Source organism: Streptomyces sp. NPDC096152, from assembly GCF_044763235.1.
In the GTDB taxonomy this organism is placed as follows: Bacteria; Actinomycetota; Actinomycetes; order Streptomycetales; family Streptomycetaceae; genus Streptomyces.
Genome location: NZ_JBIWFW010000005.1, coordinates 114,173 through 171,459 on the forward strand (window position 1 = coordinate 114,173; position 57,287 = coordinate 171,459).

At 72.0% G+C, this 57,287-nt stretch carries 48 protein-coding genes and 1 tRNA gene (1 of these 49 cut by a window edge); 25 read left to right on the forward strand and 24 right to left on the reverse strand.

Annotated elements, in window-relative coordinates; all coding sequences use genetic code 11:
• On the reverse strand, positions 1-574 hold the beginning of the coding sequence (locus ACIQ9G_RS18245; RefSeq protein ID WP_403610311.1) for a TadA family conjugal transfer-associated ATPase. Its footprint begins 635 nt before the window's first position; 574 of the gene's 1,209 nt are visible here — the first part of the coding sequence; the start codon lies at positions 572-574; the stop codon falls past the left edge of the window.
• A gap of 446 nt (positions 575-1,020) precedes the next feature.
• On the reverse strand, positions 1,021-2,124 hold the full coding sequence (gene ssd, locus ACIQ9G_RS18250; RefSeq protein WP_403610313.1) for a septum site-determining protein Ssd: 1,104 nt from the start codon (positions 2,122-2,124) through the stop codon (positions 1,021-1,023).
• A 591-nt stretch (positions 2,125-2,715) separates the two neighbouring features.
• Between ssd and ACIQ9G_RS18255 the strand changes: the two genes are divergently transcribed.
• Positions 2,716-3,549, forward strand: coding sequence for an HAD family hydrolase (locus ACIQ9G_RS18255; protein ID WP_392192341.1), 834 nt, complete (start codon positions 2,716-2,718; stop codon positions 3,547-3,549).
• A 370-nt stretch (positions 3,550-3,919) separates the two neighbouring features.
• On the opposite strand, the gene ACIQ9G_RS18260 is transcribed toward ACIQ9G_RS18255, so the two are convergent.
• Positions 3,920-4,783 (reverse strand): oxidoreductase, encoded by an 864-nt coding sequence (locus tag ACIQ9G_RS18260; RefSeq protein WP_403610316.1) that lies wholly within the window; start codon positions 4,781-4,783, stop codon positions 3,920-3,922.
• Positions 4,784-4,883: 100 nt separating this feature from the next.
• Between ACIQ9G_RS18260 and ACIQ9G_RS18265 the strand changes: the two genes are divergently transcribed.
• Positions 4,884-5,864 carry an ATP-binding protein gene (locus ACIQ9G_RS18265; protein WP_403610319.1) on the forward strand — a complete coding sequence of 327 codons (981 nt, stop codon included), beginning with the start codon at positions 4,884-4,886 and terminating at the stop codon, positions 5,862-5,864.
• A gap of 6 nt (positions 5,865-5,870) precedes the next feature.
• On the opposite strand, the gene ACIQ9G_RS18270 is transcribed toward ACIQ9G_RS18265, so the two are convergent.
• Positions 5,871-7,127: a hypothetical protein gene (locus tag ACIQ9G_RS18270; protein ID WP_403610322.1), complete on the reverse strand. Its 1,257-nt coding sequence runs from the start codon at positions 7,125-7,127 to the stop codon at positions 5,871-5,873.
• A gap of 358 nt (positions 7,128-7,485) precedes the next feature.
• Here ACIQ9G_RS18270 and ACIQ9G_RS18275 point away from each other — a divergent pair, with 358 nt between their 5' ends.
• The 6 genes from ACIQ9G_RS18275 (at position 7,486) to ACIQ9G_RS18300 (ending at position 15,735) form a co-directional block, all read left to right on the forward strand.
• Complete coding sequence (locus ACIQ9G_RS18275; RefSeq protein ID WP_403610325.1) at positions 7,486-9,954, forward strand: SulP family inorganic anion transporter; 2,469 nt, start codon at positions 7,486-7,488, stop codon at positions 9,952-9,954.
• 339 nt (positions 9,955-10,293) lie between these two features.
• Entirely contained in the window at positions 10,294-12,249 is a 1,956-nt protein-coding gene (gene acs, locus ACIQ9G_RS18280) for an acetate--CoA ligase (RefSeq protein WP_403610327.1), read from the forward strand.
• Positions 12,250-12,428: 179 nt separating this feature from the next.
• Positions 12,429-13,871, forward strand: a complete 1,443-nt coding sequence (gene nhaA, locus ACIQ9G_RS18285; protein ID WP_403610329.1) for a Na+/H+ antiporter NhaA — start codon at positions 12,429-12,431, stop codon at positions 13,869-13,871.
• 115 nt (positions 13,872-13,986) lie between these two features.
• Entirely contained in the window at positions 13,987-14,481 is a 495-nt protein-coding gene (locus ACIQ9G_RS18290) for a phage holin family protein (RefSeq protein ID WP_403610331.1), read from the forward strand.
• The gene (locus ACIQ9G_RS18295) at positions 14,478-15,428 is read left to right on the forward strand and encodes an alpha/beta hydrolase (protein WP_356184601.1); all 951 of its coding nucleotides are present in this window, start codon (positions 14,478-14,480) and stop codon (positions 15,426-15,428) included. The genes ACIQ9G_RS18290 and ACIQ9G_RS18295 overlap by 4 nt, the downstream gene beginning before the upstream one ends.
• A 127-nt stretch (positions 15,429-15,555) precedes the next feature.
• Entirely contained in the window at positions 15,556-15,735 is a 180-nt protein-coding gene (locus ACIQ9G_RS18300) for a hypothetical protein (protein WP_403610334.1), read from the forward strand.
• A gap of 28 nt (positions 15,736-15,763) precedes the next feature.
• On the opposite strand, the gene ACIQ9G_RS18305 is transcribed toward ACIQ9G_RS18300, so the two are convergent.
• The 3 genes from ACIQ9G_RS18305 to nth form a co-directional block, all read right to left on the reverse strand.
• Positions 15,764-16,963 carry a MarP family serine protease gene (locus ACIQ9G_RS18305; RefSeq protein ID WP_403610337.1) on the reverse strand — a complete coding sequence of 400 codons (1,200 nt, stop codon included), beginning with the start codon at positions 16,961-16,963 and terminating at the stop codon, positions 15,764-15,766.
• A 120-nt stretch (positions 16,964-17,083) separates the two neighbouring features.
• Positions 17,084-17,779: an NUDIX hydrolase gene (locus tag ACIQ9G_RS18310; protein WP_403610340.1), complete on the reverse strand. Its 696-nt coding sequence runs from the start codon at positions 17,777-17,779 to the stop codon at positions 17,084-17,086.
• A 205-nt stretch (positions 17,780-17,984) separates the two neighbouring features.
• A complete protein-coding gene (nth, locus tag ACIQ9G_RS18315) occupies positions 17,985-19,046 on the reverse strand; it encodes an endonuclease III (protein WP_403610342.1) in 1,062 nt (353 codons plus the stop codon).
• Positions 19,047-19,399: 353 nt separating this feature from the next.
• Between nth and ACIQ9G_RS18320 the strand changes: the two genes are divergently transcribed.
• Positions 19,400-20,074, forward strand: a complete 675-nt coding sequence (locus ACIQ9G_RS18320; RefSeq protein WP_356184612.1) for a Crp/Fnr family transcriptional regulator — start codon at positions 19,400-19,402, stop codon at positions 20,072-20,074.
• A gap of 190 nt (positions 20,075-20,264) precedes the next feature.
• Here the strand turns inward: ACIQ9G_RS18320 and ACIQ9G_RS18325 are convergent, their stop codons facing one another.
• The 4 genes from ACIQ9G_RS18325 to ACIQ9G_RS18340 all read right to left on the reverse strand — a co-directional run bounded on the left by ACIQ9G_RS18325 (position 20,265) and on the right by ACIQ9G_RS18340 (position 22,934).
• Positions 20,265-21,095, reverse strand: coding sequence for an MBL fold metallo-hydrolase (locus ACIQ9G_RS18325; protein WP_403610345.1), 831 nt, complete (start codon positions 21,093-21,095; stop codon positions 20,265-20,267).
• A gap of 85 nt (positions 21,096-21,180) precedes the next feature.
• A complete protein-coding gene (locus ACIQ9G_RS18330; protein ID WP_403610348.1) occupies positions 21,181-22,050 on the reverse strand; it encodes an NUDIX hydrolase in 870 nt (289 codons plus the stop codon).
• Between the two features lie 264 nt (positions 22,051-22,314).
• Entirely contained in the window at positions 22,315-22,779 is a 465-nt protein-coding gene (locus tag ACIQ9G_RS18335; RefSeq protein ID WP_403610350.1) for a RidA family protein, read from the reverse strand.
• The gene (locus ACIQ9G_RS18340) at positions 22,776-22,934 is read right to left on the reverse strand and encodes a DUF4177 domain-containing protein (protein WP_073947089.1); all 159 of its coding nucleotides are present in this window, start codon (positions 22,932-22,934) and stop codon (positions 22,776-22,778) included. Before ACIQ9G_RS18340 ends, ACIQ9G_RS18335 begins: the two co-directional genes overlap by 4 nt.
• Before the next feature lie 72 nt (positions 22,935-23,006).
• On the opposite strand from ACIQ9G_RS18340, the gene ACIQ9G_RS18345 reads away from it, so the two are divergent.
• Together ACIQ9G_RS18345 and ACIQ9G_RS18350 are read left to right on the forward strand one after the other, a co-directional pair.
• Positions 23,007-23,984 carry an ArsA-related P-loop ATPase gene (locus tag ACIQ9G_RS18345; RefSeq protein WP_403610353.1) on the forward strand — a complete coding sequence of 326 codons (978 nt, stop codon included), beginning with the start codon at positions 23,007-23,009 and terminating at the stop codon, positions 23,982-23,984.
• A complete protein-coding gene (locus tag ACIQ9G_RS18350) occupies positions 23,981-25,393 on the forward strand; it encodes an ArsA family ATPase (protein ID WP_403610355.1) in 1,413 nt (470 codons plus the stop codon). The genes ACIQ9G_RS18345 and ACIQ9G_RS18350 overlap by 4 nt, the downstream gene beginning before the upstream one ends.
• 282 nt (positions 25,394-25,675) lie before the next feature.
• Here the strand turns inward: ACIQ9G_RS18350 and wblA are convergent, their stop codons facing one another.
• Entirely contained in the window at positions 25,676-26,014 is a 339-nt protein-coding gene (wblA, locus tag ACIQ9G_RS18355; protein ID WP_356184958.1) for a transcriptional regulator WblA, read from the reverse strand.
• 416 nt (positions 26,015-26,430) lie between these two features.
• On the opposite strand from wblA, the gene ACIQ9G_RS18360 reads away from it, so the two are divergent.
• Positions 26,431-28,698 carry a transglycosylase domain-containing protein gene (locus tag ACIQ9G_RS18360; RefSeq protein ID WP_403610358.1) on the forward strand — a complete coding sequence of 756 codons (2,268 nt, stop codon included), beginning with the start codon at positions 26,431-26,433 and terminating at the stop codon, positions 28,696-28,698.
• A gap of 141 nt (positions 28,699-28,839) precedes the next feature.
• Here the strand turns inward: ACIQ9G_RS18360 and ACIQ9G_RS18365 are convergent, their stop codons facing one another.
• Positions 28,840-29,304, reverse strand: a complete 465-nt coding sequence (locus ACIQ9G_RS18365; RefSeq protein WP_403610361.1) for a GatB/YqeY domain-containing protein — start codon at positions 29,302-29,304, stop codon at positions 28,840-28,842.
• Between the two features lie 139 nt (positions 29,305-29,443).
• Between ACIQ9G_RS18365 and ACIQ9G_RS18370 the strand changes: the two genes are divergently transcribed.
• The 4 genes from ACIQ9G_RS18370 (at position 29,444) to ACIQ9G_RS18385 (ending at position 32,671) form a co-directional block, all read left to right on the forward strand.
• Positions 29,444-30,370: a metallophosphoesterase gene (locus ACIQ9G_RS18370; protein ID WP_403610363.1), complete on the forward strand. Its 927-nt coding sequence runs from the start codon at positions 29,444-29,446 to the stop codon at positions 30,368-30,370.
• A 277-nt stretch (positions 30,371-30,647) separates the two neighbouring features.
• Positions 30,648-31,433, forward strand: coding sequence for a Pr6Pr family membrane protein (locus tag ACIQ9G_RS18375; RefSeq protein ID WP_403610365.1), 786 nt, complete (start codon positions 30,648-30,650; stop codon positions 31,431-31,433).
• Positions 31,434-31,467: 34 nt separating this feature from the next.
• Positions 31,468-31,541 (forward strand) — tRNA-Pro (locus ACIQ9G_RS18380).
• 368 nt (positions 31,542-31,909) lie between these two features.
• Entirely contained in the window at positions 31,910-32,671 is a 762-nt protein-coding gene (locus ACIQ9G_RS18385; RefSeq protein ID WP_403610367.1) for a calcium-binding protein, read from the forward strand.
• Between the two features lie 205 nt (positions 32,672-32,876).
• On the opposite strand, the gene ACIQ9G_RS18390 is transcribed toward ACIQ9G_RS18385, so the two are convergent.
• Positions 32,877-33,212 carry a hypothetical protein gene (locus tag ACIQ9G_RS18390; RefSeq protein WP_403610369.1) on the reverse strand — a complete coding sequence of 112 codons (336 nt, stop codon included), beginning with the start codon at positions 33,210-33,212 and terminating at the stop codon, positions 32,877-32,879.
• 66 nt (positions 33,213-33,278) lie between these two features.
• On the opposite strand from ACIQ9G_RS18390, the gene ACIQ9G_RS18395 reads away from it, so the two are divergent.
• The 3 genes from ACIQ9G_RS18395 to ACIQ9G_RS18405 all read left to right on the forward strand — a co-directional run bounded on the left by ACIQ9G_RS18395 (position 33,279) and on the right by ACIQ9G_RS18405 (position 36,741).
• The gene (locus ACIQ9G_RS18395) at positions 33,279-33,860 is read left to right on the forward strand and encodes a hypothetical protein (RefSeq protein WP_403610371.1); all 582 of its coding nucleotides are present in this window, start codon (positions 33,279-33,281) and stop codon (positions 33,858-33,860) included.
• Between the two features lie 174 nt (positions 33,861-34,034).
• Entirely contained in the window at positions 34,035-34,568 is a 534-nt protein-coding gene (locus ACIQ9G_RS18400) for a hypothetical protein (RefSeq protein ID WP_403610373.1), read from the forward strand.
• A gap of 232 nt (positions 34,569-34,800) precedes the next feature.
• A complete protein-coding gene (locus tag ACIQ9G_RS18405; RefSeq protein ID WP_403610375.1) occupies positions 34,801-36,741 on the forward strand; it encodes an NAD-binding protein in 1,941 nt (646 codons plus the stop codon).
• Positions 36,742-36,770: 29 nt separating this feature from the next.
• On the opposite strand, the gene ACIQ9G_RS18410 is transcribed toward ACIQ9G_RS18405, so the two are convergent.
• Positions 36,771-38,597, reverse strand: a complete 1,827-nt coding sequence (locus ACIQ9G_RS18410) for a prolyl oligopeptidase family serine peptidase (protein WP_403610377.1) — start codon at positions 38,595-38,597, stop codon at positions 36,771-36,773.
• A 305-nt stretch (positions 38,598-38,902) separates the two neighbouring features.
• On the opposite strand from ACIQ9G_RS18410, the gene ACIQ9G_RS18415 reads away from it, so the two are divergent.
• A complete protein-coding gene (locus ACIQ9G_RS18415; protein WP_403610379.1) occupies positions 38,903-39,694 on the forward strand; it encodes an SURF1 family protein in 792 nt (263 codons plus the stop codon).
• A gap of 177 nt (positions 39,695-39,871) precedes the next feature.
• On the opposite strand, the gene ACIQ9G_RS18420 is transcribed toward ACIQ9G_RS18415, so the two are convergent.
• The 7 genes from ACIQ9G_RS18420 to ACIQ9G_RS18450 all read right to left on the reverse strand — a co-directional run bounded on the left by ACIQ9G_RS18420 (position 39,872) and on the right by ACIQ9G_RS18450 (position 46,462).
• Positions 39,872-41,050 carry a hypothetical protein gene (locus ACIQ9G_RS18420; RefSeq protein ID WP_403610381.1) on the reverse strand — a complete coding sequence of 393 codons (1,179 nt, stop codon included), beginning with the start codon at positions 41,048-41,050 and terminating at the stop codon, positions 39,872-39,874.
• Positions 41,047-41,622 (reverse strand): SigE family RNA polymerase sigma factor, encoded by a 576-nt coding sequence (locus tag ACIQ9G_RS18425; RefSeq protein WP_403611269.1) that lies wholly within the window; start codon positions 41,620-41,622, stop codon positions 41,047-41,049. Before ACIQ9G_RS18425 ends, ACIQ9G_RS18420 begins: the two co-directional genes overlap by 4 nt.
• 506 nt (positions 41,623-42,128) lie before the next feature.
• Positions 42,129-43,181 (reverse strand): aspartate-semialdehyde dehydrogenase, encoded by a 1,053-nt coding sequence (locus tag ACIQ9G_RS18430; protein WP_403610383.1) that lies wholly within the window; start codon positions 43,179-43,181, stop codon positions 42,129-42,131.
• Between the two features lie 55 nt (positions 43,182-43,236).
• Positions 43,237-44,514, reverse strand: coding sequence for an aspartate kinase (locus tag ACIQ9G_RS18435; RefSeq protein WP_403610385.1), 1,278 nt, complete (start codon positions 44,512-44,514; stop codon positions 43,237-43,239).
• A gap of 234 nt (positions 44,515-44,748) precedes the next feature.
• Positions 44,749-45,408, reverse strand: coding sequence for a DUF5063 domain-containing protein (locus tag ACIQ9G_RS18440; protein WP_392192296.1), 660 nt, complete (start codon positions 45,406-45,408; stop codon positions 44,749-44,751).
• Positions 45,401-46,000: a recombination mediator RecR gene (gene recR, locus ACIQ9G_RS18445; RefSeq protein ID WP_391679877.1), complete on the reverse strand. Its 600-nt coding sequence runs from the start codon at positions 45,998-46,000 to the stop codon at positions 45,401-45,403. The genes ACIQ9G_RS18440 and recR overlap by 8 nt, the downstream gene beginning before the upstream one ends.
• A gap of 120 nt (positions 46,001-46,120) precedes the next feature.
• Positions 46,121-46,462: a YbaB/EbfC family nucleoid-associated protein gene (locus ACIQ9G_RS18450; protein ID WP_356184662.1), complete on the reverse strand. Its 342-nt coding sequence runs from the start codon at positions 46,460-46,462 to the stop codon at positions 46,121-46,123.
• A gap of 432 nt (positions 46,463-46,894) precedes the next feature.
• On the opposite strand from ACIQ9G_RS18450, the gene ACIQ9G_RS18455 reads away from it, so the two are divergent.
• Positions 46,895-47,647 carry an SLATT domain-containing protein gene (locus ACIQ9G_RS18455; RefSeq protein WP_403610388.1) on the forward strand — a complete coding sequence of 251 codons (753 nt, stop codon included), beginning with the start codon at positions 46,895-46,897 and terminating at the stop codon, positions 47,645-47,647.
• A gap of 113 nt (positions 47,648-47,760) precedes the next feature.
• Here the strand turns inward: ACIQ9G_RS18455 and ACIQ9G_RS18460 are convergent, their stop codons facing one another.
• The gene (locus ACIQ9G_RS18460) at positions 47,761-50,118 is read right to left on the reverse strand and encodes a protein kinase (protein ID WP_403610391.1); all 2,358 of its coding nucleotides are present in this window, start codon (positions 50,116-50,118) and stop codon (positions 47,761-47,763) included.
• Between the two features lie 279 nt (positions 50,119-50,397).
• Between ACIQ9G_RS18460 and ACIQ9G_RS18465 the strand changes: the two genes are divergently transcribed.
• From ACIQ9G_RS18465 to ACIQ9G_RS18480, 4 genes are all read left to right on the forward strand, one after another.
• Positions 50,398-51,753, forward strand: a complete 1,356-nt coding sequence (locus ACIQ9G_RS18465) for an aspartate aminotransferase family protein (protein WP_403610393.1) — start codon at positions 50,398-50,400, stop codon at positions 51,751-51,753.
• Positions 51,754-51,820: 67 nt separating this feature from the next.
• Positions 51,821-52,561, forward strand: coding sequence for a GntR family transcriptional regulator (locus ACIQ9G_RS18470; protein WP_403610395.1), 741 nt, complete (start codon positions 51,821-51,823; stop codon positions 52,559-52,561).
• The gene (locus ACIQ9G_RS18475; RefSeq protein ID WP_403610397.1) at positions 52,558-54,987 is read left to right on the forward strand and encodes a dolichyl-phosphate beta-glucosyltransferase; all 2,430 of its coding nucleotides are present in this window, start codon (positions 52,558-52,560) and stop codon (positions 54,985-54,987) included. The genes ACIQ9G_RS18470 and ACIQ9G_RS18475 overlap by 4 nt, the downstream gene beginning before the upstream one ends.
• A 64-nt stretch (positions 54,988-55,051) precedes the next feature.
• Positions 55,052-55,702 (forward strand): hypothetical protein, encoded by a 651-nt coding sequence (locus ACIQ9G_RS18480; protein WP_403611272.1) that lies wholly within the window; start codon positions 55,052-55,054, stop codon positions 55,700-55,702.
• Positions 55,703-55,902: 200 nt separating this feature from the next.
• Here the strand turns inward: ACIQ9G_RS18480 and ACIQ9G_RS18485 are convergent, their stop codons facing one another.
• Positions 55,903-57,186: an adenylosuccinate synthase gene (locus ACIQ9G_RS18485; RefSeq protein WP_403610399.1), complete on the reverse strand. Its 1,284-nt coding sequence runs from the start codon at positions 57,184-57,186 to the stop codon at positions 55,903-55,905.
• Positions 57,187-57,287 lie beyond the last annotated feature (101 nt).

A 57,287-nucleotide genomic window follows, 5' to 3' on the forward strand; every position in this document is an offset into this window, starting at 1 on the left:
GCACCCGGTCCCCGCCCGGCGGCACCGTGCCCGCCGCCACCAGTTCGTCGAGCGTGAACGCGCGCGGCCGGACGACGCGCAGCGACATGCAGGTGCAGCCGACGGCGACCGGGGGCAGCACCGCGTGCAGGCGGGTGCCGTCGGGCAGGCGGGCGTCGACCCACGGACGGGCGTCGTCCAGCCGCCGTCCCGCCACGGCGGCCAGGCGCTGCGCGAGGCGTCGTACGGCCGGGGCGTCGGGGAAGGCGACGGCGGCCCGCTCCAGGCCGCCACCGCGGTCCACCCACACCCGGTCCGGGGCCGACACCAGGACGTCGGTCACGGTCGGGTCGGCGAGCAGCGGCTCCAGCGGGCCGCTTCCGATGAGCTCGGAGCGCAGGTGCTCGGCCGCCCCGAGCACCTCCGCGTCCCCGAGTACCCGGCCCTGCTCCCGCAGCGCCTGCGCCACCCGCGCGGGCGTCGGCTCGGCCCCGCTCTCGGCGAGCCACTGCCGTACGCCGTCCAGCAACTCCGCGGAGGCCCCCGGGCCGGTGCCCCACCCCGCGGCGCCTCTCCGCTCAAGGGGCCCACTCATGGCCCACCCACTTCCAGCCGCCCCACCCGTGGCCGCCCCGCTCATGGCCGTACCGCTCATGGCCGCCCCCTTCATGGCCAAATTGCCTACGGCCGACCCGCTCACGGCCGACGTGTTCATCGCCGCCTCGCTCACGGTCGGCGCGTTCTCCGCCGACTTGCTCGCGGCCGACGCACTCATGGCCGCCGTACTGGCAGCCGACGGACTCATGACCGCCGTACTCGCGGCCGACGCAAACGCAGCCGTCGTGTCCATGGCCGACGTATGCATGGACGCCCGTCTCAGGGCCGCCTCCCGCGTCAGCCGTCGCTCGGTCACCACCCTCATGGCGCCTCCCGCATCCGCCGCCGCCCGGTCGTCGCCCTCATGCCGCCTCCCACGCCCGCCTTCGTCCGGTCGCCGCCCTGATGCCGCCTCCCACGCCCGCCGTCGCCCGGTCGCCGCCCTCATGCGGCACCCGCTTCGATCAGGGCCCGCTCCCAGAAGGCCGTGCAGAAGCGGGCCAGCGGTCCGCGCGCGACCGCGCCCGGTGGTGTCCTGCGCTCTCCGGGCCGCAGCAGCGCGGACTCCACCGGGACCTCGCCGGCCAGCGGCAGCCCGAGCAGCCGGGCCACCTCGCGGTCGTCCAGCCCGGGTGCGTAAGGGCCCCGGACGGCCACGCGCACGTCCCGCAGCACCATGCCGACCGCGGAGGCCACCCGCGCGGCGGCCGCCACGGCGCGCAGTTCGGCGGGGACCACGAGGAGGCCCACGTCGAGCTGGGCGAGCGCCTCGGCGACCCCTTCGTCCACGCGCCGGGGCAGGTCGACCACCACGGCGCCGCCGCGCCGCCGGGCGGCGGCCAGCACCGCCCGGACGGCCTGGGGCGGGATGGCGACGCAGTCGCCGCGGTCCCAGCTGAGCACGCGCAGGGCGTGCAGTTCGGGCAGTGACTCCTCCAGGGCGCCGCCGCCGACCCTGCCGCGCGAGGCGGCGAACGCCGGCCAGCGCAGCCCCTCGGCCGTCTCCCCGCCCAGGAGCACATCGAGGCCGCCGCCCAGCGGATCGGCGTCCACGAGCAGGGTGCGCAGGCCCTCGCGTGCGGAGGTGACGGCGAGCGCGCAGGCCAGCGTCGACGCCCCGGCTCCGCCGCGGCCGCCGATGACGCCGACGGTGAGCGCGGGCCGGCCGACTCCCTCGGCGACGTCGGCGATGCGGTCGACCAGCCACTGCTCGCCGTCGGGCAGCACCAGCACGTGGTCGGCGCCGATCTCGACGGCGCGCCGCCAGACGCCGGAGTCGTCCTGGTCGCGGCCGACCAGCACCACTCCGCTTCTGCGGGCAGCCCCGCGCACCCGCCGCGCGGCGTCGTCTCCGACCAGCACCAGCGGCGCGGCCTCCCAGACGCTCCCGCGCGCGGGCACCCCGTGGTGGACCTCGGGCATGGCGCCCGCCGCCGCGCACAGGCGCAGCAGGTCGTCCAGGAGCTCGGCGTCCTCCGTGACGATCAGCGGTCTGCCCTGCCGCCCTCCGGCGGTGGGCGGCGGATCGTGTGTGACGGTTCCGGTCACCGGTTCTTCCCCCTTCGCTGCGTCTGTCGCGCGGCCCCGTGGCCCCGCGAATCCCCACCATGTGAAGAACCGGCAACCGGCCTTCATATGGACGGCCGATACGAACCGGCCAAACGCGCCCGACTAACCGGAACCGGCCATGAACTAGCCGCGAGCGGTACGCGCCGGAATCACGATGCAGCGATCCGGGAAATCATGTGGATCTTGGTCGATAACTGTGGACAACTCGACTGTTGTGAATATTGCCGTCACCCAAACCGGTGAGGCGCGCGCCGGTTCCCGCACAACTTCCGCAGCGCATCGCCTCAACTACGCACAGTTACGAAACACCGGCGTGTTGACACGGGCCGGGCGTCCCGGCGCAGGCCGCCCGGCGACCACGCGGAGAAGGCAGGAAAGGGGAGAAAGGTGTCCGGACATGCGACGACCCCCGCCGGGGGGGAGAGCGGGGGTCGTCTCCACGGCCGACTCGGGGGGGGAGGAGTCGGACCGGGTTAGCACGGTCGCGAACGATCCGTGACTTCCATGGTGTACCCGAGAGCCCTCTCAGGCAAACCCACGCGCCCACCTTACGCCGAATGGGCTGCCCCTATGCTCAGGGTCGTGGAAAACCACTCCTTGCCTCGCGCAGCGGCCTTCTTTGATCTGGACAAGACGGTCATTGCCAAGTCGAGCGCGCTCACGTTCAGCAAGTCGTTCTACCAAGGCGGCCTGATCAACCGCAGGGCCGTCCTGCGCACCGCCTATGCCCAGTTCGTCTTCCTCGCCGGCGGCGCCGACCACGACCAGATGGAGCGGATGCGCGCGTACCTGTCCGCGCTGTGCCGCGGCTGGAACGTGCAGCAGGTCAAGGACCTCGTCGCCGAGACGCTGCACGAGCTGATCGACCCGATCATCTACGACGAGGCCGCGTCCCTGGTCGAGAAGCACCACACCGCCGGACGTGACGTCGTCATCGTGTCCACGTCGGGCGCCGAGGTGGTCGAGCCGATCGGCGAACTGCTCGGCGCGGACCGGGTGGTGGCCACCCGGATGGTGGTGGGCGAGGACGGCTGCTTCACCGGCGAGGTGGAGTACTACGCCTACGGCCCGACGAAGGCGGAGGCGATCCGGGAACTGGCCGAGTCGGAGGGGTACGACCTCTCCCGCTGCTACGCCTACAGCGACTCGGTGACCGACCTGCCGATGCTGGAGGCGGTCGGCCATCCGCACGCGGTCAACCCGGACCGCGCACTGCGCCGGGAGGCACTCGCACGCGAGTGGGCGATTCTGGACTTCAACCGACCGGTACGGCTCAAGCAGCGGGTGCCCACGTTCTCCGTACCTCCGCGTCCGGCTCTGGTCGCGGCGGCCGCGATAGGGGCGGCGGCGGCCACCGCGGGGCTCGTCTGGTACGCGAGCCGGCGCCGGGCCTTGCCGGCCTGACGACCTGACGGGGCGACATGTCCGCCGGGGCGGCCCCCGTTCGGCGCCCCGGCACCCGTTTCGGGCGCGTTTGCGACCAAAAGTAAAGAAGTGCAGGCAGGGGTTCCGCTTACTCCCCGCTTGCAGTACAAAGGACACAACGGCCCGCGAGACCGAAGGACATCCGCGAGGATCACCTTTTCAACGCATTTGGCCCCACGGACCGAGCATGGCCACGGAGCACCCACGCGACGTCGACCCGTCGATTACGGGCCAGCCGCACCAGGTGACGGGCAAAGATCCCGACCTGATGGGCGACATATCGAGGACGCTTGGTAACTCGGTGGACGTGCCAGCGGCGGTACGAGTCCTCGTACCGCCGCAACCCTTGTCAGGCCGCCCCGCGCTGCAGCGCCTCGCACACCGCCGTCGACTCGCGCGCACCCAGCCCGACCGACCTGCCGCAGTGGGCGATCCAGGCGGCCATTCCCTCCGGAGTGCCGGAGACGTAGCCGTCGAGGGCCGCCAGGTAGGCCGCGCGGCCCTGCTCGGCGTGGCCCACCTCGGCCGGGCAGACCGACTTGGGGTCCAGACCGCTGCCGATCAGGACGATGCGCTCGGCCGCCCGCGCGACCAGGCCGTTGTGGGAGACGAAGGGGCGCAGCGCGAGGATCTCGCCGTGCACGACGGCCGCCGTGACCAGCGCGGGAGCTGAGCCGCCCGCGATGATCAGCTCCGACAGCCCCTCCAGGCGCCCGGAGACCTCGGCCGCGCTCGGCAGCGGCAGCTCGATCAGCGGTTCGTCGACTTCCTCACCCTCCTGGCGCGGCCGCCCGACCGTGCCGTCGTCGCTCGCGGCGGCCACCAGGTGGAGCCGGGCCAGCACGCGGAGCGGGGACTGGCGCCAGATGGACAGCAGTTGGCCCGCCTCCGCCGTGAGCCGCAGCGCCGCGCCCATCACACGGGCCTCGCCGTCGCCACTGAAGTCGGTACGCCGGCGCACCTCCTCCAGGGCCCAGTCGGCACCGGACAGCGCCGCGGAGCCCCGGGCGCCGCGCAGCGCCGCCTCGGAGGTGATCTCGTTGCTCCGGCGCCGCATGATCCGGTGTCCGTAGACCCGGTCCACGGCCTTGCGCACGGACTCCACGGACTCGGCCACGCCGGGCAGCGAGCCCAGGGCCGCAAGGGGATCCTCCCTGCCCGAGCCCACGCGAGAGCTTGGGGGCGGATCGGCGTTCGCGCCTGTCGTACTCATGAGTACGACCCTACGCACCCCGGCGCCCCACCCCACGAAGGAGTGGTCTTCTTCACGCGCACCTGCCACTTAAAGTGACCACCGACTACGCTTCGTGAACATGAAAATTGCTTTCGTCGGGAAGGGCGGCAGCGGCAAGACCACGCTGTCCTCCTTGTTCATCCGCCATCTGGCGGCCGCCGGCGCGCCCGTCGTCGCGGTCGACGCCGACATCAACCAGCACCTCGGGGCCGCACTCGGCCTGGAGGAGGCCGAGGCGGCCGCGCTGCCCGCGATGGGCGACCGGCTGCCGCTGATCAAGGACTACCTGCGCGGCACCAACCCGCGCATCGCCTCCTCCGACACGATGATCAAGACCACGCCGCCCGGCGAGGGGTCGCGGCTGCTCCGCGTGCGCGAGGACAACCCGCTGTACGACGCCTGTGCGCGGTCGGTGGAACTCGACGGCGGAGACGTCCGTTTGATGGTCACGGGCCCCTTCACGGACGCCGACCTGGGGGTCGCCTGCTACCACTCCAAGACCGGAGCGGTGGAGCTGTTCCTGAACCACCTGGTGGACGGCCGCAACGAGTACGTCGTGGTCGACATGACGGCGGGCTCGGACAGCTTCGCCTCCGGCATGTTCACCCGCTTCGACATCACGTTTCTCGTCGCCGAGCCGACCCGGAAGGGGGTCTCCGTCTACCGCCAGTACAAGGAGTACGCCCGCGACTTCGGCGTCGTCCTGCAGGTCGTCGGCAACAAGGTGCAGGGCCGGGACGACCTCGACTTCCTCCGCTCCGAGGTCGGGGACGACCTGCTGGTGACCGTCGGGCACTCGAACTGGGTGCGCGCCATGGAGAAGGGCCGGCCGCCCCGGTTCCCCTTCCTGGAGGACACCAACCGCCGCGCCCTGCGCACGCTCCAGGTCGCCGCGGACGCCGCCTACGAACTGCGCGACTGGCAGCGCTACACCCGCCAGATGGCGCACTTCCACCTGAAGAACGCCCACTCGTGGGGCAACGAGCGCACCGGGGTCGACCTCGCCGCGCAGATCGACCCCGGATTCGTCCTCGGCGAAGGCGTCACCGCCCCCGCGTGAGACGGGCTACGGCCTCGGCGCCCCGGGCACGCCCCTGGGGGCCGGGGCGGGGTGGCCGGACAGGAAGGACGCCCAGCCCTGCTGCGGGGCCTCGCCGACCCCCAGGCCGCGCAGTTTGGCGAGGGTCTGCGGGTCCTGGGCGTCCAGCCAGTCGGCCAGTTGCCGGAAGGAGACACAGCGCACGTCGGGCTTGTTGCACACCTGCTCCACCACCTCGTCGATGGCGCGCATGTAGGTGCCGCCGTTCCAGGACTCGAAGTGGTTGCCGATGACGAGGGGCGCGCGGTTGCCGTCGTAGGCCCGGTAGAAGCCCTTGAGCAGGCCGTCGCGCATCTGGTCGCCCCAGTAGTCGAACTTGTCGGGGTCGCCCTGCGTCAGGGTGCCGGACTGGTTGACCATGAAGTTGTAGTCCATGGTGAGCTGCTCGTAGGTGTGGCCGGGGAAGGGCACGAGCTGCATCGACAGGTCCCACAGGCCGTACTTCTTCCTCGGCCACACCTGGTTGTTGACGCCGCTGGTGTCGTAGCGGAAGCCCAGGTCCCGGGCCGCCCTCATGAAGTTCTTCTGGCCCTCGAGGCAAGGGGTGCGGGCGCCGACGAGTTCCTTGTCGTAGTCGAACGGCAGCGGCGCGGCGTCCCGCAGGCCGGTGTTGGTCTTCCAGGTCTTCACGAACTCCTTCGCCTGGGCGATCTCGCTCTTCCACTCCTCGACCGACCACTGGCCGACGCCGCCGTTCTCACCGCAGAAGTGGCCGTTGAAGTGGGTGCCGATCTCGTTGCCCTCCAGCCACGCCAGGCGGAGTTGCTTGACGGTGTCGGTGATGCCCTTCTCGTCGTTGAAGCCGATCTCCGAGCTGCCGGGCTCGTGCTGCGGGGGGCGGTACAGATCCCGCCTGTCCTTCGGGAGCAGGTACACCCCGCTGAGGAAGTACGTCATCGTCGCGTTGTTGGCCTTGGCCACCTTGCGGAAGTGGGAGAACAGCCTCTGGCTGTCCTCCCCCGCGCCGTCCCAGGAGAACACGACGAACTGCGGTGGTTTCTGACCGGGTTCGAGCCGCTCCGGTCTGGGCAGGTGCGGCTGGGCCCCGGTGTACGCGGTGGAGCCGTCGCCGATGAGGCGGACGACGCTTCCGGGCGCGGGCGCACCCAGCGGGCCGTGCGCCCCCTGTCCGGAAACATCGGTGTCGCCCGCACAACCCGCGAGCGAAGAGGCACAGGCCGCGGCGACCACGGCGCCCGCGGCGATCCTCTGGGTGGCGGCCATGTTCCGCCCACCTTCTTCCTTCTCTCGTCCAACGCCGAGACGGCGTGTGCTGGTCCTGTGCCGGACGCGCCGGACGCACCGGCAGCGCCGTCAAGGTCGCACGAGGGCGAGGAGGAATTAGTACGACAAGCCGATAAAAAGCTCGCTTCACTCATCGGAGTGAAGTTGTGCACCATTTGCACCGAATGTTCATGCATGACCTTTACGTTGAATTACGATTGCTTTACCGATCGTTGATTCAGTTGCTCCAGTTGATCCATCCCGCCGCTGCACGCCGTGACCCACGGCCGCGACCCGACCCCCGCCCCGCGCGGGGACCACCAGTTCCGCGACCGCGCCGCCCGGAGGAGACGGGAACATGTCAGCCTGCGCCCCCACCCACGCCGCCGACCCTGCTCGGCCCCAGCGCACCCACCAGCCCCACAGCCCGCCGCCGCGCCCGCGCCGCTTCCGTATCGCGGGCGCCGACATCTCGGCCTCGATCGCGGTCTTCCTGATCGCCCTGCCCCTGTCCCTCGGCATCGCCCTCGCCACCGGCGCCCCGCTCCAGGCCGGCCTCGTCGCCGCGGCCGTGGGCGGCCTGGTCGCCGGACGGCTCGGCGGCTCCCCCCTCCAGGTCAGCGGCCCCGCGGCCGGACTCACGGTCGTCACCGCCGACCTGATCCACCACTACGGATGGCGTGCGACCTGCGGGATCACCGTGCTCGCCGGCCTCGCCCAACTCGGTCTGGGCTGCCTGCGGGTGGCCCGCGGCGCACTCGCCGTCAGCCCCGCCGTCGTGCACGGAATGCTCGCCGGCATCGGCGTGACCATCGCCGTCGCACAGCTGCACATCGTCCTCGGCGGCAGCCCGCAGAGCTCCGTGATCGACAACCTCCGCGCGCTGCCCGCCCAGTTGGCCGAACTGCAACCGGCCGCGGTGTCGGTGAGCGTGCTGACGCTGACGCTCCTGCTGCTCTGGCCGAGACTTCCCGGGCGGGCCGGTGACCTCCTGCGCAAGGTGCCGGCGCCACTCGTCGCGGTCGCCGGGGCCACGGCGGCCGCCTCCCTCGCCGGGCTCAGCCTGGCCCGGGTGGACCTGCCCTCGTGGAGCAGTCACGCCCTGGCCGGGCTGCCCGAGGGTCCGGTGGCCGGCGTCATCGCCGCCGTGCTCACCACCACGCTGGTGTGCAGCGTGCAGTCGCTGCTCGGCGCCGTAGCCGTGGACAAGCTGGTTGCCGGCCGCCCCGCGCCCACCGTCCGGGTCCCGCGGTCCGACCTGGACCGGGAGCTGCTCGGTCAGGGCGCGGCCAACGTCGTCTCCGGCGCGCTCGGCGGCCTTCCGGTGGCCGGGGTGGCGGTGCGCAGTTCGGCGAATGTGCGCGCGGGCGCCGTCAGCCGGAACTCCACGATGCTGCACGGCGTTCTCGTAGTAGTCGCCACGCTGCTGATGGTCCCGATCCTGGAGCTCATCCCGCTCGCCTCGCTCGCCGCCCTGGTGATGGCCGTCGGCATCCAGATGGTGTCCCTGCACCACATCCGCACGGTGACCCGCCACCGAGAGGTGCTGGTGTACGCCGTCACCACCCTCGGTGTGGTGGCCTTCGGTGTCCTGGAGGGCGTGGTCCTCGGGGTCGCCGTGGCCGTCGCCGTCGCCCTGCACCGCCTCACCCGCACCCGCATCACGCACGACGAGAAGGAGGGGGTCCATCACGTCCACGTACGAGGGCAGTTGACGTTCCTCGCGGTGCCGCGGCTCAGCCGCGCCCTGCACCTCGTACCCCACGGGGCCGACGCGGTCGTCGAACTGGACGGCTCGTTCATGGACCACGCGGCGTACGAGTCACTGCAGGACTGGCAGCGGACGCACACCGCGCAGGGCGGCTCCGCCGACATCACCGGACGCCGGGCCGGAGTCGGCCTCGCCGAGCCCGCCGACACCACCGGGTGCCGTTGCCGGCCCTGGACACCCTGGCGCAACCACCAGTGCCGGGACACACCCCGGGCGTCGGCGGCCGACACCCGCGCGGAGAGCGGCCACCGGGCCGGCGGGCCCGCCCCGAGCAGACAGCAACTGGCGCGTGGCATCAGCGCGTTCCACACCAACACCGCACCGCTCGTGCGCGGGGAGCTGGCGCGACTGGCGCGGGAGGGGCAGCAGCCGTCCCAGCTGTTCCTCACCTGCGCCGACTCGCGGCTGGTCACCTCGATGATCACCTCCAGCGGTCCGGGCGACCTCTTCGTCGTGCGCAACGTGGGCAACCTCGTGCCGCCGCCCGGCGAGGACGGCGGGGACGACTCGGTGGGCGCCGCCATCGAGTACGCGGTGGACGTGCTCGGAGTCCGCTCCATCACGGTGTGCGGGCACTCCGGGTGCGGTGCGATGCAGGCGCTGCTCAACTCCGCTTCCGGCCAGGCGATGCGGTTCCGGGACGCACAGGCCCAGGGCACCCGTGCACGAGAGGCCGGGGTGCGCGGCGCCCACGCGCGGGACGCCGGCCCCCCGGCCCCTGACGCACGGGAGTCCGGGACGCCCCTGGAGCGGTGGCTGCGGCACGGGCTGCCCAGCCTGGAGCGTATGGCCGACGCCGGACTCGCCCGTCCGCGGCTGTCGGGGCGGCGGCCCGCCGACTCGGTGGAGCAGCTGTGCCTGACCAACGTCGTGCAGCAGTTGGAGCACCTGCGCCACCACGACTCGGTGGGCCGGGCCCTGCGGGAGGGCGCGCTGGAGCTGCACGGCATGTACTTCCACGTGGGTGAGGCCCAGGCCTACCTGCTGACGGGGGAGGCGGGGGACGAGGTGTTCACCGGCGTGGAGACGCCGGAGGACCTGCCCAGTCCGGCGTGATCCGTCCCCGGCGGCGGGCGCCCGCGCGCGGGGCCCGGCGAAGGCCTCCGGATCCCGCCGCGGCCTCGCCGTGGGTGACCCGCCCGTCGAGCGTCACGCAGACCGGGATCTTTGTGGATCGTGCTGAACTTGTGCGGCCTCCGATCCGTGGGAACGGATGAACCCGGCCGTCCAGGACGACGCGCGCGCCGCTCAGGGCACCCCCGTGCCTCCGAGCGGCCGTGCAAATCTTCCGCAAAGAGGTCTAAACCAATGTTCGGGCGACCCTTGTCATCGGGCCCCCCGGTCTGATGAGCTGTGGCCTGGGACACAACGGACACCCTGGGAAAGGGAGATGTCGTGAGCAACGAAAGCCTGGCCAACCTTCTGAAGGAGGAGCGACGCTTCGCGCCGTCGGCTGACCTGGCCGCGGGCGCCAACGTCACGGCGGAGGCGTACGAACAGGCCAAGGCTGACAGGCTCGGCTTCTGGGCCGAGCAGGCCCGGCGGCTGACCTGGGCCGAGGAGCCGACCGAGACGCTCGACTGGTCGAACCCGCCGTTCGCCAAGTGGTTCAAGGACGGCACGCTCAACGTGGCGTACAACTGCGTGGACCGGCATGTGGAGGCCGGGCACGGCGACCGGGTCGCGATCCACTTCGAGGGCGAACCCGGCGACAGCCGCGCGATCACCTACGCCGAGCTCAAGGACGAGGTCTCCAAGGCCGCGAACGCGCTGCTGGAGCTGGGCGTCCGCAAGGGCGACCGGGTCGCGATCTACATGCCGATGATCGCGGAGACGGCGATCGCCATGCTGGCCTGCGCCCGGATCGGCGCCGCGCACTCCGTCGTCTTCGGCGGCTTCTCCGCGGACGCGCTGGCCACCCGCATCCAGGACGCCGACGCCCGCGTCGTGATCACGTCCGACGGCGGCTACCGGCGCGGCAAGCCGTCCGCGCTCAAGCCGGCCGTCGACGAGGCGGTCGAGCGCGTGGACAACGTGGAGCACGTGCTCGTGGTCCGCCGCACCGGCCAGGAGGTCGCCTGGACCGAGGGCCGGGACGTGTGGTGGCACGAGCTGGTCGCCCGGCAGTCGGCCGAGCACACCCCGGAGGCGTTCGAGGCGGAGCACCCGCTGTTCATCCTGTACACCTCGGGCACGACCGGGAAGCCGAAGGGCATCCTGCACACCTCCGGCGGCTACCTGACCCAGACGGCGTACACGCACTGGGCCGTCTTCGACCTCAAGCCGGAGACCGACGTCTACTGGTGCACCGCCGACGTCGGCTGGGTCACCGGCCACTCCTACATCGTCTACGGACCGCTGGCGAACGGCGCGACGCAGGTGATGTACGAGGGCACGCCCGACACCCCGCACCAGGGCCGCTTCTGGGAGATCGTGCAGAAGTACGGGGTGACGACCCTGTACACGGCGCCGACCGCCATCCGCACGTTCATGAAGTGGGGCGACGACATCCCCGCGAAGTTCGACCTGTCCTCCCTGCGCGTGCTGGGCTCGGTCGGCGAGCCGATCAACCCCGAGGCGTGGATCTGGTACCGAAAGAACATCGGCGCGGACCGCACCCCGGTCGTCGACACCTGGTGGCAGACGGAGACCGGCGCGATGATGATCTCGCCGCTGCCCGGCGTGACGGAGGCCAAGCCGGGCTCCGCACAGCGCCCGCTGCCCGGCATCTCCGCCACGGTCGTCGACGACGAGGCGAACGAGGTGGCGAACGGCGGCGGTGGCTACCTCGTGCTCACCGAGCCGTGGCCGGCGATGCTGCGCACCATCTGGGGCGACGACCAGCGGTTCATCGACACCTACTGGTCCCGCTTCGCGGGCAAGTACTTCGCCGGTGACGGCGCCAAGAAGGACGACGACGGCGACATCTGGCTGCTCGGCCGCGTCGACGACGTGATGCTCGTCTCCGGGCACAACATCTCCACCACGGAGGTCGAGTCGGCCCTGGTGTCGCACCCGTCGGTCGCCGAGGCGGCCGTGGTGGGCGCCGCGGACGAGACGACCGGGCAGGCGATCGTCGCCTTCGTGATCCTGCGCGGCGCGGCCACGGAGACCGAGGACCTGGTCGCCGAGCTGCGCAACCACGTCGGCAGCACGCTCGGCCCGATCGCCAAGCCGAAGCGGATCCTGCCGGTGGCGGAGCTGCCCAAGACGCGGTCCGGGAAGATCATGCGGCGACTGCTGCGCGACGTGGCGGAGAACCGGCAGCTCGGGGACGTCACGACGCTGACGGACTCGACGGTGATGGACCTCATCCAGACGAAGCTCCCGGCATCGCCGAGCGAGGACTGAGGACCGACGGCCTCACCCAGGGTGCCCCGGATCCGGGGCACCCTGGGCCCATGGCCGGCCCCGGTTTCGTAAGGGGCCGGTAAACTGGTGACTTCAGGGTGTGCCGGGAAGTCTGGTCGGCGACGCCGTCGGTGATCCCGCACGACGGCGGCAAGCCGCATCGACCCGGAGGTCCCACCGTGGCCGCGCCCCGCACCACCGACACCGCCCGCAAGGTCCTCGGACGGCTCTCCCTGCCCGAGCGGACCTTCGTGGTGGACGCGCTGCGCACCGAGACCGTCGGCGGCGTGCTGCTGCTCCTCGCCACGCTGGCCGCCCTGGCCTGGGCGAACATCCCCGCGCTGCGCGCGAGCTACGAGAGCGTCGGCGACTTCCACTTCGGCCCCTCGGCCCTCGGCCTGCACCTCTCCGTCGCCCACTGGGCCGCCGACGGGCTGCTCGCGATCTTCTTCTTCGTCGCCGGCATCGAACTGAAACGCGAGCTCGTCGCGGGCGACCTGCGCGACCCCCGGGCCGCCGTCCTGCCGGTGATCGCCGCGCTGTGCGGCATGGCCGTACCCGCGGTCGTCTACACCCTCACCAATGCCGCCGGGGGCGGATCGCTCGCGGGCTGGGCGGTGCCGACGGCGACCGACATCGCGTTCGCGCTCGCCGTCCTCGCGGTCATCGGCACCTCGCTGCCGAGCGCCCTGCGCGCGTTCCTGCTCACGCTCGCCGTCGTAGACGACCTGTTCGCAATCCTGATCATCGCCGTCTTCTTCACCGACCACCTGAACTTCGCCGCGCTCGGCGGCGCGGCGGCCGGTCTGGCGGTCTTCTGGCTGCTGCTGCGGGCGGGCGTGCGCGGGTGGTACGTGTACGTCCCGCTCGCCGTGGTCGTCTGGGCGCTGATGTACAACAGCGGCGTGCACGCCACCATCGCGGGCGTGGCGATGGGACTGATGCTGCGCTGCACCACCCGCGACGGCGAGGAGCACTCCCCCGGCGAGCGCGTCGAGCACCTCGTCCGGCCCCTGTCCGCGGGCCTTGCCGTGCCGCTGTTCGCCCTGTTCAGCGCCGGTGTCTCGCTCTCCGGGGGCGCGCTGTCGGACGTGTTCACCCGGCCCGAGACCCTCGGCGTGGTCCTCGGGCTCGTGGTCGGCAAGGCGGCCGGCATCTTCGGCGGCACCTGGTTCACCGCCCGCTTCACCCGGGCCTCGCTCAGTGACGACCTGGCCTGGGCGGACGTGTTCGCCGTCGCCGCGCTCGCCGGGATCGGCTTCACCGTCTCCCTGCTCATCGGCGAGCTGGCCTTCGAGGGCGACGCGGCGATGACCGACGAGGTCAAGGCCGCCGTCCTGTGCGGCTCCCTCGTCGCGGCGACGCTGGCGACCGTCCTGCTGAAGGTACGGAACGCCAAGTACCGCAGGCTGTGCGAGGCCGAGGAGCGTGACGACGACCTCGACGGCATCCCCGACGTCTACGAGGAGGACGACCCGGCGTACCACCTGCGCATGGCCGCCATCCACGAGCGGAAGGCCGCCGAGCACCGCCGGATCGCCGAGGAGAAGGCCGCCGAACGGGCACGGCGGCTTGCCGAAGTGCCGGGCGGGGCAGGCGAGGAGAACGACAGTCCGGCATGATCTGACGGGACGGTACAAAAGACGGGACCGTTCCCAGTCGGGCAGAAGTCAGGCAGCAGTCGAGCCGGACCGGAACCCGGACGGAATTCCACCCAGTCACGAGAGGGAGACCGCGATGAGCGCACCCGACGGCAGCCCGGTCGGCGCCGAACGCAGCATCGGCCAGCTGTTCGCCTCGGCGACGACCGAAATGTCCGCGCTGGTGCACGACGAGATCGCGCTGGCCAAGGCCCAGCTGAAGCAGGACGTCAAGCGCGGCGCCACGAGCGGCGGCGCGTTCAGCGCGGCCGGCGTGCTGCTGCTGTTCTCCCTGCCGATGCTCAACTTCGCCCTCGCGTACGGCATTCGGACCTGGAGCGGCTGGAACCTCGCGGTCTGCTTCCTGCTGTCCTTCGCGGCCAACGTCCTCGTCGCCGGCGTCCTCGCGCTGATCGGCGTGGCCTTCGCCAAGAAGGCGAAGAAGAGCCAGGGCCCCCACAAGGTCGCCGCGTCGATGAAGGAGACGGCGAACGTCCTGCAGAAGGCCAAGCCGCACCCCCGCCCGGAGACCCCGGCCCTGGAGGACCGGGCGCCCCAGGCCATCGAGGCTGTGGCACGCTCGTCGTCATGACGGATCCCGCCACCCCTCCGGCGCAGCCCACCTCGGTCGTACGGCTCGACCTGCCCGGCGGCCGAAAGGTGACCCACCGGGACGTGGCCGCCAACGGCGCCCGCTTCCACATCGCCGAGCTCGGCGACGGCCCGCTGGTGCTGCTGCTGCACGGCTTCCCGCAGTTCTGGTGGACCTGGCGGCACCAGCTGGCCGCGCTCGCCGACGCGGGGTTCCGGGCGGTCGCCATGGACCTGCGGGGCGTGGGCGGCAGCGACCGCACGCCCCGCGGATACGATCCCGCCAACCTGGCGCTGGACATCACCGGCGTGATCCGCTCGCTCGGCGAGCCGGACGCCGCCCTGGTCGGCCACGACCTCGGCGGCTATCTGGCGTGGACGGCGGCCGCGATGCGCCCGAAGCTCGTACGGCGGCTCGCGGTCTCCTCGATGCCGCACCCCCGGCGCTGGCGCTCGGCGATGGTCTCGGACCCGCGGCAGAGCGCCGCCAGCTCCTACATCTGGGGCTTCCAGCGGCCGTGGATCCCCGAGCGGCAGCTGACCGCCGACGACGGGGCGCTCGTGGCCCGGCTCGTACGGGACTGGTCGGGACCGCGGCTGCCGGACGACGAGGCGGTGGAGACGTACCGCCGCGCCATCTGCATCCCCTCCACGGCGCACTGCTCGATAGAGCCCTACCGCTGGATGGTGCGGTCCCTGGCCCGCCCCGACGGCATCCAGTTCTACCGCCGGATGAAGCGGCCCCTGCGGGTGCCGACGCTGCATCTGCACGGCTCCCTCGACCCGGTGCAGCGCATCCGCAGCGCGGCCGGCTCGGGAGAGTACGTCGAGGCGCCGTACCGCTGGCGGCTCTTCGACGGGCTGGGGCACTTCCCGCACGAGGAGGATCCGGTCGCTTTCTCCACCGAACTGGTCAACTGGCTGAAGGACCCCGAACCCGATCGGTGACCGAGCCACTGCGCCCGGTATCCGGACGTGAACACCTGTCCGACGAACGGCCAATTGCCTGGCGCATAGGCCAATTGGGGTGCCCGCGCGCGGTTATGGACCTTGGGGCAGGGGCAGACGTCGGGGTATGGGCTGGACGCACGACTACAGTGACGCAGCACGCAGCCGCCGTTCCACGGCCGGGCTCAACTCCCACCAGCGGGGCACCCCGCAACTGACGGGCACCGACCCCCGGGTGGGCATCTCGCGCATCCTGCGCCGCCGGGCCCGCTGGGTCTCCGTACGCCTGCGTCACACCCGCGACTGAGCCGCGAGCCCGGCCCCGCGGCCGCCGCTCAGAGCGCGCAGCTGTCGCTGTCCACCTGCTGGTTCGCGGTACGCCCCTTGGCGATGTCCTGCTGGATCTCGTCCGCCGAGAGCGCGTAGCCGGTCTGGGCGTCGTCGAGGGACTTGGCGAACACCACCCCGTAGACCCTGCCGTCGGTGGTGAGCAGCGGGCCGCCGGAGTTGCCCTGGCGGACGGTCGCGTAGAGCGAGTAGACGTCGCGGCGGACCGTGCCGCGGTGGTAGATGTCCGGGCCGTTGGCCGTGATGCGCCCGCGCACCCGCGCGGCGCGCACGTCGTACGACCCGTTCTCCGGGAAGCCGGCGACGATCGCGCCGTCACCGCTGCGGGCGTCCGTGCGCGTGAACTTCAGCGCCGGGGCCTTCAGGTCCGGTACGTCGAGTACGGCGATGTCGCGCTGCCAGTCGTAGAGGACGACCTTCGCGTCGTACCTGCGGCCCACGCCGCCGATCTGGACGGTGGGCTCGTCGACGCCGCCGACGACGTGCGCGTTGGTCATGACGCGGCGGTCGCCGAAGACGAAGCCGCTGCCCTCCAGGACCTTGCCGCAGCTGCGCGCGGTGCCGACCACCTTGACGACGGACTGCTTGGCGCGGGCGGCCACCGTGCTGCCCGCCAGGGCCGGGTCCGGGGGCCGTACGTCGGTGATGGGTTCGTTGGCGAACGGGCTGAAGACCTGCGGGAAGCCGTTCTGCGCGAGGACCGACGAGAAGTGCGTGAACCAGGTGTCGGCCTGGGCGGGCAGGACGCCGGAGACTCCGATCAGCACCCTGGAGTTGCGCACCTCCTTGCCGACGGTCGGAATCGTCGTGGAACCGAGGAGCGAGCCGATCAGCCAGGCGACGAAGAGCAGCGCCGCGACGTTGACCAGGGCGCCGCCGGTCGCGTCCAGGGTGCGCGCCGGGGACCAGGTGATGTACACGCGCAGCTTGTTGCCGAGGTGGGTGGTCAGGGCCTGGCCGACGGAGGCGCAGACGATGACGACGACCACCGCGACGACGGCCACCGTGGTGCTGACTGGCGAGCCGTCCGTCAGCGCGTCCCAGACGACCGGCAGCGTGTACACGGCGACGACGCCGCCGCCCAGGAAACCGATCACCGACAGGATGCCGACGACGAAGCCCTGGCGGTAGCCCACGACCGCGAACCACACGGCGGCGACCAGCAGCAGGATGTCCAGCACGTTCACCGCTTCGAGCCTCGCCTCATCGTCTCGCGGTCACCACGGATCGGCCGGGGGGCCGGTACGCCGCACAGCGCGATGCGGGCTCGGCGTCCCCCGGGAAAACACAGCACGGCGCCCACCCTGTCATGACCGCCAGTCGAGTGGGACCTGCTTGGCCCGGTCCCAGGGCTCCTCCCAGCCCGCGAAGTGCAGAAGGCGGTCGATGACGCCGGCGGTGAAGCCCCAGACGAGGGCCGATTCGACCAGGAATGCCGGGCCGCGGTGGCCGCTGGGGTGCACGGTGGTGGCGCGGTTGCGCGGGTTCGTGAGATCCGCCACGGGGACCGTGAAGACCCGGGCGGTCTCGGCCGGGTCGACGACGCCGACCGGGCTGGGCTCGCGCCACCAGCCGAGCACCGGCGTGACGACGAAGCCGCTGACCGGGATGTACAGCCGGGGCAGCACGCCGAACAGCTGGACGCCGGCCGGAACCAGCCCGGTCTCCTCCTCCGCCTCCCGCAGCGCCGCCCGCAGCGGCCCCTCGGCCGTCGGGTCGCCGTCCACGGGGTCGAGCGCGCCGCCGGGGAAGGACGGCTGCCCGGCGTGCGAGCGCAGCGAGCTGGCCCGCTCCATCAGCAGCAGCTCCGGGCCGCGCTCGCCCTCGCCGAACAGGATCAGTACGGCGGACTGGCGCCCCGCGCCGTCCTCCGGCGGCAGGAAACGGCTCAGCTCGACCGGCCGGACGGTCTCCACGACGCGCACGACGGGCTCCAGCCATCCCGGCAGGCCCTCCGTGCTGAGCGCGGCCCGGCCGCCCTGGGTGTCACTCGCGCGCGTCATCGCCCTCCCCGTCGTCCTGCTGCTTCCAACGCCCGCCGGCCCCGGGATCGTTCCGCGCCGGTGGCCCCGGCCCCCGTCCCGACTGACCCAGCTGCCACAGCTGACCCAGCCGTCCAGGGCGTCTCAGGTCCCAGCGGTCCCAACCGTCCCAGCGGTCCCAACCGTCCCAGCGGTCCCAACCGTCCCAGCGGTCCCGGTCGTCCCGTCATCCGGCCCCCAGCGGCGGGGCCGGCTTGCCGCCCGCGTCCAGGTAGGCCTGCGGGGGCTTCAGCCGCTGGCCGGGGAAGCCGCCCTTCTCGTACTTCAGCAGCTTCCTCGCCTTCTCCGGGTCGGTCTCGCCCTCGCCGTAGGCAGGGCAGAGCGGCGCGATCGGGCAGGCGCCGCAGGCGGGCTTGCGGGCGTGGCAGATGCGGCGGCCGTGGAAGATCACATGGTGCGAGAGCATCGTCCAGTCGCTCCGGGGGAAGAGCGCGCCGACGGCGGCCTCGATCTTGTCGGGGTCGGTCTCGTCGGTCCACTGCCAGCGCCGCACCAGCCGCTGGAAGTGCGTGTCCACGGTGATGCCGGGGTGGCCGAAGGCGTTGCCGAGGACCACGAAGGCGGTCTTGCGGCCGACGCCGGGCAGCTTGACGAGGTCCTGGAGACGGCCGGGGACCTGTCCGCCGAACTCCGCCACCAGCGCCTTGGACAGGCCCATGACCGACTTTGTCTTGGCCCGGAAGAAGCCGGTGGGCCGGAGGATCTCCTCGACCTCCTCCGGGTTGGCGGCGGCGAGGTCCTCGGGGGTCGGGTACCGGTCGAACAGCGCGGGCGTCGTCTGGTTCACCCTCAGGTCCGTGGTCTGCGCGGACAGCACCGTGGCGACCAGCAACTGGAAGGGGTTCTCGAAGTCCAGCTCGGGGTGGGCGTACGGGTACACCTCGGCGAGCTCGCGGTTGATGCGCCGGGCGCGGCGGACGAGCGCGGTGCGCGACTCGTTCCGCGGCGGCTTCGGGGCGACGGTCTTCTCGGCGGAGGCGCGCCGCACGGCGACCGTGCCGTCCTCGGGCGCGACGGTCACCTTCTTCGGCGGCCTGGCCTTCCGCACCGCGGCGGCCGGCTTCACCGCGGTTCCCGCGGTGGCCTTCGCCGTGGTCTTCGCGGTGGTCTTCTTCGTGGCGAGGGCCTTTTCGGCCGGAGCTTTCTCCGCGGCGGCCTTCTTCGCGGGTGCCTTCTTCGCGGGTGCCTTCTTGGCGGGTGCCTTCTTGGCGGCCGCCGCCTTCTTCACCGGAGCCGTCTTCTTCGCGGGCGCCTTTTTGGCTGTTTTTTCCGTTTTGTTTCCATCGTCGGGGCTTTGTTCGCCCACAGCGGAATCCTTGCGTACAACCACCCGCGCAGCCCCCTAGGCCTGTGCTCTCACCGGCGTTTTGGACACCCGGCCAGCCTAAAGGCAGGCACGGACATCCGCCCCGGGCCCCGGGGATCAGCCCCCGATTGGACCCCTGCCGCTTACCCCGGGACTCCGGTGCGGCATCCTTGTGACAGATCACACTGTTTGGATCGTCCGGCAAAATGGGGAACACGGTCCCCTGGCACACCGGGGAGAAAGATCCCCTGAGCAGGTCGACAAGGAGAGAACTCGTGGACGACGTTCTGCGGCGCAATCCGCTCTTCGCGGCGCTCGACGACGAGCAGGCCGCGGAGCTCCGCGCCTCCATGACGGAGGTGACGCTCGCACGCGGCGACTCGCTCTTCCACGAAGGCGACCCCGGCGACCGCCTGTACGTGGTCACCGAGGGCAAGGTCAAGCTGCACCGCACGTCCCCCGACGGTCGCGAGAACATGCTGGCGGTGGTCGGCCCCGGCGAGCTCATCGGCGAGCTGTCGCTCTTCGACCCGGGCCCGCGCACCGCGACGGCGACCGCGCTGACCGAGGTCAAGCTGCTGGCCCTGGGCCACGGCGACCTCCAGCCCTGGCTGAACGCGCGGCCCGAGGTGGCCGGCGCCCTGCTGCGCGCCGTCGCCCGGCGCCTGCGCAAGACCAACGACCAGATGTCCGACCTGGTCTTCTCCGACGTGCCGGGCCGTGTCGCCCGCGCCCTGCTGGACCTCTCGCGCCGCTTCGGCGTGCAGTCCGAGGAGGGCATCCACGTCGTGCACGACCTGACGCAGGAGGAGCTGGCCCAGCTGGTCGGCGCGTCCCGCGAGACCGTGAACAAGGCCCTGGCGGACTTCGCCGGGCGCGGCTGGCTCCGCCTGGAGGCGCGCGCGGTCATCCTGCTGGACGTGGAGCGCCTCGCCAAGCGCTCACGCTGACCGCGGGCACGGCTCCGTACGCGACGCGCCGAGAGGGTCCCGTCTCCTGGGAGGCGGGACCCTCTCGCACGTCCACGACCTGCCGCTGCCCTCGCCGCGCGCCCGGAAGGCGGCGCCCTGCGTGGAGACAGGTCCGTGGTCCGGACGGGCCCATGGCCCGGACGAGCCCGCGGCCGGACGAGCCCGTGGTTCAGATGAGGCCGTGCTCGCGCAGGTATTCCATCTGGGCCCGGACCGACAGCTCCGCCGCGGGCCACAGGGAGCGGTCGACGTCCGCGTACACATGGGCGACGACCTGGGCGGGGGTGCGGTGGCCGTCCTCGACCGCCGTCTCGACCTGGGCGAGCCGGTGGGCGCGGTGCGCGAGGTAGAACTCGACGGCGCCCTGGGCGTCCTCCAGCACGGGACCGTGACCCGGCAGGACCGTGTGCACGCCGTCGTCGACCGTGAGGGACCTCAGCCGCCGCAGGGAGTCCAGGTAGTCGCCGAGGCGGCCGTCGGGATGGGCCACGACCGTGGTGCCGCGGCCCAGGATGGTGTCGCCGGTCAGCACCGCCCGGTCGGCCGGCAGGTGGAAGCACAGGGAGTCCGCGGTGTGGCCGGGCGTCGGTACGACCCTCAGCTCCAGGCCGCCCACAGTGATCACGTTCCCGGCGGCCAGGCCCTCGTCGCCCAGCCGCAGCGCCGGGTCCAGCGCCCGCACCTTGGTACCGGTCAGCTCGGCGAAGCGGGCGGCGCCGTCCGCGTGGTCGGGATGGCCGTGGGTGAGCAGGGTCAGGGCTATGCGCTTGCCCGCCCGCTCGGCCGTGTCGACGACCGCCCGCAGATGGCCCTCGTCCCGCGGGCCCGGGTCGATCACCACGGCCAGGTCGGAGCCGGGTTCCGAGACGAGCCAGGTGTTGGTGCCGTCCAGGGTCATGGCGGAGGGGTTGGGCGCGAGGACGTTGACGGCCCGGGCGGTCGCGGGACCGGTGTGGACGCCGCCCCGGGGCTGACCGGGGAGCGTTGCTGCGTCCGTCATGCGAGGGGACCTTCCTGGACGTCGGTCGTACGGGCGGTACGGGATCCCTGGAAACCCCGCCCGGCCGTACAAGAACCCCGCCCGGTCATGCCGGGGCCCCGCCGGCCGGGATGTGCTTGGTGAACTCGTCGTGGCCCGGCCAGGACAGCACGACCTCGCCGTCCACGAGGCGGGCCCGGGCCAGCACGGGGGTCAGGTCGCGCTCGCGCGCTCCCGTGAGTGCCTCGGCGGCGGTGTCGTACGCGGTCAGCCCGCGCAGCGTGGCGATGGTGGGCGGCATCATCAGCAGCTCGCCCCGGTCGTACGAGGCCGCCGCGTCGGCGGGGCGGATCCACACCGTGCGGTCGGCCTCCGTGGAGGCGTTCCGGGTGCGCTGGCCCTCCGGGAGGGCGGCCACGAAGAACCAGGTGTCGTAGCGGCGGGACTCGAACTCGGGGGTGATCCAGCGGGCCCACGCGCCCAGCAGGTCCGAGCGCAGGGTCAGGCCGCGGCGGTCGAGGAACTCCGCGAAGGACAGCTCGCGGGCGACCAGCGCGGCCCGGTCGGCCTCCCACTGCGGGGCCGTGGTGTCGCCGACGACGGAGTCCGGGGTGGGACCGGCGAGCAGCACGCCCGCCTCCTCGTACGTCTCGCGCACGGCCGCGCAGACGATCGCCTGGGCCGCCGCGTCGTCGAGGCCGAGCCGGTCCGCCCACCACGCGCGCGTGGGACCCGCCCAGCGGACCTGGTGGTCGTCGTCACGGGGGTCCACGCCGCCGCCCGGATAGGCGTACGCGCCCCCGGCGAAGGCCATGGAGGCGCGTCTGCGCAGCATGTGGACGACGGGCCCGGAGCCGGCGTCCTTCAGGAGCATCACCGTCGCCGCGCGCCTGGGAGCGACCGGCGTGAGGGTGCCGTCCGCGAGCGCGCGGATACGGGCCGGCCAGTCCGGGGGAAACCACTGCCCATTCGCCATGGGCGGAGGCTATCCCGTGGTGCGCGAATGTTCGAGAGGTGCCCGAGGCCCGTGCCCGCAGGTGACCGAGGTCCCTGTCGGCAGGCACCCGAGGCTCGTGCCCGTAGGCACCCGCGGCCCATGCTCGCGATCCGGGCCCGCGGGCAGCCCCCGAGGCCAGGACCGGTCAGGACGCTGTCCCGGGACCTCCTGAGCCCGCCCGGGACCCTCCTGGGAGCCTTCCGGAATACTCCTGGGCCCTTCGGGGGCCCTCCCGAGGCTCCGCTACGGCAGCAGCTCGACCTGGATCTCGACCTCGACCGGCGCGTCCAGCGGCAGCACCGCCACGCCGACCGCGCTGCGCGCGTGCACGCCCCGCTCGCCGAGGACCTCGCCCAGCAGCTCGCTGGCGCCGTTGACGACACCCGGCTGGCCCGTGAAGTCGGCCGCCGAGGCGACGAAGCCGACGACCTTCACCACGCGCGCGACGCGGTCCAGGTCGCCCACGACGGACTTGACGGCGGCCAGCGCGTTCAGCGCGCAGGTGCGGGCCAGCTCCTTGGCCTCCTCCGCCGTGACCTCCAGACCCACCTTGCCGGTGACCGGGAGCTTGCCCTCGACCATCGGCAGCTGGCCCGCGGTGTAGACGTGGGAGCCGGACCGCACGGCCGGCTGGTAGGAGGCCAGCGGGGGCACGACCTCCGGCAGGGTCAGCCCCAGCTCGGCCAGCTTCGCCTCGACCGCGCTCATCCCTGCTTCTCCCGCTTGAGGTAGGCCACCAGCTGCTCGGGGTTCGGCCCGGGCACGACCTGGACGAGCTCCCAGCCGTCCTCGCCCCAGGTGTCCAGAATCTGCTTCGTGGCATGGACGAGCAGCGGCACGGTTGCGTATTCCCACTTGGTCATGGGGCCGACTGTATCCGCTGTTGTCCACAGCCTCCCGCGTAGCCCGAGCGCGGACTGGTTAGGCTCGAAGGCGTGAGCAGGCTCCAGGTCGTCAGCGGCAAGGGCGGGACCGGAAAGACCACGGTCGCCGCCGCCCTCGCGCTTGCCCTCGCCACGGCGGGGAAGCGAACGCTTCTCGTCGAGGTCGAGGGTCGGCAGGGCATCGCACAGCTCTTCGAAACGGAGGCGCTGCCCTACGAGGAACGGAAGATCGCGGTCGCTCCCGGGGGCGGGGAGGTGTACGCCCTGGCCATAGACCCCGAACTGGCCCTGCTGGACTACCTCCAGATGTTCTACAAGCTCGGCGGCGCGGGCCGGGCCCTGAAGAAGCTCGGCGCCATCGACTTCGCCACCACCATCGCGCCGGGCCTGCGGGACGTCCTCCTGACCGGCAAGGCGTGCGAGGCGGTGCGGCGCAAGGACCGCGCCGGCCGCTTCGTGTACGACTACGTCGTGATGGACGCGCCGCCCACGGGTCGCATCACCCGCTTCCTCAACGTGAACGACGAGGTGGCCGGCCTGGCGAAGATCGGCCCCATACACAATCAGGCGCAGGCCGTGATGCGGGTGCTGAAGTCCGCCGAGACGGAGGTGCACCTGGTGACGCTGCTGGAGGAGATGCCGGTCCAGGAGACCGTCGACGGCATCGCCGAACTGCGCGGGGCGCGGCTGCCGGTGGGACGCGTCATCGTGAACATGGTGCGCCCGCAGGTTTTGGACGGGCTCGACCTGGAACGCGTACGGGCCGTGCCGCGCACCGCGCTCGCCCGGTCCCTGTCCGCCGCCGGTCTCGGCGGCGCGCGGCGCGGCGGCAACGCCGAGCGGCTGGTGGATCCGCTGCTGGAGCAGGCCGAGGAATACGCAGAACGGTATCTGCTGGAGCAGGAGCAGCGGTCCGTCCTCGGTGAGCTCGGCCTGCCGCTGCACGAACTGCCGCTGTTCGCCGAGGGCATGGACCTGGCGGGCCTGTACGAACTGGCGACCGAGCTGCGGAAGCAGGGGATGTCATGAGCCCGGACCCGGCCCACGCGCACGAACCGTCCCGCCGGCTGGCGCCCGCGCCCCTGCTCGACATCGATCCCCTGCTGGACGATCCCGGCACCCGGATCGTGGTCTGCTGCGGCTCGGGCGGTGTCGGCAAGACGACGACCGCGGCGGCCCTCGGGCTGCGGGCCGCCGAGCGCGGCCGCAAGGTGGTGGTCCTCACCATCGACCCGGCCCGGCGCCTGGCGCAGTCCATGGGCATCGACTCGCTCGACAACGTCCCGCGCCGGGTGAAGGGCACGGAGGGCGACGGCGAGCTGCACGCGATGATGCTCGACATGAAGCGCACCTTCGACGAGGTCGTCGAGGGGCACGCGGACCCCGAGCGGGCGGCCGCGATCCTGGCCAACCCCTTCTACCAGTCGCTCTCGGCGGGCTTCGCGGGCACGCAGGAGTACATGGCGATGGAGAAGCTCGGCCAGCTGCGGGCCAAGGAAGAGTGGGACCTCATCGTCGTCGACACCCCGCCGTCGCGCTCCGCGCTCGACTTCCTGGACGCGCCCAAGCGGCTCGGCTCCTTCCTCGACGGCCGCCTGATCCGCCTCCTGACGGCCCCGGCCAAGCTGGGCGGGCGCGCGGGCATGAAGTTCCTGAACGTCGGCATGTCGATGATGACCGGCACGCTCGGCAAGCTGCTGGGCGGTCAACTGCTCAAGGACGTCCAGACGTTCGTGGCCGCGATGGACACGACCTTCGGGGGATTCCGCACCCGCGCGGACGCCACGTACAAGCTGCTCCAGGCACCCGGAACGGCGTTCCTGGTGGTCGCGGCCCCGGAGCGGGACGCGCTGCGCGAGGCCGCGTACTTCGTGGAGCGGCTGGCCGCGGAGCGGATGCCGCTCGCCGGTCTGGTGCTCAACCGGGTCCACGGCAGCGGCGCCGAACGGCTGTCGGCCGAACGGGCGCTCGCCGCCGCGGAAAATCTTGAGGAGCGCCGCATTGTGGATCAGGGGGACGGGAAAGCTGGACTTCGTAACTCTCCCGACACGTACGGCAGTTCAGATGCTCCCGTTTCCGGCGTCTCCGGCGCTTCCGACGCACCGGCTTCCGGCGACGGCTCCCCCACCGGCCCGGAGCGGTCCGGGCCGGGTTCGTCGCAGACCGGGCCCACCGAGCCCGCGGAGGCCACGGACTCCGCGGACCCCGGGCGTTCCGTGGACCAGCTCACCGTCGGCCTGCTGAGGCTGCACGCGGACCGTATGCAACTGCTCTCCCGAGAGCAGCGCACACGGGACCGTTTCACCGCGCTGCATCCCGAGGTAGCGGTGGCCGAGGTGGCCGCGCTGCCCGGCGATGTGCACGACCTCTCGGGGCTGCGGCACATCGGAAACCGGCTCGCGGACAACCAACGGGAACTGCCGGAGGCGACTGCCTGACACCTACGACGCGTAACCGGAGGCCTTCCGCCACCTGCTCCATGGCACCCATCACCCCCACGGCGTCCATGGCGCCCGTGGCACCTCCCTGGCACCCGGCATCGGCCAAGGGCGCACCCGGCCCTGAAAGGGGTGCGCCTGCCGACCCGGTACGGGGGACGCCCTCAGGTCATCGAGGAAGGCGCCCTCGATCCGCCGAGGAGGGTGCCCTCGATCCATGGAGGGACATGCCCTCGGGCCGCCGTCGAGGGAGGTGCCCTCAGGCGGCCGACACAAGTGCCCTCAGCTCACCGCCGCGTAGTTCTCGTACACCTGGTCGTCGTCGAGCGGCACCAGGCCCACCCCCCGCTCGTACTCGAGACGGGCGGTCTCGAGCAGCCGACGCCACGAAGTGACGGTCGGCCGGCGGCGCAGCAGCGCGCGGCGCTCCCGCTCCGTCATGCCTCCCCACACGCCGAACTCGACGCGGTTGTCGAGCGCGTCGGCCAGACATTCGGTGCGTACCGGGCATCCGGTGCACACCGCCTTGGCCCTGTTCTGCGCTGCTCCCTGAACGAACAGTTCATCCGGATCGGTAGTGCGGCAGGCCGCCTGCGCACTCCAGTCGGTTACCCAGCCCATACCGGCGCCGTCCTCTCCCGAATCGAGGCTCCCCCACGGCGGCAGCGGCATATTCACCGCCGCCAGTTGAGGACGTTACGGAAGGTGGGCACAGCGCAACACCCCCTTCGGGCCCAATCTTGAATGGCCCGAACGGACTATGGGTAAGCGGCAGATCACCCGGGGGAGTGAGCTGACGACATGTGCGACATACCCGACAATTGGGGACGGTTCTGTTGCGCCACAACGGACGCCAGATGGCACACAAGGCGAATTCGGGCACACTCAACACGTCGCGACAAAGAAAGTCGCGCGGACCCGGAACGTTTCGGGTCCGCCGGACGTATTGATACGTGGCCGCGCTGCTGTGACAGTTGGGAGCAGCTTAGGCCAAGGCCTATACGCGTGTCCGGCGAATGAGAACGTAGGCTGCCCTCATGCCAAACAAGCGCTCGGGCGGTGGCCTCTCGCCCATGCAGCAGGCCGCCAAGTTCCTCGGGGTCAGTGTGCTCGCGGGAGTGGTGCTGGCCGGCATCGCGCTGCCCGCGGCCGGGGTGTTCGGCCTGGCGGCCAAGGGATCGGTCGAGGGGTTCGACGAGATCCCGGCCAACCTCAAGCGCCCACCACTCAGCCAGCGCACCACCATCCTGGACAGCAAGGGCGGCCAGATCGCTCAGGTCTACTCCCGTGACCGCACGGTGGTCGACCTCAAGGACATCTCGCCGTACATGCAGAAGGCGATCGTCGCGATCGAGGACTCGCGCTTCTACCAGCACGGCGCGATCGACCTGAAGGGCGTCCTGCGCGCCCTGAACAAGAACGCGCAGAGCGGCGGGGTCTCCCAGGGCGCCTCGACGCTCACGCAGCAGTACGTGAAGAACGTCTTCGTGGAGGAGGCCGGCGACGATCCGACGAAGGTCGCGCAGGCCACCCAGCAGACCCTCGGCCGCAAGGTCAAGGAACTGAAGTTCGCGATCCAGGTCGAGCAGGAGCTGGGCAAGAAGAAGATCCTCGAGAACTACCTGAACATCACCTTCTTCGGCGAGCAGGCCTACGGCATCGAGGCCGCCTCGCAGCGCTACTTCAGCAAGCACGCCAAGGACCTCACCCTCCCCGAGTCGGCGCTGCTGGCCGGCATCGTCCAGTCGCCGAGCCGCTACGACCCGGTCAACGACGAGGCGGAGGCCACCAGGCGGCGCAACGTCGTGCTCCAGCGCATGGCCGAGGTCGGCGACGTGTCGCAGGCGGAGGCCGACCAGGCGAAGAAGGCGCCCCTGCGCCTGAAGATCACCCAGCCGCGCAACGGCTGCATCACGGCGGTCAAGGGCGCCAACTTCTTCTGCAAGTACGTCGAGCAGGTCTTCCTCAACGACCCGGTGTTCGGCGCCTCCCGCGAGGAGCGCGCCAAGGTCTGGAACCAGGGCGGCCTCACCGTCCGCACGACGCTGGACCCGCAGGCCCAGCAGTCCGTGCAGGCCTCGCTCAAGAAGCACGTCTACCAGTCGGACGCGGTCGCCGCGGCGTCGGTGCTGGTCGAGCCCGGCACCGGCAGGATCATGGGAATGGGCCAGTCGAAGCCGTACGGCTACGGCAAGAACGAGACCGAGATCAACTACTCGGTCGGCAACGCCATGGGCGGCTCCAACTTCGGCTTCCCGACGGGTTCGACGTTCAAGCCGTTCGTGGCGGCGGCCGCGCTGGAGCAGGGCCGGCCCCCGACGCAGCAGTACTCGGCGCCGTACAAGATGGAGTACCCGAGCCCGGTCCAGACGTGCGACGGCCGGCCCTGGACCAACCAGGACCACACCCAGGTCGAGAACGAGAACGAGTCGGAGAAGGGCCCGTACCGGATGAAGGAGGCGATGGCGAAGTCCATCAACACCTACTTCGTCCAGATGATCTCCGACATCGGCCTGTGCCCGGTGGCCAACATGACCGACAAGCTGCACGTGGTGCAGGGCGACGGCAGCAAGCTGCCCGAGAAGCCCGCCATCGCGCTGGGCTCGATCGGCCTCTCGCCGCTGACGATGGCGAGCGCCTACGCCGCCTTCGCCGACCGGGGCACCTACTGCACGCCGGTCGCCATCCAGTCGATCACGCAGCGGGTCGGCAACCGCGAGAAGTCGCTCGCCGTCCCGAAGACGACGTGCTCGCGGGTGATGTCCCAGAAGACCGCGGACACCGTGAACACCCTGCTGCAGGGCGTGGTCGACTCCGGCACCGGTCAGCAGGCCGGTCTGTCCGACCGTGACAACGCGGGCAAGACGGGCACCACGGACGAGCGCAAGAACGCGTGGTTCGTGGGCTACACGCCCAACCTGTCGGGCGCGGTGTGGGTGGGCAGCGCCACCCAGAAGGTGAAGATGATCAACATCCGCATCGGCGGTGTGTTCAACTCCCTGGTCTACGGCGGTCAGGTGCCCGGCCCGATCTGGCGGGACGCGATGACCGGCGCCCTCGCGGGCAAGCCGGCGCCGTCCTTCAACCTCATCGACATCCCGGACCCCGAGAAGGACAACAAGGGAAAAGGAAACGGGAAGGGCCCCGGCGGCCCCACCGGCGGCACCGGTGACATCGGCGGCCTGATCGGCGGCGGCACCAGCGACGGCGGCACCTTCCCGACTCCGACCTTCTCCCTCCCCGACGGCTTCATACAGGGCCAGAGCGGATCCAACGGAAACGGCATCGGGGGGCGGAAGGGCTGACGCGGGAGCGCGTGAGGCTCTGACGTCACCGGGCGCCGTACCGGGAGACACGGACAAGGGCGCCGGCAGCGGGTAGCTGCCGGCGCCCTTGTCGTTCGGTGAGCGCGCCGCAGATGTGCGGAGCCGGAGCTGCGGCGCGGCTCAGCCGGCCAGCAGCCTCTTGACCACGGCGGCGACGCGCCCGCCCTCGGCCTGGCCGGCGACCTTCGGGTTCACGATCTTCATGACGGCGCCCATGGCCCGCGGACCCTCCGCACCGGCCGCCCTGGCCTCCTCGACGGCCTGCGAGACAATCCGGTTCAGCTCCTCGTCGGACAGCTGCTTGGGCAGGTACGCGGCAAGCAACTTGCCCTCGGCCTTCTCCCGCTCGGCCTGCTCGGGACGACCGCCCTGCGCGAAGGCGTCGGCGGCCTCGCGGCGCTTCTTGGCCTCCTTGGTGATCACCTTGAGGACCTCGTCGTCGGAGAGCTCGCGCTTCTCCTTGCCCGCGACCTCCTCCTTGGTGATCGCGGTGAGCGTCAGCCGGAGCGTCGAGGAGCGGAGCTCATCGCGCTCCCTGATCGCGGCGTTGAGGTCTTCCTGCAGCTTCGACTTGAGCGTGGTCATGGGTCCGATTGTCGCAGGTGCGCCGACACACCCGCGCGCCGATTTCCCGGGGCACACCCGAGCGTTGACCCCTCGCCGCCGTTCCTTCGATCTCCCGAACGATTTCCGCTGCGCCGCACGGGCCTGACACGATGGACCCATGCGCGCGCGATACGGAGTACCCCTGGGCATCACGGCGGTCGCGGCCGCCGGTCTTCTCTACTCCGCGGGCTTCGAGGCCCGCTCCTTCCGTCTGCGGCGGGTGACCGTCCCCGTCCTGCCCTCCGGGATGCGCCCCCTGCGTGTGCTGCAGGTCTCCGACATCCACATGGTCGGCGGCCAGCGCAAGAAACAGCGCTGGCTGCGCTCGCTGGCCGGCCTGCGCCCGGACTTCGTGATCAACACCGGGGACAACCTCTCGGACCCGGAGGGGGTGCCGGAGGTCCTGGACTCGCTGGGCCCCCTGATGGACTTCCCGGGGGCGTACGTCTTCGGCTCCAACGACTACTACGGCCCCAAGCTCCGCAACCCCGCCCGCTACCTGATCGAGAAGGCCCAGGGCCGGCACGGCCTGAACGGCAACACGCCCGCGGTCGGCGTCGTGCACAACCCGTGGGAGGACCTGCGCGACGGCTTCGACGCGGCGGGCTGGCTCAACCTGACAAACACGCGCGGCATCCTGAAGGTCGAGGGTGTGTCGGTGGAGCTGACGGGCCTGGACGACCCGCACATCAAGCGGGACCGCTACGCGCGGGTGGCGGGCGGCCCCTCGGGCTCGGCGGACTTCTCCATGGGCGTGGTGCACGCGCCGTACCTGCGCGTCCTGGACGCCTTCGCGGCCGACGACTACCCCCTGGTCCTGGCCGGCCACACCCACGGCGGGCAGCTCTGCATCCCCTTCTACGGGGCCCTCGTGACCAACTGCGACCTGGACACGGACCGTGTGAAGGGCCTGTCCACCCACACGGCCGAGGGCCGCACCTCCTACCTGCACGTCTCGGCGGGCTGCGGCACCAACCGCTACACCCCGGTCCGCTTCGCCTGCCCACCGGAGGCGACGCTGCTGACGCTGGTGGGGCGGGAGTAGGGAGCCCTGGGCAGGTCTCCGGACGGGGCCTGCCCCAACCCGGCACTGCGCCAGCCGGTCCGGGCCGGGCCGGGGGTCCCACGGCACCCGGCAGACCCGGAACCGCCTCGGCCGGTCCGGTCCGGGGAGCCACCCGGACGACCCGGAAGTGCCTCGGCCGGTCCGGTCCGGGGAGCCACCCGGACGACCCGGAACCGTGCCCCCCGGCGCCGACCTGCCGTAACTCGGACAGCGCACCCGAATCGCCCCGTTCATCCCCTCTCCATACCGTGAGGGCATGACCGCCCCGATCCCCAGGGACATACCGGATCTCCCAGCGATCCCGGGCATACCCGTCCTGATGCCCTCCGCCGTCCCCGCGACCGCGGTGGTGGAGCCCACCCGACGCCCCTGGACGGCGCTCCACCGCCTGCTGGTCGCCGCGGCGACCGCGGCCGCCGTCGCCGTCGAGGTGGCCATCGGCCCCCCGGCCCACGTCCTGAGCCACTTCGCGATCCAGGCCGCCATCCTGCTGGCCGCCGTCATGGCCTCCTCGGCCCGCAGAGCGTGGACCGCCCGCCGCCCCCTGCCCTCGGCACTGACCGGCGCGGCGCTGCTCTACGTCATCATCGCGGGCCTGGTCTACCACCTGCTCCTGACCCGCACGGCCACGTCGTTCTCCCTGACCGGCGCACCGGGCACCCACACGATGTGGCAGGCGGCGGCCGGCGCGATCATCCACACCGCGGCCCCGGTGGCGGCACTCCTGGACTGGCTCCTGCTGACCACCCCCGACCGCCTGCACCTGCGCCAGACGGCCACCTGGATGCTGTATCCCCTGGCCTACCTGGCCTTCTCCCTCACCCGAGGCGAACTGCTCCACCCCGGTGCACCGGGCCGCTACCTGTACCCATTCCTGGACGTCGTCCGGCACGGCTACAAGCACGTCCTCGGCAACGCCCTGCTCCTGGGCCTCTCCTTCTACGCCCTGGCCGTCCTCCTCGTGGCCCTGGACCACACCCGCCCGAACCCCGTCCGCCGTCGCTACAAAACCGGATTTCGTCTCCGGCCACCGGTGGGCTAAAGTAAACGTCGTCGCCGCGGCAACGCAGTGACATCGGGGTGTAGCGCAGCTTGGCAGCGCGCTTCGTTCGGGACGAAGAGGTCGTGGGTTCAAATCCCGCCACCCCGACAGAGAAAAAGCAGGTGGACCACCTACTCATGTGAGTAGGTGGTCCACCTGTTTCGTCTGCGCGTCCATCGCCCCCCCCCCGAGTGCCTTTACCCCTCGTGGATCGTCGCCTCAGATCCCGTCCATGACCATGGCACCGGTCTGGATCACGGGCCGGATCTGCTTCCGGTAAACCTCCTCGGTCGGGGTCGTCCCCGAGTGCCCGACGAGCCAGGAGAAACGCCGCCGAGCACCCCAGGAAGGCGCGGGTCAACGTCCATCGGGTCCCTGCCACAATCGGCTCGCTCGCCTGCCTCTACACTCCGCACACCTGTTCAACATCCCACCGTCATGGATCAGTACGGTGGGCCTGCCCTGTGGGGGGTTTCATGCGCAAGCTTGCCGTCGGCATTCTGCTGCCGTGCGCGGTGGCGCTGTCGGCGCTGACCGGTCCGGCCGCCCAGGCCGTGACCGGGGACGGAGATCTGAAGATCACAAACGTGTCGTTCAACGGTGGCAAGTCCGTCGTGGTCGGCACCACGGAGAAGAAGACCTTCATCCTGGCGATCACCGCCACGGACAGCTCCGGGATCAACGCGGCCTACTCCGACATCTGGAGCACAGCGACCGCCACCGGTTTCGGATACCACGACAACCTGGGGTGCAAGGCCGTCAACGCCACCACCGCCACCTGCTCGATGAGCTACGTCATGGACCCGGGCTACTACGGACTGGAGAACGCGCAGGCGGGGGCCTGGCAGGCATACCTGGACATCAGCTCCAAGGACCACGACGTCATAACGGAGAACTTCCCAGACAAGTTCTACGTCAAGCGGTATGCCAAGCTCACGACCGACGCCTCGCCCGAACCGGTGAGCAAGGGCGCGACGCTGACCGTGACGGGCAAGCTCAGCCGGGCCAACTGGGACGACAACGCCTATCACGGGTACGCCAACCAGTCGGTGAAGCTGCAGTTCCGCAAGGCGGGCAGCAGCACCTACACCACGGTCAAGACCGTCACCACAAGCAGCACCGGCACCCTGAGGACCACCGTCGCCGCATCCGCCGACGGCTACTGGCGCTACGCCTTCGCGGGCACCACCACGACGGCCTCCGCCAAGGCCGCCGGCGACTACGTCGACACCAAGTAGTCAGCGGGACGCCGACACCGGGCCCGTCCGGCAGCGTCCTAAGGCCGTCGCCCGGCCGGTATGAACGTCAACGACCGATCCACATGGACCTACGGCTCAGAAGTTCCCCGTGCCCAGCCCTGCCCGATCGAGCGGGGAACCACGGGGGAACGGCGGGAAGTCCCGGAGCCCGGGCAAGCGAACGGCCCCCGACCACCAACCCTGGTCAGGGGCCGTTCTCACAGCTCGTCGAGCGGAGGCGGTGGGATTTGAACCCACGGTGACATCGCTGCCACATCGGTTTCCAAGATCGTGGACCAGGCCGGGGCGGGGCCGAACGAGGCTCGAACCCGAGGATGTTCAGAAGCCAGCGGTCGAAGTAGCGCGCCTCAGCCTCCTGGTCACCCTCGACGGTCAGCCACTCACGGGCGGCAGTGATCATATGCGCCTCAGCTTGTTCCACTTCCGCAGGCCGCAACCCGACCCGATCGGTCAGCTCGCCCCAGATGAGCGCGAGCCAGTTCCCTGCTTCATCACCGTCGTCGACGGCTACTGCTGCCACCGCCCCAGAATGCCCAGAGCGTGACGACGTCTCCCTGCCGGCCGCAGGTGGCCTACCGTTCCACGTATGACTTCGATCAGCGCCGAGAACCCGCTGACCTCGGACGACGCTCGTGGGTTGCTCGCGATGCTCTCTGCCCGGGTCGAGATCGAGCGGGGCATGAGTGAGCGGGAGCTCGACCAGGTCGAGGAACGCTGGGGGTTCCGTTTCGCGCCGGAGCACCGGACGCTGCTGGGTGCAGGACTGCCAACGGGCAGCCGTCGCTGGCCCGACTGGCGGGACGGCGACGCGGAGGACCTGGCGGAGCGGTTGGCCTGGCCGATCGACGGTGTGTTGTTCGACGTGGAGCGCAACGGCTTCTGGCATCCGGAGTGGGATCAGCGGCCGAGCGGCACCCAGGACGCCTTGGATGTGGCTCGCACCTCCTTGGCCAAAATCCCGGTGATGGTGCCGATTTACTCCCACAGGTATCTGCTTGCCGACCCGGACCGCACGGGCACGCCCGTGGTGTCGATGTATCAGACGGACATCATTTGCTACGGCACGGACCTGGTCGACTACTTCCACCACGAGTTCGGTCGCTCGAGGCCGACACCGGAAGACCACCAGTACGCCACGATCCCGTTCTGGTCCTACTTCCTGGACTGATCAGCCCCGAGAGCCGTTTCCGGCCGCGCGGGGTCATCGGGACGCGCCGCCGGAGCCGTGCCGCCCGTGCGGGTTTCCGGAGTCAGGGAGCGCACAAGCCATGACGCTCCGTATACGGTGATCCCAGGGTGTGAGTCGTCGAGGCCGTGAGCGGTCGGCACGAGGGGGCAGAAGATGGTGCGGGCACCGAAGAGCGTCAATGTGAAGCTGAACCTGCGCGTGCTGGAGATCTCCGGTACCTGGGAGCCGAACGACGCGGAACGGCGGGCCGCCTGGGAGCTGTACGTCGAGTTGGTGACCCGTGTCTCGGTCGTGCCCCTGCGGACCGACGAGGGGCTGCTGCGTGACGCGCTCAGCAGTCTGTACTCCCTGTTCGGCACCACCCGGGAAGTGCTGCGCAAGTACGGCCCCGAGGTCGCGGAGCCCAAGAAGGACGGGCAGTACAACTTCGGTTACCTGGCGGTCGCCATGCTCAACTACGGCATCCGGCCGCTGCTCGCGGCCTGGCACCCCGTCCTGGAGGACTGGGAGAGCCGGCGTCCCGCAGACCGCTCGCGCCGGGACCACGAGCAGGCCTGGGAACTGGCCGGCGACCTGCGCTCCTCCCTGCGCGACACCCGGGCGATCCTCACCGAGTACGCCGACCTCCTGGCCAGTGCCTGCGGTGTCCCGAACCTCCTCCAGGCGGTACCCGGGGAAACGGTCTGAGGCGCCGCACCTCCCTTCGGGCACCTGACCTCCGGCGGCCGTTCTTCGTCGGAGTCCGCTCTGTGCCCTCCCCCGCCGCTCCGGGCACAGGGTGAACCCCTGGGGGTGGGGGCGAAGGGGCTTGACCGTCCGAGGGGGCGGTTCTGGAACCGGTCGTCCCGGTGCGGCAGTCTTCTTCCTCGTGGGGAGCGTTCCGTATCAAGGGAGTGCGCCGGGTTACTCGGGCGCGCACATGGTGGTGTGCGGCGACGACGGGCTCGCGCACCGGCTGGCCGCCGAGTTGCGTGGTGTCTACGGTGAGCAGGTCACGCTGGTCGTGCCGCCCTCCGAGCGCGGCGTCCGCCCGCCGGTGGTCGGCCGGGGCCGGGCCGCTTCGGCGTTGCTGGACCGGGTGGTCAGCGCCGCCGTGGGCCGGGCCGGCGGCAACGGGGGCAACAGCGCCAACAGCGCCGGTGGCACCGGCGGCGGGTCGGCCTCTGAGGCCGATCACCTTCTGGAGGCGGCCACGCTGACCGACGCCGTGCTCGTGGCGGCGGGTGTGGAGCAGGCGGCCGCGCTGGCGCTCGTGTACGACGACGACGAGACCAACATCCGCGCCGCCCTGACCGCCCGCAGGATCAATCCGCGGCTGCGGCTCGTCCTGCGCCTGTACAACCGGCGGTTGGGGCAGCACATCGAGGAACTCCTCGACCAGGCGGCCGTGTTGGCCGTCGGCAGCGACGACGCCTTCGGGGCCGACGCGTCCACCACCGTGCTGTCCGACGCCGACACGGCCGCGCCCGCCCTGGCCGCCAGCGCCGTCGCCGGCACCAGCAAGGTCGTCCAGACCGACGGACTGCTGCTGCGCGCGGTGGAACGGCCGCCGCCCGCGCCGGGGCAGGTCGCCGATCCCGGGCTGTGCACCCTGGCGCTGCTGTCGGCGACCAGCACCGACCCGGCGGGCGCGGACGGCTCCGAGGGCAGCGGGGAGCAGCGGCCCCGGCTGCTGCCCGACGAGGCGGCGGTACGCGAGGCCACCGGGCGCGGGACCGTGGTGCTGGAGCAGGTGTCGTACGCCGGCCCGGCGCTGTCCGCGGGGCGCGGGACCGGCGTCGTACCGTCGCTCACGTCGTTGTTCTCGCGGCGGCTGCGGTGGTCGCTGGCGGGGCTCGTGGGATGCGTGTTCGCGCTCGCGGTGGCGTTGTGGGTGGTGACCGGGATCCATCCGCTCGGTGCCCTGTATCTGACGCTGCTCGACCTGTTCGCCATCGACGACCCGGCCCTCGGCCGGTCCATCGGGCGGCAGATTCTTCAACTCCTCTCCGGACTGGTGGGGTTGCTGCTGCTGCCGGTGCTGCTGGCCGCGGTACTGGAGGCGCTGGGAACCTTCCGGTCGGCGTCCGCGCTGCGCAAGCCGCCGCGCGGGCTCGGGGGGCACGTCGTGCTGCTGGGGCTGGGGAAGATCGGCACCCGGGTGCTGACGCGGCTGCGGGAGCTGGACATTCCGGTGGTGTGCGTGGAGTCCGGGCCCGAGGCGCGGGGGCTGGCGACGGCCCGGCGGCTGCGGGTGCCGGTGGTGCTCGGGGACGTCACGCAGGAGGGCGTCCTGGAGGCCGCGAAGATCCACCGCGCCCATGCGCTGCTCGCGGTGACGAGCGCCGACACGACGAACCTGGAGGCCGTGCTGTACGCGCGGTCGGTACGTCCCGACCTGCGCGTCGTGCTGCGCCTGTACGACGACGACTTCGCCACCGCCGTGTACCGCACCCTGCGGGCCGCGCACCCGCACGCGCTGACGCGCAGCCGCAGCGTGTCGCACCTGGCGGCGCCCGCGTTCGCCGGGGCGATGTTCGGGCGGCAGATCCTCGGGGCGATCCCCGTGGAGCGGCGGGTGCTGCTGTTCGCGGCCGTGGAGGTGGGCGGGCACCCGCAGCTGGAGGGCCGGACGGTCGCGGAGGCGTTCCGCGCGGGGTACTGGCGGGTGCTGGCCCTGGAGGCGGGCCTGACGGCACAGCAGCGGCGGGAGCCGGCCGCGGAGGCGGCGGCCGAGGACACCGGGCGGCCCTCGGGGCTGGTGTGGAACCTGCCCGGCACCTACGTTCTGCGCGCCGAGGACCGCGTGGTGCTGGCGGCGACCCGGCGGGGCCTGGCGGAACTGCTGGGGCGCCGGGGCCGGGAGCGGGCGGGCACGTAGGCACCCACCCGCCCGCACGGGGCCGTCGGCTATCTCGGCAGGTGGCGTTCCGCGAAGTCCAGTTCCAGGCGGACCTGCTTGATGCGCTCGTCCACCACCAGCGAGCCGTGGCCCGCTTCGTAGCGGTAGACCTCGTGGACGGCGCCGCGGGCGTCCAGGCGCTTGACGTAGTTCTCGATCTGGCGGATGGGGCAGCGCGGGTCGTTCACCCCGGCGGAGATGTACACCGGGGCCTTGACCTGGTCCACGTAGGTCAGGGGCGAGGACGCCTCGAAGCGCTTGGGGACCTCTTCCGGGGTGCCGCCGAGCAGCGTGCGGTCCATGGCCTTCAGCGCCTCCATCTCGTCGTGGTACGCCGTGACGTAGTCGGCGACCGGGACCGCCGCGATGCCCAGCGTCCACGCCCCCGGCTGGACGCCGAGGCCGAGCAGGGTGAGGTAGCCGCCCCAGGAGCCGCCGGTGAGGATCAGGCGCTCGGGGTCGGCGAGACCGGAGCCGATCGCCCACTCGCGCACGGCCGCGATGTCCTCCAGCTCGATCAGGCCGACACGGTGCTTCAGGGCGTCGGTCCACGCGCGGCCGTAGCCCGTGGAGCCCCGGTAGTTCACCCGGACCACGGCGTATCCGTGGTCGACCCAGGCGGCCGGGCCCGCGGCGAAGGAGTCGCTGTCGTGCCAGGTGGGGCCGCCGTGGATGTCGAAGACGGTGGGGAGCGGGCCGGTCGCGCCCGCCGGGCGCTGCACGAGGGCGTGGATACGGCCGCCGGGGCCCTCCACCCACACGTCCTCCACCGGCACCGACCCCGGGGACCTCATTCCGGGCGGGTCCAGGACCACCTCGCCCGTGGTGGAGCGCACGGCGGGCGGCTCGGCCGCCGAGGACCACAGGTACTCCACACTGCCGTCGGGGCGGGCCGTCGCCCCGGAGACCGTGCCGGGCGGGGTGGCGATCCGGGCGAGCTCGCGGCTCGCCAGGTCGTAGCGGAACAGCTCGCTGCGGGCCTCGAAACTGTGCGCGATGAGCAGACCGGTGCCGTCCGGGTACCACTCCGCGCTCACGTCGCCGGGCAGGTCGAGGGCCAGGTCCGTCTCCTCGCCGGTGGCGACGTCCCACACCAGCGGCTCCCAGCGGCCGCGCCGCTGATGACCGATGAGCAGCCGGGTGTCGCCGTCGACCGGCGCGAAGCCCAGCACCTCGAGGCCCAGTTCCTGGGTGCCGCCCTTGGTGTCGTCCAGCTCGGCGACCGTGGTGCCGTCCGGGCGCAGCACGCGCAGCGCCGAGTGCATCGCGTCGCCGTGCTCGGTGTGCTCGACGGCGATCAGCGAGCCGTCGTGGGAGAGGTCGCCGACGCCCGCCGACTCGCGGTGGCGGTAGATCTCGGCGACGGTCCCGCCGGCCCGCGCGAGGTGGATGGTCGTGCCGTCCTCGTCCGTGGAGCGGCCCACCACCGCCGTCCGGCCGTCCCGGCCGAGCGCCAGGCCCGCCGGGTACGACGGGTCCAGGCCGGCCGCGGCCGGCTCGTCCGGTCCACCGGTGAAGGGCTGGCGGCGCCAGACGCCGAACTCGTCGCCGTCCTTGTCGTCGAACCACCAGATCCACTGGCCGTCGGGGGAGAGCACACCGTCCGTCGTGCCGTTCGGCCGGTCCGTGACCTGGCGTTGCTCACCCGTCGCACGGTCCCAGGCGTACAGCTCGTACGTCCCCGTCGCGTTCGACACGAACAGGGAGCGGTCCGGTGCGTCCTCCGCCCAGTCCGGCAGCGACACCCGGGGCGCCCGGAAGCGCTTCTCCCACTCCGGCATCTTTTCGGTCTGTTCCCGCTGATCCCGCGCGTCGGACCCGTTGCTCTCAGTCATGGCCCCATAGTGCCTGCTCCGGCCGACAATTCGCGGTCGGGGCCCCCAGCCTGTGGACAACTTCGACCGGGCCCTTCCGATCCCCTTACGATTCCCGTCCGGCCGCGGTTCGGTCCGGCAGCGGATTCCGCTCATGTACTCGCTCAGAGCGGCCCGGGACCGACCCACGACCGACCCGGGACCGACCCAGGGCCGACCCCGGACCGACCCGGGAACGGCCCCGGACCGACCCGGGAACGGCCCAGGACCGACCCGGGGCCGCCCCGCGGCCCGGTGGTGCCCGGCGGCCCCGTACCGTTGAGGGCGTGTACCGGTTTCTGCTGACGCCCCGCTGGTGGGGCATCAACGTCTTCGTGCTGCTCGCCATCCCCTTCTGCGTGTTCATGGGGTCGTGGCAGCTGAGCCGGTTCGAGGCGCGGGTGCAGGACCACCGCACGGCGAGCGCCCGGGCCGCGTCGGACCGCCGGGAGGCTGCCCGCCCGGTGGCCGAGCTGCTGCCGGTGGACAAGCGGACGTCCGGCAGGCAGGCCACCGCCACCGGCCGGTACGGCAAGCAGCTGCTGGTCCCGGACCGCGAGCTGGACGGCAGGCGCGGGTACTACGTGCTCACGCTGCTGCGGACCGGCTCCGGCAAGGCGCTGCCGGTGGTGCGGGGCTGGCTGCCGGGGAAGGCGGACCCGGCCAAGGCTCCGGCTCCTCCCGCCGGCGAGGTCACGGTCACCGGCGCCCTGCAGGCGTCGGAGACACCGGGGGACAACGGGGTCGGCACCCAGGGCGGCCTCCCGGCCGGGCAGACCGGCGCGATCAGCGCCGCCTCACTGGTGAATCTCGTGCCGTACGACGTGTACGACGCGTGGATCACACTCGGCGCGGGCGACTCCGGGATGAAGGCCGTGCCGGCCACGGCGCCGGCGAACACCGGGCTGGACCTGAAGGCGTTCCAGAACCTCGGCTACACCGGTGAGTGGTTCGTCTTCGCCGGGTTCGTGGTGTTCATGTGGTTCCGGCTGGTGCGGCGTGAGGTCGAGTACGTCCGGGACGCCGAGCTGGGCCTGGTGCCGGACCCGGACCCGGACGAGGAGCACGCCACGGTGTGAGCGCCGCGGCGTGGGCCCCGCAGTGCGGGCCCCACGGCGTGGGCCTCGCGGCGTGGGCCTCGCGGTGCGGGCGGCGGGGTGTGCCGGGCGCGTGGGCGGCGGACCGGCCGGCCCGTGCCGCCACCTGGGGCACGGGCCTGGGCACGGGCGCGCCCCGCCATCGCGCGCCCCCGCTCCTCAGGACGTCGCCAGCACTCCGGTCCGGTAGATCGTGCCCGCACAGGCGTTCGATACCACGGTGGAGACCGTCGGTGAGCCCGCCTCCGGGGTGTGGGAGACCACGACGCTTCCGTCCGCCGTGCCGCCCTCCGTCATCAGCTGCGGGGACGTGCCCGGGTCGGTTCCGGTGGTGGTGCTGCCGGTCGCGCTCGCGTCCTGGCTGGGCGACGGGTCCGGCGAGGGGCCGCCGGTCTCCGTGCCACCGGTGGTGCCGGTGCCGCCGCCGCCCGTGGTGGGGCAGGTCTCCGAGGGCACCCAGGCGAACTTCACCTCGTACGCCGAACCCGGCAGGAGCACCAGCCCGGACACCTCGGTGGAGGGGTCGGGCAGTCCGGCCGCCGCGTCGCCCGAGGTGTGGGCCACCACGCTGATCTTCGTCGGGTCGGCCGCGCCCTGCGCCTGCGGGGTCACGCCGCCGGGGCCGCCGACGGTGCAGCTGGAGGCCGAGACGTTGGTGATGTGGAAGGTGCCGTAGACCACGCCCGCGGAGTCCGGGGCGTCGACCGTGGCGGTGGCCGAGCCGAGCTGGGTGGCCGCGCACACCGGTGCGCTGGTTCCGGTGCCGGTCGAGGGGGTGCCGGTGCCGCCGGTGGATCCACTGCCGGCACCGGTGGCCGTGCCGCCCTTGTGGTCCTTCCTGCCGCCGCCCTTGTCCTGCTCGGAGGTCCGGCCGGAGGGCCCGCCGGCGGTGCTCGCCCCGCCGTCCGGGCCCTTGCCCCCGCCCGTGCCGCCCTGCGCCTGCGAGGCCTGGCCGGCGATGGCCGGGTTGGCGTCGGAGCCGGTGGAGCCGGAGACGTGCACCAGGGCCGGGATGGCGGTGCCGATGAACAGGGCGGCGGCCGCCATGCCGACGGCTGCCTGCCGCTTGCGGGCCCGCCGGGCCGGCACCGCACGTCGGAGGTGGTCCAGCGTGCCGTCGACCGGCTCGATGTCCCGCACCGCCTGGTGCAGCATGCTGCGCAGATCCAGCTCTTCCGAGTCGAACCCCTCGGGGCCCTTTTCGTCGGGGCTGTGGTTCACGGTTCCGTTCCCAGCGTGCGATTGCGTGTCGTCCTGCTCGTGTGGCCGCGTCGGCTCGTGCCACGCGTAGGGCTCGTGCCGCTCGTGCGAGTTGCGCCCCTCGCCGTGCTCGCTCATACCGGCGCCTCCATGGCGACGCGCAGCGCCGCGATGCCGCGCGAGCCGTACGCCTTGACCGATCCGAGCGATATCCCGAGGGTCTCGGCGACCTGGGCCTCGGTCATGTCCGCGAAGTAGCGCAGCACCAGCACCTCGCGCTGGCGGCGCTGCAGACCCTTCATCGCCTTGATCAGGGAGTCGCGCTCCAGCTGGTCGTAGGCGCCCTCCTCGGCGCTCGCCATGTCCGGCATCGGCTTGGACAGCAGCTTCAGGCCGAGGATGCGGCGACGCAGGGCCGAGCGGGAGAGGTTCACCACCGTCTGCCGCAGGTAGGCGAGGGTCTTCTCGGGGTCGCGGACGCGCTTGCGGGCCGAGTGGACGCGGATGAAGGCCTCCTGCACGACGTCCTCGCAGGAGGCGGTGTCGTCGAGGAGGAGGGCGGCGAGACCGAGCAGCGAGCGGTAGTGGGCGCGGTAGGTCTCGGTGAGGTGGTCGACGGTGGTGCCGGCCGCCACGCCGCCCTCGGCGCCGTCACGCTGGTTCGGTATGCGGGCGGGCCGCGCGGCGGGCATGGGCGCGATCACCGGCATGCCGCCGGGCGTGCCGGCCATGCGCGGACGGAGCGCCGCGCGGGGCGGCCGCAAGGCCGTGCCGCGGGTCGCCGCTGGGAGTACCCCCTGCTCGAAGAGCGCGGGGGAGAAGTCGAGTACCTCTGCCACGCCAGTTGGACACGTCTACCCCCTCGGAGGTTGTACGTGCCGGGCATCACTTTTGCGTCCGATCGCGCCTCCGACAACGTTCTCGCGTCAGGCAGCGCGTCAGACGGCTCCTCACATGCCCACATGCGTCCCGCTCTTCCCCTGTGTCCTCATTGACCGGGGCGTCCCCACGCCCCGGAGCGTCCACGCCCCCCGAAGGGCGACCGCAAAGACGCTCCCCGCCCTCCGCGTGGTTGCGGAGGGCGGGGAGGAAAATCTTCGGACGTCGAGACGGCGCGGATCAAGCGGTCCGGACCATCGACTGGATCACGCTCTTACGTGAATCCTACAAATGATTCACGCCGCAGTCAGGGGATTTCCCGCGGTAACAGTGAAACTCACCCCGGCTCGGCCGCCACCAGCTCCGCGATCTGCGCCGTGTTCAGAGCCGCGCCCTTGCGCAGGTTGTCGCCGCAGACGAAGAACTCCAGCGCCGTGGGGTCGTCGAGCGCCCGCCGCAGTCGCCCGACCCAGGTGGGGTCGGTGCCCACCACGTCGGCGGGCGTCGGGAACTCACCGGCGGCCGGGTCGTCGCACAGGACCACCCCGGGGGCCGTGGCGAGGATCTCGCGGGCCCGGTCGACGGTGACCTCGTCCTCGAAGCGGGCGTGGACGGTGAGGGAGTCCGCGGTGATCACCGGGACCCGGACACAGGTCACGGCGACCGGCAGCCGCGGCAGGCCGAGGATCTTGCGGGACTCGTCCCGCACCTTCATCTCCTCCGAGGACCAGCCGTCGTCGCACAGCGTCCCGGCCCAGGGCACCACGTTCAGCGCGACCGGCTCCGGGAACGGCCCGGTGTCGTCCCCGAGGGCGCGCCGCACGTCACCGGGGTTGGTCCCCAGCTCCGTGCCCGCGACCAGGGACAGCTGCCGGCGCAGCGTCTCGACGCCGGCCCGCCCGGCACCGCTCACCGCCTGGTACGAGGAGACGACCAGCTCGCGCAGCCCGAACTCGGCGTGCAGCGCGCCCAGCGCCACGATCATGGACAGGGTCGTGCAGTGCGGGCTGGCGATGATCCCGCGCGGGCGCCGCCGCGCCGCGTACGGGTTGACCTCGGGCACGACCAGCGGCACGTCGCCGTCGCAGCGGAAGACGCCGGAGTTGTCGACCACCACGGCGCCCCGGTCCACAGCCACCGGCGCCCACTGGGCGGCGACCTGGTCGGGGACGTCGAACAGGGCGATGTCCACACCGTCGAAGGCCGCCTCGGTGAGCGGGACCACCTCGACCTCCTCGCCGCGCACGGCCAGCTTGCGGCCGGCCGAGCGCGGCGAGGCGATCAGGCGGATCTCGCCCCAGATGTCCGCGCGCTGGGACAGGATCCGGAGCAGGACCGTGCCGACGGCTCCGGTCGCACCCACGACCGCGAGCGTCGGTCGGACGGTCATCGTCGTACGCCTCCGTACGAGGGGGCGGTGGTCACCGCCCGGTGCGAGGGGGCGGTCACCGCCCGGTGCCTCCGTAGACGACGGCCTCGTCGCTGTCGGAGTCGAGCCCGAAGGCGGTGTGCACGGCGCGCACGGCCTCCGGCACGTCGTCCTTGCGGGTGACCACCGAGATACGGATCTCGGAGGTCGAGATCAGCTCGATGTTCACGCCCGCGTCGGACAGCGCGGTGAAGAAGTCGGCCGTGACGCCCGGGTTGGTCTTCATCCCGGCGCCGACGAGGGAGATCTTGCCGATCTGGTCGTCGTAGCGCAGCGAGTCGAAGCCGATGCCGCCGCGGTTCTTCTCCAGCGCGTCGATGGCCTTGCGGCCCTCGGTCTTCGGCAGCGTGAAGGAGATGTCCGTCAGGCCCGTGGAGGCAGCGGACACGTTCTGCACGACCATGTCGATGTTGATCTCGGCGTCCGCGATCGCGCGGAAGATCGAGGCGGCCTCGCCCGGCTTGTCGGGCACGCCGACGACCGTGATCTTGGCCTCGGAGGTGTCGTGCGCGACACCGGAGATGATGGCCTGCTCCACCTTCTTTTCCCCTCGCTCGATCGGCTCGCTGCTGACCCAGGTGCCCTGCAGCCCACTGAAGGAGGAGCGGACGTGGATCGGGATGTTGTACCGGCGCGCGTACTCCACACAGCGGTGGAGCAGCACCTTGGAGCCGGACGCGGCCAGCTCCAGCATGTCCTCGAAGGAGATCCAGTCGATCTTCCGGGCCTTCTTCACCACGCGCGGGTCGGCGGTGAACACGCCGTCGACGTCGGTGTAGATCTCGCAGACCCCGGCGTCGAGGGCGGCCGCGAGCGCCACGGCGGTGGTGTCGGAACCACCGCGCCCCAGGGTCGTGATGTCCTTCTTGTCCTGGCTGACGCCCTGGAAACCGGCGACGATGGCGATGTTGCCCTCGTCCAGGGCGGTCCGGATGCGGCCCGGCGTGACGTCGATGATCCGGGCTTTGTTGTGGACCGAGTCGGTGATGACACCTGCCTGGCTGCCGGTGAACGACTGGGCCTTGTGGCCCAGGTTCTTGATCGCCATGGCCAGCAGGGCCATGGAGATCCGCTCTCCGGCGGTCAGCAGCATGTCGAGCTCGCGTCCGGCAGGGATCGGGGATACCTGCTCGGCGAGATCGATCAGCTCGTCCGTCGTGTCGCCCATCGCGGAAACGACCACGACAACGTCGTTGCCGTTCTTCTTCGCTTCCACGATTCGCTTGGCGACGCGCTTGATGCCCTCGGCATCGGCAACGGAGGAGCCTCCGTACTTCTGCACGACAAGGCCCACGTGCGCTCCTCGCTCAGTCCGTCTCTGTCGCATCCGCGCAGTCGCGGTGCGGTCGGCTCAGTCTATCGAGCGTCCGAAATTCCCCTCTGCGATATCGCATGGTGAGATGTCCGGACGCCTCTGTCTCAGGACGGCTCATGCCCAGACAGCGCCCGGCCACTCGGAAAGTGCCCGGGGTCACAGAGGGGCAGCCCCGCCGACGGGCACAGGCACACGGACGGGTTACCGACAGCCCTACGGGTGCGTCCGCAGACCCAGCGGTCCCGCGATCTCCTGAGCCATGACCTTCCCGGCCTCGAACTCCAGCGTGTCGTCGCCCATGCCCTGGTCGGTGTCCAGGCCGTCGAGCTCCTCCAGGGGCTGGTTCAGGCGGACGTGGGCGACCAGGGACTGCAGGGCGCGCAGGGTGGCGGAGGCGGTGGAGCCCCAGTTGGAGAAGTAGGAGAACTGCCACCACCACATGGCCTCGGCGGTGCGGCCGGCCCGGTAGTGGGACATGCCGTGACGCAGGTCGGTGACGACGTCCGCCAGGTCGTCGGAGATGCGGGCGGGGACGGGCGCACGGCGCGGCTCGTAGGGGTCGAAGACCTCGGAGTAGACGTCGATCGGCTCCAGCAGGCGGGCCAGGTTCTCGCGGAGTTTGTCGACGTCCTGCTCGGGGCCGGAGTCGGGCTCGTAGCGCTCGTCGGGGAGGAAGTCCTCGTGCGCGCCGAGACGGCCGCCGGCCAGCAGCAGCTGGGAGACCTCCAGCAGGAGGAAGGGCACCGCGGAGTCCGGCTCGTCGCCCTTGGCCACCTCGGTGACCGCGACCAGGAAGCTCTCGATCTGGTCGGCGATCTGGACCGCGAAGTCGTCCGGGTTGCGGTTGGTCGCGTGCAGCGTCGCGTCAGACATCTAGGAGTCGTCTCCCCTCGAAGGCGCGGCCGAGGGTCACCTCGTCCGCGTATTCCAGGTCGCCACCCACCGGGAGGCCGCTGGCCAGGCGGGTGACCTTCAGGCCCATCGGCTTGATCATGCGGGCGAGGTACGTCGCCGTCGCCTCGCCCTCGAGGTTGGGGTCCGTGGCGAGGATCAGCTCGGTGACCGTGCCGTCCGCCAGCCGGGCCAGGAGTTCCCTGATGCGCAGGTCGTCCGGGCCGACGCCCTCGATGGGGCTGATCGCGCCGCCGAGGACGTGGTACCGGCCGCGGAACTCGCGCGTGCGCTCGATGGCCACGACGTCCTTCGGCTCCTCCACGACGCAGATGACGGCGGGGTCGCGGCGCGGGTCGCGGCAGATCCCGCACAGCTCCTCCTGCGCCACGTTGCCGCAGGTCGCGCAGAAGCGGACCTTCGCCTTCACCTCGAGCAGGGCATGGGCGAGCCGCCGTACGTCCGTCGGTTCCGCCTGCAGGATGTGGAAGGCGATCCGCTGCGCGCTCTTGGGACCGACGCCGGGCAGCCGCCCCAGCTCGTCGATGAGGTCCTGGACCACGCCTTCGTACAACGGAGTGCCTTCCTGCGTCGGGTGCGCGCGGGTGGTCCGCACGCACCGCCTGTCAGAACGTACGGTAGTTGGCCGCCACCTGTCCGAGGAAGGCGGTACGGGGAGCTCGCGGGGAGAACGTCAGAACGGGAGCCCCGGGATACCGCCGCCGCCCAGGCCCTCGGCCAGCGGGCCGAGCTTCTGCTGCTGGAGGGCCTGCGCGTTCTCGTTGGCCGCCTGGACCGCCGCGACGACCAGGTCGGCCAGGGTCTCGGTGTCCTCCGGGTCCACCGCCTTCGGGTCGATCTTCAGGGCGCGCAGCTCGCCGGCGCCGGTGACGGTGGCCCGCACCAGTCCGCCGCCCGCCTGGCCCTCCACCTCGGTCCGCGCCAGTTCCTCCTGCGCCCGTTGCAGGTCCTGCTGCATCTTCTGGGCCTGCTGGAGCAGCTGCTGCATGTTGGGCTGGCCACCACCGGGAATCACGATCGGCTCCTGCTTTCCTACGACTGTCCGGGCGGGGTTCGTGTCACAGCCCCGTTGTGCACGAGCCTACGTGGTACACGCGGACGGCGCCCCGCCACTCTTTCGAGTGAGCCGCGCGTGAGTCTCCACCAGATCACGGCCCCTCTTCCGGGCGGAAAAACGGCGCATCGCGCCGCTCCACCGCCCAGGGGCGGTAGGAAGGGGTCCGTCGCACCGGGCGCACCGGGACCACCGGGGCCACCGGGCTCACTGGGGGGACTGATCCGGGCCGGGCCGGGCCGAGCCGGACCGGCCGGGGCCGGGCTGGAGCCGAGCCGGACAGGCCGGAACCGGGCCCGGGCAGGCCGGAGTCGGGTCGGAGCGACGGGCAGCGTCGTACGGGCGTACCAGCGTCTACCGGCGTCACGCACCGTGATCAGTAGGGAGTGCCGGGTGGGTCAGCCGGAGATGCAGCCCGAGGGTCGGCCTCAGGACGCGCGGGGTGAGGGTGAGGGGGCGGCCGGGTCGCGGCCGGGCGATCTGACCGGGCGGCCCTTCCCGCTCGGCGACTGGGGCGAGCCGGCCGAACGGCTGGACGAGCTGTACCGGTGGGTGGAGCGCGGGGCGTTGCGCACCGCCGAGTGGTACCTCGGGGACCGGGTCTGGAAGCGGCGCGGGGCGCGGGTGCTGCGCTGCGGGGCCGCGGCGGGGGCGGTGGCCGGGGCCGGGCTGCCGTTGCTGGATCTCACCGGGGTGATCGGCGGGGTGGCGCCCTGGGGGTATCTGGCGCTGCTGCTCTCGGTGGCATGTGTCGGGATCGACCGGTACTTCGGTGTGACGTCCGGATGGATAAGGGACGTGGCGACCGCGCAGGCGGTGCAGCGGCGGTTGCAGGTGCTCCAGTTCGACTGGGCGTCCGAGAGCGTGCGGGAGGTGCTGGGACCGGCGGAGGGCACGGCCGGCGAGGCCGCCGAGCGGTGTCTCGGGGTGCTGCGGCGCTTCTCGGAGGACGTGACCGAGCTGGTGCGCACCGAGACGGCCGACTGGATGGTGGAGTTCCGGATCGGTTCGGCGCCGATGGGGCTCCAGTCGGCGGTGCCGGGGGGCACGCGGCCCGAGCCGGGCGGGGTGCCGGGCCGGTTCCCGCTTCCGCCGGGTACCGCCCGGCCCAACATGCCCCGGCAGCGGCCGCCGGAGCCGCGCTGAGCCCGGAGCGGCGCCCCGGTGAACCGGCGGCCCGGTGAGGCGGCGGCCCGGTGAACCGACGCGCCGGTGAACCGGTGGCCCGGCGCACCGGTATGTGACGGGCCCGTCGTCCGTCACTGCCTCGTGTACGTCAGCTTCTCCCCGTTGCTCGTGTTCACGCGCTCCAGACTGCCGTCCGGCAGCAGGGTGACCTCCGTGGCCGCACCCGGGGTGCAGGCGGACCGGGGCTGCCCCGAGGTGACGGTGGAGGGGCCGATCTCCAAGGGGCCGTTGGCGCCCGGCCGTTGGGTGAGCCGGGCCTCGAACACGCAGTGGTAGGAGCCGCCGCCGGTCGGCCCGTCGGCGACCAGGGTGAGCACGGTGTCTCCCGGATCGCCCTGGGTGAGGGTCAGTTGGCGGGGGTTCTCGCCGAGCGCGTTGGTGATCGACGCCGACCATGTGCCGAGGTACGCGGCCGGGATCGATCCGTCGGCCGAGACCGGGCTGTCCGGCGGGGAGGTCGCCGGGGACGATCCCGGTGTGGCCGGGCCGGGGGTCGTGGGGGCGCTCGTGGTCGGCGAGGGGCCGGGGCCGCTGCCCTGGTCCTCGCTGCCGCCCTTCATCAGCGCGTACACCGTGCCGCCCGCGCCGAGCGCGACGACCAGCGCCACCGCGACCAGCACGGCGGTGGAGCGTCCGTTCCTGCTCGGGGGCTGCTGCGCCGGGAGCGGGCTCGGACCGTAGGGCGGGGTGGCGCCGACCGGCGGCGGACCGTACGGCGGGGTCGGGCCGAGGCCGCCGTAGGCCTGGGGCACCTGCGCACCGGGCGGCAGGGCCCAGACGGGCTGCGGCTGACCGTACGCGGGGGACTGCGGGTACTGGGGGTGCTGCTGGGGATAGCCGTAAACCGGGTGGACGGGCGCCGGGCCCGGCGGGGGTGCCTGACCGGCGACCATGGTGGGCAGGTGGTCCATCGGGGCGGGCGCCCCGGCACCCGGCCGGCCGGGCGGCGGGACCGGAGTGGAGGCGCCGGAGGCGGGCACGTGCTCGGGGGAGGCCGCCCGTGAGGCGGGCGCGGGCCCCTGAGCCGCACCGGCGTCGCCGTGCCCGCTGGGGTCCTGGCCCACGGCGTTCCCGTGGCCGGCGCCGGACCCGCCCTGACCGGCAGGAGCCTGGTCCTTGCCCACTGCGCTCCCCTGCCCGGCGGCGGCATCACCCTGCCCGGCAGGGTCATCTCCCGCACCACCAGGGGAACTTGCCCGGCCGGCAGCGGCCCTGTCCGGCCCCGCGGAAACCTGCCCCTGGCCCGCAGCATTACCCTGGCCGGCGGCGGCATCGCTCGCCTCGACGGGGCCATCTCCCCCATTCGCAGCGGCACTTGCCCGGTCGGCAGCGGCCCCAACGGCGACTCCGGCCCCGGCGGCCCCGGCAGCGGGCGCGCCAGGAGCCCCCGTTCCGGCCCCGGCCGCTCCGGCGCCTCCAGGCGCCCCTGCCCCCGCCGACGGCGTCTTCTCCAGCCGGGGTGCGGAAGGAGCCGCCCCCTCCCCCGGTACCGTCGGCGCGGCCGGTTCCTCCGGGTTCTCCGCGTCCAGCAACCGCACCGCGTGCCGCCCGAGTTGGGCCACCAGGGCGCTCGGCAGCCACGGGTCGCGGGAGCGTCCGTCCAGGACCGTGTCCTGCGCGCCCGTGCGCGCGAGGATCTGGTCCAGCGTCGGCCGGGCGGCCGGGTCCTTCTTCAGGCAGGCGCGGACGAGGTCGGCGATTCCCTCGGGCACCCTCGTCAGGTCGGGCTCCTGCTCGGCGATGCGGAACATCAGCGCGTGCACCCCGCTGTCCCCGCCGCCGAAGGGCAGGGCGCCGGTCGCCGCGTAGGCGAGCACCGAGCCGAGGCAGAAGACGTCGCACGCGGACGTGATCCGTTCGCCGCGCACCTGTTCGGGCGCCATGAACCCGGGCGAGCCGACGAGCGCGCCGGTCCGGGTGAGCCCGCCGTCCGTGACGGTCTCCAGCGCCCGCGCGATGCCGAAGTCGATCACGCGCGGACCGTCGATCGTCACGAGCACGTTGGACGGCTTGAGGTCGCGGTGGATGAGCCCGGCGGCGTGGATGTCCTTCAGCGCGTTGGCCAGGCCCGCCGCCAAAATCCGCACCGACCGCTCGGGCAGGGCCCCGTGGTCGTGCCCGACGACCTGCTGGAGGGTGGGCCCGGCGACGTATCCGGTGGCCACCCACGGCACGACGGCCTCGGTGTCCGCGTCCAGGACGGGCGCGGTCCAGTACCCGCCGACCCGCCGCGCGGCCTGCACCTCCTGCCGGAAGCGCGCCCGGAACTCCTCCTGCTCGGCCAGCTCCTGCCGCACCAGCTTCACGGCGACGGTGCGGCCCCGGCCGGAGCGGGCCAGGTACACCTGTCCCATTCCGCCCGCACCGAGTCGCGCCAGCAGCCGGTAGGCCCCGATTCGCTGCGGATCCCCCGCCCCGAGTGTCTGCACGGCTCCGCCGCCTCCCCCCGATGTCCCCCGCCACGCCCCCCTGAGCACGGCAACATTCCGAGAATAGTGCGGAGGTCGGAGGAGGTGGGGCGGGCCGGTGTCTACGTTTCCGTAACAGCGGCCCCCGGCTCCGGCCCCGGCTCCCCGACTCCGGCCCCGGCTCCCCGGCTCGGACGGCCCCGCCCGGAGCGGCCCGTTCGACAACCTGTCGTGGAAACCCCCGCACCACAGACAGGACGCCGATACCGCGTCCGCATCCCGGACATTTACGCTCCCCGCATGACCCCTCAGCCGAATCCCGAAACCGGGGCCGCCGTCAAGGCCGCCGACCGCGCGCACGTGTTCCACTCCTGGTCCGCGCAGGAACTCATCGACCCGCCGGCCGTGGCCGGCGCCGAAGGGTCGTACTTCTGGGACTACGACGGCAGGCGCTACCTGGACTTCACCAGCGGGCTCGTCTTCACCAACATCGGCTACCAGCACCCCAAGGTGGTCGCCGCGATCCAGGAACAGGCCGCGACCCTGTCCACCTTCGCGCCGGCCTTCGCCATCGAGGCCCGGTCGGAGGCGGCGCGGCTGATCGCCGAGCGGACCCCGGGCGACCTGGACAAGATCTTCTTCACCAACGGCGGGGCGGACGCCGTCGAGCACGCGGTGCGGATGGCCCGGCTGCACACCGGGCGGCCGAAGGTGCTGTCGGCGTACCGCTCGTACCACGGCGGCACCCAGCAGGCCGTGAACATCACCGGCGACCCGCGGCGCTGGCCCTCCGACAGCGGCTCGGCGGGCGTGGTCCGCTTCTGGGCGCCCTTCCTCTACCGGTCCCGCTTCTACGCCGAGACCGAGGAGCAGGAGTGCGCGCGGGCCCTGGAGCACCTGGAGACGACGATCGCCTTTGAGGGGCCGTCGACCATCGCCGCGATCATCCTGGAGACCATCCCGGGCACGGCCGGGATCATGGTGCCGCCGGCCGGCTACCTCGCCGGGGTGCGCGAGCTGTGCGACAAGTACGGGATCGTCTTCGTCCTGGACGAGGTCATGGCCGGGTTCGGGCGGACCGGTGAGTGGTTCGCGGCGGACCTGTTCGGCGTCGTGCCGGACCTGATGACCTTCGCCAAGGGCGTGAACTCCGGCTATGTGCCGCTGGGCGGTGTGGCGATCTCCGGGAGGATCGCGGAGACCTTCGGGAAGCGGCCGTACCCCGGCGGCCTGACCTACTCCGGGCACCCGCTGGCGTGCGCGGCCGCCGTCGCGACGATCAACGTGATGGCCGAGGAGGGCGTCGTCGAGAACGCCGCCCGGCTGGGCGCGGAGGTCCTGGAGCCGGGTCTGCGGGAGCTGGCCGAGCGGCACCCGAGCGTCGGCGAGGTGCGCGGCGTGGGCATGTTCTGGGCCCTGGAGCTGGTGCGGAACCGGGAGACCCGGGAGCCGCTGGTGCCGTACAACGCGGCGGGCGAGGCGAACGCGGCGATGGCCGCCTTCGGCGCCGCCGCGAAGGCCGGCGGCGTGTGGCCCTTCATCAACATGAACCGGACGCATGTCGTCCCGCCGTGCAACGTGAGCGAGGCCGAACTGAAGGAGGGCCTGGCCGTCCTCGACGCCGCACTCTCCGTGGCCGACGAGCACACGGCGTAGCCGTCGGAGAGCCTTGTCGGCGCGCGGCGGGCGCAACCCGAACGCGTAAGGTGGCGTGCTCGTAGACATGGACGTACGAGTACGCCACCCGCACGCACCAGGAGACGCCCCGACCATGCCCGGCAACGGCGCAGTGACGCGCAGTACCCTGCGGCAGCAGATCGCCGACGCGCTCCGGGACGAGGTGCTGGCCGGGCGGCTCCAGCCGGGGCAGGCGTTCACGGTCAAGGAGATCGCCGAGCAGTACGGGGTGTCCGCGACCCCCGTGCGGGAGGCGCTCGTCGATCTGTCGGCGCAGGGGCTGCTGGAGGCGGACCAGCACCGCGGCTTCCGGGTGCGCGAGTACTCCCTGGGCGACTTCCGCGGGATGATCGAGGCGCGCACTCTCGTCATAGACGGAATGTTCCGGGCCCTGGACGCGGGCCACGAGGCGTTCCGCGACCCCGGCAACCCGCGGACCTCGGCCGCGCTCGCCGTGGTCCGCCGGCGCGGCGAGGAGGCGCAGCGCGCCGCCGGGTCCGGCGACCTCACCGTCCTGATCGGCTACGACCTGCGCTTCTGGCGCGAGCTGAGCGCCCTGTTCGGCAACCCCTACCTCGGCGACTTCCTGCACCGGCTGCGCGTGCAGTCCTGGGTGTGCGCGGTGCAGCACCTGCGCCGTCTCCCCGACCTGCGCGGGATGCTGTGGGCCGGGCACACCGCTCTCGTCGACGCCCTGGCGGCGCGGGACACGGCGGCCGCCCGCGCGGTCGTCGCCGAGTACAACGCCCACTCCCTCGCCCTGATCGAGCGGCTGGCAGCCGCATGACCGGGACCGTCACCCGGGTCGTCGACCTGTCCGTGGTGATCCCCGCCTACAACGAGGAACAGCGGCTCGGCCCCACCCTCGACGCCGTCGTCGCGTATCTGACCGACAACGAGAGCCGCTTCGGCGCGTGGGAGGTCGTCGTCGCCGACGACGGCTCAACCGACGGCACCCGGGACCTCGTGACGACGCGTCAGGACTCCCGGGTCCAGCTCGTGACCGCCGTCCGCAACCGCGGCAAGGGCCACGCCCTGCGCCTCGGCGTCGCCGCCACCAGCGGCCGGCGCGTGCTGGTCACCGACGCCGACCTGGCCGCCCCGATCGAGGAGCTGGAGCAGCTCGACAAGGCGCTCGGGGAGGGCAACGCGGCGGCGATCGGCTCCCGTTCGGTGCCCGGCGCGACCATCGAGCGGCACCAGCACCGGGTGCGCGAGCTGCTGGGCCGGGCCGGGAACCTCCTCATACGCGGGGTCGCCGTGCCGGGCATACGGGACACCCAGTGCGGCTTCAAGCTGTTCGAGGGCGACCGGGCCCGCGAGGCCTTCGCGGCCTCCCGGCTCAACGGCTGGGGCATCGACGTGGAGGTGCTCCAGCACTTCCACCGCTCCGACTGGCCGGTCGCCGAGGTGCCGGTGCGCTGGTCCCACCGGTCCGGCTCGAAGGTCGGGGCGCTCGACTACGGCCGGGTCCTGGCCGAACTCGCCCGGCTCAAGGCCCGTTCCCTGCGCCCCGCCGACCTGTTCGCCTGCGCCCTGTTCCTGCTGATGGCGGTGACGCTCTACTCGGGCCGCCTCTTCGACCCGGCCCACCGCTACCTCCCCGACTCCCTCCAGGACCAGAACCAGTGGGAGTGGTTCTTCGCGGCCACCGCCGACAGCGTCGCCCACCTGCGCAACCCGCTCTTCACCGATCTCCAGGGCTTCCCGGACGGCGTCAACCTCATGGCCAACACGGTCATGCTGGGCCTGTCCGTGCCCTTCACCCCCGTCACGCTGGCCTTCGGCCCGGCGGTCGCCCTCAGTGTCTGCATGGCCCTGGGCCTGGCCGCCACCGCCGCCGCCTGGTACCGGCTGATCGTCAGGCGGGTGGCTCGGCAGCGGGGTGCCGCCTTCCTCGGCGCCGCGCTGGCCGCCTTCGCGCCGCCGATGGTCAGCCACGCCAACGCGCACCCGAACTTCGTGGTCCTGTTCATGATCCCGCTGCTCGTCGACCGGGCGCTGCGCCTGTGCACGGGCACCCGGGTCCGGCGGGACGGGATCGTGCTCGGGCTGATGGCGGCGTACCAGATCTTCCTCGGCGAGGAGCCGCTGCTGCTCGCCGCGATCGGCATGACGCTGTTCGCCGCCGCGTACGGGCTCGTCCGCCGGGACGTGGCTCGGCTGGCCTGGCGGCCGCTGGCGAAGGGCCTGCTGATCGGCGTCGCGGTCTGTCTGCCGATCGTGGCCTACCCGCTGTACTGGCAGTTCACCGGCCCGCAGAGCTACCGGAGCGTCCTGCACGGCGACAACGCGGGCAACAGCCCCCTCGCGCTGCTCGCCTTCTCCGAGCGGTCCCTGCTCTTCGGTGACGCGGCGCGGGCGAACTCGCTCTCCCTCAACCCCACCGAGCAGAACGCCTTCTACGGCTGGCCGCTGGCCCTCCTCGCCCTCGGGATCGTCGTACGGCTGTGGGAGCGGCCCCTGGTCAAGGCGCTGGCCGTCACGACGGGCGGCGCGGCGCTGCTGTCCCTGGGCCCGAAATTCCGTGTCCCGCTGACCGACACGGTCTACCCGGGCCCCTGGGCGCTGCTCGCTCACAAGCCGCTGTTCGAGTCGGTGATCGAGGGCCGGCTGGCGATGATCTGCGCCCCGGCGCTCGGCATGCTGCTCGCGGTCGCCGTCGAGCGGCTGACGGCGACCCGTCGGATCGGCACGCTCTACGGCGGCCTGCTCGCGGTGTGCCTGGCCCTGCTCCCGATCGTCCCGGCGCCGCTGAAGGCCGAGGACCGGGCGCCGGTGCCGGAGTTCTTCACGGACGGCCGGTGGAAGCCGTACGTGCGCGAGGGCGAGTCCCTCGTCCCGGTGCCGCTGCCCGACCCGGGCGGCGCGGAGGCACTGCGCTGGCAGACCGCCGCCCACCTCGGCTTCCGGATGCCCGGCGGCTACTACAACGGCCCCTACGGCCCGGACCGCACCGGCATCTACGGCGCCGCCCCGCGCTACACCTCCGACCTGCTGCGGGACGTGCGCTACAGCGGTGTCGTCCCGGTCATCGGCAGGAACTGGCGGGCGCAGGCCCGGCGGGACTTCGCCTTCTGGCACGCGGGGGCGCTGGTGCTCGCCCCGCAGCCCAACGACGGGCCCCTGCGCCAGGCGGTGACGCAGCTCGTGGGCCGTCCGGGACGGTGGACCGGCGGGGTGTGGGTATGGGACCTGCACGAGGAACGCTGAGCCGCGCCGCACCGACTACTCTTCCATGACCACCGTGCACCATCGTGCGACCGAGGAGCCCTCTTTGGCCTGTGACCTGTGGCTGGTACCGCTCGTCGACGTGTTGTGCCACACCCCCGACAACCCGTTCGCCGAGGAACTCGCGCAGTACAACAAGGTGCTCGCCGAGAGCGGGCTCCCGCCGGTGCCGGTGTACCAGTACATGCCGGGCCTGTCCGGGGACGTCGCGCCGGTGGCGGGCTTCGACTACGACGCGCTGCACTTCCTGCGCCGCGCCCATCTGCTGCAGGTCTGCGGTCTGCCGCTGACACCGGTCGACGAACTCGGCGGCGACTACGAGCAGTTGCTGGAGATGTTCGAGACGACGGCGCAGCAGTCCCACCTGGTCTGGCACTACGACCACGCCGGCGCCTACGTCCCGCTCGACTTCCCGCAGCCGCTGTCCAACGACGAACTGCTCGCCGGCGGGGGCCCGCTGGGTTCCTCGCAGGCGCTGCTGCGGGAGCTGGAGTACGTCGCCCCGGCCATCGGGATCGACCCGGCCAATCCCCCGGCGGCCCCCGAACCCCCGGCCGCGCCGACCGAGCTGGAGCAGCCGGCCGCCCCCGCGCCGTACGATCCCAGCCCCTTCGCCCGGGAGCGGCACGTCTGGCTGGGGCTGCACCAGGCGGCGACCCGCAGCCTGGCCCAGGGCTCGATGATCGTCTTCAGCTGAGACGGCGGAGACGGCCGGACCGAGACGGCCGGCCGTACTCAGACGGTGGCCGTACTGAGACGACGGCCGTACTGAGACGACGGCCGTACTAGGACGACGGAGACGGCCGGACCGGGACGGCACGACCGCGCCCCCGGTTCGGCCGGAGCCTCGCCGGGGGCGTGTCCACACCCTGTGGAGGGGGCGGGCGGCGGAGCGGACTAGAGGAACGAGTTGATCTCGATCGTCTCGTCGCGGCCCGGGCCCACGCCGATCGCGGAGATCGGGGCGCCGGACATCTCCTCCAGGGCCTTGACGTAGGCCTGGGCGTTCTTCGGCAGGTCGCCGAAGGTCTTGGCCTTCGAGATGTCCTCCTGCCAGCCGGGGAGGTACTCGTAGACGGGCTTCGCGTGGTGGAAGTCGGTCTGGGAGTACGGCAGCTCCTCGACGCGCCGGCCGTCGATCTCGTAGGCGACGCAGACCGGGATCTGCTCCCAGCCGGTGAGGACGTCGAGCTTGGTGAGGAAGAAGTCGGTCAGGCCGTTGACCCGGGTCGCGTAGCGGGCGATCACCGCGTCGAACCAGCCGCAGCGGCGGTCCCGGCCCGTCGTCACGCCCCGCTCGCCGCCGATCCGGCGCAGCGCCTCGCCGTCCTCGTCGAACAGCTCGGTCGGGAAGGGGCCCGAGCCGACGCGGGTCGTGTAGGCCTTCAGGATGCCGATGACCCGGCTGATCTTCGTCGGGCCGACACCGGCGCCCGTGCAGGCGCCGCCCGCGGTCGGGTTGGAGGAGGTCACGAAGGGGTACGTGCCGTGGTCGATGTCCAGGAGCGTGCCCTGGCCGCCCTCGAAGAGGACCACCTTGTCGTCTTCCAGCGCCTGGTTGAGGACCAGCACGGTGTCCGCGACGTACGGCTTGATCTGCTCGGCGTAGCCCAGCAGCTCCTCGACCACCTGGTCCACGGCGATCGCGCGCCGGTTGTAGAGCTTGGTGAGGATCTGGTTCTTGGCGTCGAGGGCCGCCTCGACCTTCTGCGTGAGGATCGACTCGTCGTAGAGGTCCTGCACGCGGATGCCGACGCGGTTGATCTTGTCCGCGTAGGTGGGGCCGATGCCGCGCCCGGTGGTGCCGATCTTGCGCTTGCCGAGGAAGCGCTCGGTCACCTTGTCGACGGTCACGTTGTACGGCGTGATGACGTGCGCGTTGCCGCTGATCAGCAGCTTGGACGTGTCCACGCCGCGCTCGTTCAGACCGCTCAGCTCGGAGAGCAGGACCGACGGGTCGACGACGACGCCGTTGCCGATGACGGGCGTACAACCGGGCGACAGAATGCCGGAGGGGAGAAGGTGCAGGGCGTACTTCTGATCGCCCACGACCACCGTGTGGCCGGCGTTGTTGCCGCCCTGGTAGCGCACCACATAATCCACCGATCCACCGAGCAAGTCGGTGGCCTTCCCCTTGCCTTCGTCACCCCACTGAGCACCGAGCAGCACAAGTGCGGGCACGCGCGTACACCCCTTCCGGGCGGGGCATGTCCAAGGTCAGGGGCGAACGCGTAGGGTTCACCGCCGCGTGCACCGCGACCGCCATTGGTCGCACAACCGTC

Coding starts and splice junctions, on each gene's coding strand:
- ACIQ9G_RS18255 (WP_392192341.1), top strand. CDS start 2,716: ATGCTCAGGGTCGTGGAAAACCACTCCTTGCCTCGCGCAGCGGCCTTC.
- ACIQ9G_RS18260 (WP_403610316.1), bottom strand. CDS start 4,783: ATGAGTACGACAGGCGCGAACGCCGATCCGCCCCCAAGCTCTCGCGTG.
- ACIQ9G_RS18265 (WP_403610319.1), top strand. CDS start 4,884: ATGAAAATTGCTTTCGTCGGGAAGGGCGGCAGCGGCAAGACCACGCTG.
- ACIQ9G_RS18270 (WP_403610322.1), bottom strand. CDS start 7,127: ATGGCCGCCACCCAGAGGATCGCCGCGGGCGCCGTGGTCGCCGCGGCC.
- ACIQ9G_RS18275 (WP_403610325.1), top strand. CDS start 7,486: ATGTCAGCCTGCGCCCCCACCCACGCCGCCGACCCTGCTCGGCCCCAG.
- ACIQ9G_RS18290 (WP_403610331.1), top strand. CDS start 13,987: ATGAGCGCACCCGACGGCAGCCCGGTCGGCGCCGAACGCAGCATCGGC.
- ACIQ9G_RS18295 (WP_356184601.1), top strand. CDS start 14,478: ATGACGGATCCCGCCACCCCTCCGGCGCAGCCCACCTCGGTCGTACGG.
- ACIQ9G_RS18300 (WP_403610334.1), top strand. CDS start 15,556: ATGGGCTGGACGCACGACTACAGTGACGCAGCACGCAGCCGCCGTTCC.
- ACIQ9G_RS18310 (WP_403610340.1), bottom strand. CDS start 17,779: ATGACGCGCGCGAGTGACACCCAGGGCGGCCGGGCCGCGCTCAGCACG.
- ACIQ9G_RS18325 (WP_403610345.1), bottom strand. CDS start 21,095: ATGACGGACGCAGCAACGCTCCCCGGTCAGCCCCGGGGCGGCGTCCAC.
- ACIQ9G_RS18330 (WP_403610348.1), bottom strand. CDS start 22,050: ATGGCGAATGGGCAGTGGTTTCCCCCGGACTGGCCGGCCCGTATCCGC.
- ACIQ9G_RS18335 (WP_403610350.1), bottom strand. CDS start 22,779: ATGAGCGCGGTCGAGGCGAAGCTGGCCGAGCTGGGGCTGACCCTGCCG.
- ACIQ9G_RS18340 (WP_073947089.1), bottom strand. CDS start 22,934: ATGACCAAGTGGGAATACGCAACCGTGCCGCTGCTCGTCCATGCCACG.
- ACIQ9G_RS18350 (WP_403610355.1), top strand. CDS start 23,981: ATGAGCCCGGACCCGGCCCACGCGCACGAACCGTCCCGCCGGCTGGCG.
- wblA (WP_356184958.1), bottom strand. CDS start 26,014: ATGGGCTGGGTAACCGACTGGAGTGCGCAGGCGGCCTGCCGCACTACC.
- ACIQ9G_RS18360 (WP_403610358.1), top strand. CDS start 26,431: ATGCCAAACAAGCGCTCGGGCGGTGGCCTCTCGCCCATGCAGCAGGCC.
- ACIQ9G_RS18365 (WP_403610361.1), bottom strand. CDS start 29,304: ATGACCACGCTCAAGTCGAAGCTGCAGGAAGACCTCAACGCCGCGATC.
- ACIQ9G_RS18370 (WP_403610363.1), top strand. CDS start 29,444: ATGCGCGCGCGATACGGAGTACCCCTGGGCATCACGGCGGTCGCGGCC.
- ACIQ9G_RS18375 (WP_403610365.1), top strand. CDS start 30,648: ATGACCGCCCCGATCCCCAGGGACATACCGGATCTCCCAGCGATCCCG.
- ACIQ9G_RS18385 (WP_403610367.1), top strand. CDS start 31,910: ATGCGCAAGCTTGCCGTCGGCATTCTGCTGCCGTGCGCGGTGGCGCTG.
- ACIQ9G_RS18395 (WP_403610371.1), top strand. CDS start 33,279: ATGACTTCGATCAGCGCCGAGAACCCGCTGACCTCGGACGACGCTCGT.
- ACIQ9G_RS18400 (WP_403610373.1), top strand. CDS start 34,035: ATGGTGCGGGCACCGAAGAGCGTCAATGTGAAGCTGAACCTGCGCGTG.
- ACIQ9G_RS18405 (WP_403610375.1), top strand. CDS start 34,801: ATGGTGGTGTGCGGCGACGACGGGCTCGCGCACCGGCTGGCCGCCGAG.
- ACIQ9G_RS18410 (WP_403610377.1), bottom strand. CDS start 38,597: ATGACTGAGAGCAACGGGTCCGACGCGCGGGATCAGCGGGAACAGACC.
- ACIQ9G_RS18420 (WP_403610381.1), bottom strand. CDS start 41,050: ATGAGCGAGCACGGCGAGGGGCGCAACTCGCACGAGCGGCACGAGCCC.
- ACIQ9G_RS18425 (WP_403611269.1), bottom strand. CDS start 41,622: ATGCCGGTGATCGCGCCCATGCCCGCCGCGCGGCCCGCCCGCATACCG.
- ACIQ9G_RS18430 (WP_403610383.1), bottom strand. CDS start 43,181: ATGACCGTCCGACCGACGCTCGCGGTCGTGGGTGCGACCGGAGCCGTC.
- ACIQ9G_RS18440 (WP_392192296.1), bottom strand. CDS start 45,408: ATGTCTGACGCGACGCTGCACGCGACCAACCGCAACCCGGACGACTTC.
- ACIQ9G_RS18465 (WP_403610393.1), top strand. CDS start 50,398: ATGACCCCTCAGCCGAATCCCGAAACCGGGGCCGCCGTCAAGGCCGCC.
- ACIQ9G_RS18470 (WP_403610395.1), top strand. CDS start 51,821: ATGGACGTACGAGTACGCCACCCGCACGCACCAGGAGACGCCCCGACC.
- ACIQ9G_RS18475 (WP_403610397.1), top strand. CDS start 52,558: ATGACCGGGACCGTCACCCGGGTCGTCGACCTGTCCGTGGTGATCCCC.